Source organism: Vibrio sp. ZF57, from assembly GCF_001691235.1.
Classification (GTDB): domain Bacteria; phylum Pseudomonadota; class Gammaproteobacteria; order Enterobacterales; family Vibrionaceae; genus Vibrio; species Vibrio crassostreae_C.
Window position 1 is genome coordinate 1 of the sequence record NZ_MAKD01000023.1, and the last position, 41,317, is coordinate 41,317.

Here is a 41,317-nt window from a genome sequence, read left to right on the forward strand (position 1 = left end):
CGAGCGAAGACATCGTGAAGTCGATTGTGGTGACTTCAAGTGACTTCGATAACGATCCCGTGACAGCAACGGTTACGCTGACGATTACCGATGGTGATATCCCAACCATCGATGCCGTGCCAAGCGTTACTCTATCTGAAACTAACCTTAGCGATGGCTCTAGCCCGAGCGGTAGCGCAGTAAGTCAAACCGAGACGATTACTTTCACTAACCAAAGTGATGATGTGACGAGTTTCCGCATTGAACCAACTGAGTTTAATGTCGGTGGTGTACTGAAATCGAATGGGTTTGCGGTCGAGATAAAAGAAGATTCTGCTAATCCGGGCACTTACATAGGCTTTATTACCAACGGTTCGAGCGCTGAAGTCCCCGTGTTTACCATTAGCTTCTCTTCAGCCACGTTAGGTGAATACACTTTCACTCTACTTGAAGCGCTAGACCATGTTGCTGGCCTAGCGAACAATGATCTGAGCTTTGATCTGCCTGTTTATGCGGTAGACAGTGATGGTGATGATTCACTGGTATCGCAGCTTAATGTAACGATTGATGATGATGTTCAAATCATGCAAGGTGGTGCGCTCAATATTACCGAGCCGACCGTCGCTGATTTAGCGGCTGGTACACCGACCACGGCTACTTTTGATGTCATGCCAAACCAAAGTGCTGACGGCGCGACCATCACTCAGTTCACTTATGATGGCGTCGTAAACACCCTCGATCAAAATATTGCAGGCGAACAGCAGTTTATCTTCGCAGAAGGCAAACTGTACATTACCCTCGAAGGTGAAGTTCGCTTTGAGCCTAATCGAGATCTTGACCATACGGCCGGCGATATTGTTAAGTCGATAGTGGTGACCTCAAGCGATTTCGACAAAGACTCAGTCACGTCAACCGTTACGTTAACGATCACCGATGGTGATATTCCAACCATTGATGTTATTCCAACGGTTAGCTTATCTGAAACGAACCTGACGGATGGTTCAGCCCCAAGTGGCAGTGCGGTAAGTCAAACCGAAACCATCACCTTCACTAATCAAAGTGATGATGTGGTCCGCTTCCGCCTTGAACCAACAGAGTTCAATACCAATGATGCACTCACATCGAATGGTTTAGCTGTTGAATTACGTGAAGATCCGCAAGGGTCGGGCAACTACATCGGATTTACAACCAGCTCGTCGAATGCGGTAACCACAGTATTTACGTTGAGTTTTTCTGGGACAACCTTAGGTGAATACACCTTTACCTTAATCGAAGCCTTGGATCATCAAGATGCACGTGTCAACAACGACCTGAGTTTTGATCTGCCTGTGTATGCGGTGGATAGTGACGGCGACGATTCGTTAGTCTCTCAGCTTGGCGTGACTATTGGTGATGATGTGCAGTTGATGCAAGGCGGCACAATAACCAGTCGTGAGCCTGCTGGAGTCGTCGAAACATCGAATACTCTGGACGTGATGCCAAATCAGAGCGCAGATGGAGCAAAAATCACTTCATTTGTGTTTGATGGAAACAGTGCAGAAAGCCTTGATCTCAATGTGAATGGCGAGCAAGAGTTTGTGTTCACTGAAGGTTCTGTATTTATTACCACAGGAGGTGAGATACGATTCGAGCCTGTGCGAAATCAAGATCACACGAGTGGTGATATTACTAAGACGATTGTTGTTACATCTACTGACCTTGATGGTGATATCGTCTCATCTACCGTGACATTGAAGATTACCGATGGTGATCTTCCAACGATCGATTTGGTCCCTGGAATTACGCTCTCAGAAGTGGATCTCGCTGATGGTTCTTCGCCAACCGGCAATCCAGTGGCGATGACTCAAGTTATTACCTACTCAGAGGGTAGTGACGATGTTAGTTATTTCAGAATTGACCCTGCTCAGTTCAATACTTCGGGGGCTTTGAAGTCGAATGGATTAGAGGTTGAGATTAAAGAGCAGCCAGCGAATTCTGGTAATTACATTGGCTTCGTCAAGGACGGTTCTAACGTCGAAACCAACGTCTTCACGATCAGTTTCTCGACAACCAATCTAGGGCAATATACGTTCACACTGCTTGAAGCGTTAGACCATACAGATGGATTACAAAACAATACTCTAAGTTTCGATGTCCCTGTTTTAGCGGTTGATACCGATGGTGATGATTCTGCAATGTCGCCAATGACCGTGGTGATCACCGATGATGTACAAGGCGTTCAAGATGGGGCGTTAAGTATCACTGAGCCTTCACTTGCTGATATAGCAGCAGGTACGCCAACCACGCCAACAATCGACGTTATGCCGACACAGAGTGCTGATGGCGCGAAAGTGACTCAGTTTATCTACGATGGTGGCACGGCTGTTACGTTAGACCCAACTGTGTCTACAGAACAAGTTTTTACCGTAACCGATGGCTTACTGTACATCACGATTGAAGGTGAGGTGCGCTTTGAACCAAGTAGAAATCTAGACCATTCATCTGGCGATATCGTGAGAACGATAGTCGTGACGACCAGTGATTTTGATAACGATACCGATACCGCGGATGTCACGTTGACGATCAAAGACGGAATTGATCCGGTTATCGACGTAGTGCCAGATATTAACCTATCGGAAGTTGGTCTTGCTGATGGCTCTATGCCGAGTGGTTCAGCGGTTAGCTCGACACAAACGATCACTTATACCGTGGGTAGTGATGATTTAAGCCACTTTAGAATTGCAACCAACGAGTTCAATCCTGGCGACCTACTCAAATCAAATGGTCTTGTTGTTCAGTTAAAAGAAGATCCTGCTTCACCTGGCGACTACATCGGGTTTACTGATGACGGGGCCGGTAACGTAACTAATGTATTCACCATTGATTTTGATAGCGTTAATAAAGGGCAGTTCACCTTCACTTTGATTGAGGCGTTAGATCACCTTGATGGTGATCTTAATAACAGCCTCAACTTCAACCTGCCTGTTTACGCCGTTGATACCGATGGTGATGATTCGGTTAAACGCGATGTCATGGTAACGATACAAGATGACATTCAACAGATGCAAGATGGCACGTTAAGCATCACAGAACCAAATACTGGCACACCAACCACTGCTACTGTTGATGTAATGCCTACACCAAGTGCTGATGGGGCGACCATTACTCAGTTTACTTTTGGTGGTGGTTCAGCGATCACCTTGGATCAAACTAACAATGGCGAGCAAGAGTTTACCTTCACTGAAGGCTCACTGTTTGTCACGCTAAGCGGTGATGTAAGGTTCGAACCAAACCGAAATCTAGATCATTCTGCGGGCGACATTGTTAAGTCGATTGTGTTTACGTCTTCTGACTTTGATAAAGATACCTTTTCATCAACAGTCACGCTTACGATTGTTGATGGCGATGGACCAACAATCAACGTTGTGCCAAGTGTCAGCTTGTCGGAAAGCTTACTTGCGGATGGTTCGACACCTAGCGGAACGCCTGTCAGTGTGACTCAGACTATCACCTCGCTAGCGAGCAGTGATGACATTGGAAAAATAGTCGTTGAAGCTGGGCTGTTCAATACCAACGGCGTGTTGAAGTCTGATGGCCTTGAATTGAGTTTACGTGAGGAGCCTGCGGGTTCTGGCGACTACATTGCGTTTACGACGGATGGTTCGGGTGGTGAGAAAATCATATTCACCCTAGATTTTGATGATACTAATCCTAGCCAGTATACCTTTACGCTGCTTGAGCGTTTGGATCACGTTGATGGCTTAGGAAGCAACGATCTGAGTTTTGATCTTTCTGTTTACGCGCAAGACACCGATGGCGATATTTCAGCGTCTAAACCGCTTTCAGTAACCATCACCGATGATGTCCAGTTAATGACGTCTGGTGCGCTTAGCATCACTGAACCAAGCACGGGCACACCTACCACAACGACATTTGATGTGATGCCTGCGCAAAGTGCTGATGGCGCCACCATAACCAAATTTACTTATGGTAGTCAGCCTGAAGAGTCTCTGGTGCAAACCAACACTGGTGAGCAAGAGTTTGTATTTACGGAAGGTTCGTTGTTTATCACGCTTGAAGGTGATGTGCGCTTTGAGCCTAATCGAAACCTGAATCATTCTGGTGGTGATATCGTTAAGACGATTACCGTGACATCAGAAGATAAAGACGGTGATATTGTTACTTCGACCGTGACATTGACGATTTCAGATGGTGCTCCACCGGTAATTGATACTGTACCAACGGTTGCATTGGAAGAAGCGAATCTCGTGGATGGTTCATCTCCGAGCTTACCTGTGAGCCAAACTGAAACCATTGCTTTCACAGCGGGAAGTGATGATGTGAGCTATTTCCGTATTGATACCACTCAGTTCAACACGTCTGGTGATTTGAAATCGGATGGCCTAGTGGTTCAGCTTAAAGAAGATCCAGCCAACAGCGGAACCTATATTGGTTTCGTTGAGAGTGGGGGTGTTCAAACGGATATCTTTACCATCACTTTTAATAGTGTAGTGCTAGGCGAATACACCTTCACTTTGTTGGAAGAGCTCGATCATCTGCCTGTGCAAGGCAACAACGATCAAGTATTCACTCTGCCAGTGATCGCGGTCGACCAAGACAATACCGACTCTGTGATGAAACCTTTGACCGTTACTATCACCGATGATGTGCCTGTCATTACCGATACGACAGCGACCAGCACATTTGTGGTTGATGAAGATGATCTCGGCTCTGCGATTTCTCAAGCAACAGGTGCATTTGTTACCACAGAAGGTGCAGACCAAGTAGAGGTTTACGAACTGCGTAATATCTCTGCGCTTGAAGCGACATTGACCTCTGGAACTGAAGCGATTTCTATTACAGAAGTCACAGGTGCCGCCAACACAACGACCTATCAAGGTACGACGACAAGTGGAACTCCTATCTTCACGCTCGCGCTAGCGAATGACGGCTCTTATACGTTTACGTTGCTAGGTCCTCTAAACCATCCAACAAGCCCGAATTCCAATACCTTAACGATTCCATTTGATGTCGTTGCGGTTGATGGTGACGGCGATGATTCTAACCAATATGTATTGCCAATCGAGGTGCTAGACGATGCGCCAGTAATGAGTGCGCCGACGGGTGAAACGGTTGTCGATGAAGACGATCTTACTGGTATTGGTTCCGATCAATTTGAAGACACCATTATTAATGGCCTGTTCACTGTCGATGAAGGCGCGGATGGTGTTGTGAAGTATGAACTGGTTGATGAAGATTTGGTTCTGACTGGCTTAACCTCCAACGGAGAAAGTTTAGAGTGGCTTGCTGTTTCACAAAGCGGCACAACATTTACTTACGTTGCTCAAACTGCAACGAGTAATGAAGCTGTGTTTGAGATTATTTTCGATACCTCGGATAACAGCTATCAGTTTGAATTGTTTAAACCACTTAAGCACCCTGATGGCGCGAATGAAAACGCAATTGACCTTAACTTTTCTGTTGTTGCAGAAGATTTTGATCAAGACCAATCAAACGCGATCGATTTGAAAATCACGGTGACTGATGATGTTCCATTGGTGACAACTCAATCGATCACACGAATTGAAGGCCAGGGCTATGGTAATTCCAAAGTTGACATGTTTGCTAATGCGACGGATGTCGGCGCGGATGGCGCGGTACTGAGTCGAATTGAGGGCATTACCAGTAATGGTGCAGATATTGTTTTCCGTACAGGAAACAGCGGGCCGTACAGCAGCAGTTTCGATTTAAATAGCGGTAGTCAACAAGTACGAGTGTACGAACAAACCGACGATGGTAGTGGTGGCGTGGACACCCGTGAGCTAGGGCGTTTGCGTATCAACTCAAATGGCGAGGTTGAATTTAGAGCTAACGGCTATCTCGATCATGACGGCCTAGACACCATCGATTTTTCGATTAATGTGATTGCGACGGATGGCGATTTAGATACCTCTGAAACACCGTTAGATATAACGATTACTGATAGGGACTCTACAAGAATCGCTCTGAAAGTGACGACCTTCGAGGATGCGGGTAGAGACTCAACCATACCTTATGCAACAGGCGATGAGCCGGCTCTTGAGAATATTCAAGATAACCAAAATGGTTTGCCTAATGCGCCAGCTCAAGTTGCGCTGCAAGTTAGTCTGTATGACCAAGATAACGCTGAATCTATTGGCCAGTTGACGATTAAAAGCCCGAACGGAGGTGATAGTCATCAAGGTACTTTTTATTACTTTGATGGTGCTGACTACATTGAATTAGTGCCTGAGTCAAATGGGAGCATTATATTTGGTCCTCCTCAACTCGAACAAAGCTTTGCTCCAAATCCGAATGAGCCAAGACAAACTATTGCGACGATAGACAACTTGTTCTTTGTTCCGGACCAACACGCTAGTTCGGATGAAACTGGTGGGCGCGTTCGTTATGAGCTAGAAATTGAGAAAAATGGCAATACGGATCACACCGTTAACTCAAACTTCAGAATCGAGATTGAAGCGGTAGCGGATATTGCAACGTGGGATGACGCCAACAGTACTTATCAGTATCAAGTGAATGAAGATGAAGACAATGTTACGTTGCAGCTGAATGCTGAATCGCAAGATAACAGTAATACTGAGACGATTACCTATGAACTTGAAGCGATTCAGGGTGATGGGAAGTTTGAGTTACTTGATCAAAATGGCAATGTGTTAACGCCTGTTAATGGTGTTTATATCATCGCATCTGCTGATATCAATAGCACAGTCGTTAACCCAATCGACAACTTCTCTGGACAAATTGAGTTCAAAGCGACGGCAATTACGGAAGAGACGCTTAACCCATACGATGACTCAGCGAACGGCGGGTTAGACAAAACGACCGCTCGCTCTGTTGAGCAAAATATTATCATTGCTGTGACTGCCGACGCGGATCCTGGTTCATTCAGTGTTAACAGGATTCGTATTAACGAAGACAATATTGATGACCCAGACTACCTAGGTCCTCTGGACAACAAAGATGCCTTCACGCTAGACGAAGTCATCACAATGAACGGCTCAGTGGACACTGATGGTTCAGAAGAGCTATTTGTTCGTATCAGTAATATTACCGAAGGGGCGGTGCTTTATTTCCTTGGAACTACGACCCCAGTTCCTACAATCACCATTAACGGTATTGATTATCAGGAAGTGGCGTATTCCGATCTCGCCAACGTAGAGATTGTTCCGACTAAACACAGCAATGTCGATTTTACTTTTGATGTAACCGGTGTGGTTAAAGACACTGCGAACCTCTCTACTGGTGCACAAGTTGATGAAGAAATCCTAGGAACTAAAACGGTTAACGTTGAGGTTAAAGGGGTTGCAGATATTCCTTATGGCGGTACAAACGGTTCGGCTTGGACAGCAATCACCGATGGCACAACACCTGGTGTTCAAACCACGATCCAAGAGAGCCAGAATGGAGACAGCTACGCCGAGCTTGATTTCACCGTGTTGTCGGGAGAGAGAAGACCTGATCCTGCAGCAGTAGATCAAACCCCATTACCTGACGATGGTTCAGAATCCATAACCGTTATCCTCTCGGGTATTCCTGATGGCGTTATTCTGGAAGACGGTGACGGTACCATTATTGACCTTAACTTTGTCGGTTACGAAACCGGTCCGGGTGGTAGCCCCGATCTTTCTAAACCTATCTACGAAGCGAACATCACTGACGCAGTTAAAACCTCAGGAATCCGCATCAGACCTGTCGATTCTTCAACAGAGAACATTCACATTCAGGGTAAAGTGATCGTGACTGAGAATGACGGTCATACGCTTACGTTTGACCAAGAAGTGCGAGTGTTGGTCGAACCTAGAATCGATACCTCAGCGACGTACAGCACAGTCACTAATGGCGATGAAGATACGGCGATCAGTATTGATTGGCACCCAGAGGGTACTGATTATATTGATGATGATGAGCATTTCACTTCTATTGTGATCAGTGCCATTCCGACAGATGTTGAAAGTGTTGTGGTTAATGGCGATGTAACTTGGGTTTACGATGCTTCAGCAGGCACTTTAACCATTACGCCGAAGAGTGGACAGACGGCAGAAGAGTTTACTCAAATTGCACTGAACAATAATTTTATTCAGATCACACCTGAACAAGACTCGAGCACCGACTTTACGCTTAATACGGTTGTCATGATCGAAGAGCGAGATCATGAGTATGTTGATGCGACTGATCCTGGTCAGGGCATCGCTACCGCGACAATCACGGGCTCGATTGATGTTATCGTACGTCCAGTCGTTGAGCCGAAAGACGCTAGCAACAAGCTTATCGTCGATGATGTGCTGGGTACTGGAGCACTAGCAACCGTAGTTGCTGATGCAAACACTGGCGTGCTTAAGTTCACAACCAACAGCGATAATACATCGGTTACGGATGAGTTCGTCATTCGATATCAAGAAACAGATGCTTCGTCCGCTATCGAAGAAGTTGACCAGTTAGTTATTGAATTAACAAACGTGGACGGTTCGGAGCTATCAGATGCTGTACTCAATCAACTGCTCGTTATTGGCGCTGCTTATGAAGGCAATGGGCGCTGGGTTGTAACGAATGAAGACATATTTAGCATCAGTGCATCGAACGGCCTTGTTCTTCCTTCAGGAAACAGCGGGGCAGGAGGGTTCAATGACATCAAGATGGATATCTTTAGCACGGTAATAGACCGAGGTGATGGTGCTGAGGTTGAGTCATCTACGGCCGCTCGTAGGGACGGAGAAGTCACTCTGTCATTCCCTCAAGTGGTGGCTGGGAGTACTAAGGTTGCAGCCGATATTGATATAACACCAGACAGTGTTGTTGATGCGATTGAGGACACCCAGTTAGATCTAGGTACGGCATTGAATGGTTTAATTACTTTCTCGGGCGAAGATGACTCAACTGATCAAGTGACCATCATTATTGATGACAGTGTGACCATTAATCCAGGAGCGGTGAACGAAGTCACCTTCCCAATTAGTTTATCGGGAAGCAGCGACCTAGACTTTGTTAATGGCAAATATGTATTCCAGACTACCGTCGATCAAGGGGTCTCGACCGACCTCTCTGGACTACTGCTTAACTTACCAGCCGACTACTCCGGCGACTTTAGGTTGCCGTTGACGATAGTAACTAAAGACGTATTGTCGGGGGATGAGAAAACTCTAGTGACAGAAGTAGTCATTAAAGTTGCTCCTGATGTTGAAGGTAACCCAGATATTGACGTTACTGTCGTTGGTTCGCTTGACGATTCGTTTAACCCTGTCGATACCGACGGTCAAGCAGGGCAAGATCCAGTCGGCTACGAAGATACCTATATCCAACTTGATTTCAGCTCGACCATTGATGACCAAGTAAGCGGAGTTGAAGGTGGTGACGAAAAATTCACCTCTATCACACTGACGTTAAATGACACGAGTGTTGGGGCTTTCTATACCAGCGCAGGGGTATCGCTTGGCACATCGGTGACCTTTAATGAAGCTGAGATTAATGCAGGCGCGTTGGATAATGTACTATTCCGACCGGCGTTAAATTACCCAATAGATAATGACGTAAATCAGGTGCAAGTGAATGTCAGCGGGACGATTACCGATACTGCTACATACAATGATGCAGCTTCGCCAACTGGCAGCGCGACTGATACCGATACTTTCTCTACCAATGTCAGTTTTGAAGTCGTTCCTGTGGTGGATGACGTGTCTGTCACTGGCCCGGGTAGCGATCCTGATGTTATCGAGATTACGGGTACTGAGGACCAGCTGATTTCTTTGTCGGGCACAGGGCCTGTATCGATTGCACTGACTGACCTTGATGGCTCAGAACAGTTTGTGTCGATTAAGTTTACAGATGTACCTGATGGCTTCCAGATGCGTGCAGATGCTGGTTCGGCATACACGGTGAAGAATAATGGTGGTGGTGAGTGGAGTGTTCAACTACCTCAAGCATCAGGGTTATCGTTCGACTTGAGTGAGATTTCGATTTTACCGCCTAAGGACTTCAGTGGTACGGCTGAATTTGGTGTTGCCGTATTTACTCAAGAATCTTTGTTGGGTGTGCCTACTGCAGCATCAAATCTGCCAAGCTTTAAGCTGCATGTGGTACCTGTGGGTGATGATGTTGATACTAATCCAACAGATTCTGTGACAGGTAACGAAGGTCAAAACATTGATATCGAAATCAATGCGACGATTTTGGATAAAGAGCTATCTGCAACGGGCAACGGCACTTATACCGAGAATGCACCAGAGACACTTCGAGTAGAAGTTGCGGGCGTTCCTCAAGATGCCTCTATCTATTATCCAGACGGCACAACCTTGGCTAGTTATGATCCAGTTACGCAGCTTTGGACACTTGATGTTCCTGCACAGTCGCTCGATAAGATCGTATTCAATTCAGGTGAACACAATAGCGATACGGGTAATGTATTAGGCATTAATGGCCCGCTGCAGATTACCGTTCGCTCTGTGGATACTGACGCTGATAACACCGAATATTTGGGGACGCCAACCAGCTTCGATGTTGATCTGGTGATTGATCCTATTAACGATCAACCGATCTTTGTGAACGTAACGAATATTGAAACATCGGAAGACATTAGTGTTGCTATCGACAACTTTAGTATCTACGACGTTGATGCTAACTTTGATAATCCAGACGCTCCGTATGTTCTTACGTTGCAAGTCGATCAAACACTTCCGGGAGCGCAAGGTGTGTTTGAGTTTACGAGCTCACCTGACGTGACGTTTGTATTGCAACCTGGTGGCTCATTGGTGATTACCGGTAAAGAAGCCGACATCAATACCGCATTGACTAATGGAGCCGTGACTTTCAAACCAGACCCAGACCAGAACTATCTCAACCAGAGTGGTTTAGTCACGATTAATGCAACACTCGATGACGGCGGTAATAATGGCTTGATTGATGCGGGTGATCCGAATACAGCACAGACCAACCAAACTACTTTCACCATTAAAGTAACGGAAGTGAATGACGCTCCTGTGGCAACTGATGTTGATTTAGGTTCGATTGCTGAAGATGGTCAAATAGTGATTGTGGAAGGAGACTTGATTTCAGTAAGTTCTGACATTGAAAACCATAACCTGACGGTTACGGGTGTAACCCTGACTCAAGGACAAGGCCAATTAACGCGCTTTGAAAACGCAGGTGGCGCCGATAACGCGGCGATTACCGGACCATTCTGGCTGTTCGTTGCAGATAATGATTTCAACGGTGATGTGAAATTCAACTATTCCATTATCGATGATGGCACAACCAATGGTGTGGATGATTTCTTGACCGATAGCGCTGAAATTAGCCTCATCGTAACGGAAGTGAATGATGCACCTGTCGCGACAGACGTTGATTTAGGTTCGATTGCAGAAGATGGTCAAATCGTCATTGTTGAAGGGGATTTAATTGCAGCAAGCTCTGACCCAGAAAACCACAACTTAACAGTAACTGGTGTAACTCTGACTCAGGGACAAGGCCAACTAACCCGCTTTGAAAATGCAGGTGGCGCCGATGACGCGGCGATTACCGGACCATTCTGGCTATTTGTAGCGGACAACGACTTTAACGGTGACGTTAAATTCAATTACTCAATTACTGATGACGGTACAACTAATGGCGCGGATGACTTCCTAACCGACAGTGCTGAAATTAGTCTTGAAGTAACGGAAGTGAATGACGCTCCTGTAGCAACGGACATCGACTTAGGCAACATCCTTGAAGAAGGTCAGTTGATCATCAAAGAGGGCGATTTAATTGCTGCGACGAGCGATCCGGAAAACGACACGATTACCGTGACTAATCTGGCGCTCGATGAAGGCCAAGGTCAACTACAACGCTTCGAGAACGTAGGTGGTGCTGATGATGCTACGATCACTGGCCCATACTGGGTATTTACGGCAGCTGATGAATACAACGGCAACGTTAAGTTTACCTATACCGTAGAGGATGATGGTACAACCAACGGCGCTAATGACTTCCTAACGGATACAGCGGAGATCACCGCGATTGTCGATGGAGTGAACGATACACCGGTCGTTAATGGTGACAGTGTCACTACGGTTATTGACGAGGATGCTGGTCAACTGTTGAGTGGTATCAATGTCAGTGACCCTGATTATGTAGATACATTTTCTGATGATCTGATGACCGTCACGCTGACGGTGGATTACGGTACATTGAATGTATCACTTCCAGCAGTGACGACGGTTGTTGTTAACGGCAACAACACGGGTTCAGTCATCTTAGTGGGGACATTGAGTGACCTGAATGCGTTGATTGATACGCCAACCAGTCCAAATGGTGTTTTCCTTGATGCGAGCCTGTCTCCAACCAATAGCATTGGATTAGAAGTTGTTGCCAAAGACAGCGGCAACCCTTCAGGTATTGCGATAGAGACAGCACCTGTGGTTTACAACATCGCGGTGACGCCAGTGGCGAATGCACCAACCCTGTCTATCGATAGTGCGACTAACTACGTGAGAAACATTACTGCGAGTCAGTCTGTGAGTGCGAGTGGCATTCCTTTAGTTGGGATTATCGCAGCCTTAACGGACATTACAGAAGAGCTAACGCTGCATATCAGTGATGTACCTGCTGGCGCTCAAATCACCAGTGCTGCGGGTTCTGTGACGGATCTTGGCGGTGGTGTTTGGGTAGCAACGGCAGATGCAATTGAAAGCTTGCAAGCGGTTGGGCTTTCTCAAACTCCAGGTAACTACACACTGAAAGTCGAGGCGGTTTCTGAAGAGACTGACAACAACGATACAGCAACCTCTGCATCGATTGACCTTAACTTGAACATTGTGTCTAACGCAGTTGATATTAACTTGGCTTCGGAAACCGATGATGTTCAGTTACTGGCTGGTGCTAATGCGACTGACTTAACGGGTGGTTCAGGGAATGATCGACTTGAAGGTGGCGCAGGTGACGATACGCTTGTTGGCGGTGACGGTAACGACACCCTGATTGGCGGCGGAGGCTCAGACATTCTGACTGGTGGTGATGGTATGGACTCGTTCGTATGGCTTAACATCGAAGATGGTGTTGAAGATACGATTACCGACTTTGATTTGTCGGAAGGGGACAGTATTGACTTGAGAGAAGTGTTGCCGGAGCTTAAAAATACATCTCCAGACATGACCGCGTTGCTACAACAGATAGACGCGAAAGTGGACGGGGATGATATTGAGCTTACGATCAACCCGGATGGCTTAGGTACTACGGAACAGGTGATTGTGGTTGAAGACCTTGCGCCACAGCTAACCTTAAGTAGCACCATGCCTTCGGATATTTTGGATGCGTTAGTGCAACAAAATGTCATCACTCACGGTTAACGCTAAATTGGAGGCTAGCTATTAGAATCTAACGATTAAACTAAAAGCGAACCATTAAACCATAACGAAAGAGGCCAGCATTGCTGGCCTCTTTTTTGTTACGGTATAAATTGAAAAGAGTTACTTAAGGGAGTTGTGGATCAGGAACTCTTCTTCAACACCTTTCAATTTCATCTCATCCATAATGAAGTTCACCGTGTTCAACAAACGTTGTTCACCTTTAGGAATCAGATAGCCGAACTGACTGTTGGTGAATGGAGTTTCGCAGCGTGCCGCTTCAAGACGTTCATCAGTTACTTGATAGAATAGACCTTCAGGCGTTTCTGTTACCATCACATCAACTTTGCCTTCTGCTACTGCTTTCGGTACGTCGAGATTGTTCTCGTAGCGTGTGAAGCTTGCATTCTGCAAGTTCGCGTCGGCAAAGATCTCGTTAGTACCGCCAATGTTCACGCCCACACGAACAGAAGAGAGGTTCACTTTCTCAATGCTGTCGTACTGTTCTGCGGTGCCTTTTGCAACCAAGAAACACTTACCAAAGGTCATGTAGCCTTGAGTTTGTTCCGCGTTTAACTGACGCTGCATTTTACGTGTAATGCCGCCCATTGCGATGTCGTACTTATCGTCGTCTAGATCGGCCAGTAGATCTTTCCATGTGGTACGAACAATCTTCAATTCAACGCCTAATTGTTCCGCGATGTGCTGTGCAACGTCGATATCGTAGCCAGAGTAGCTTTTACCATCGAAGTAAGAGAAAGGCTTGTAGTCACCTGTGGTGCCCACACGCAGAGTACCTGATTTTTGAATGTCTTCTAGCTGGTCAGCGTGTGCGACACCAGAAAGTGCCAGAGCAATGGAAGCAAGTAATAGTGATGTTTTTTTCATTGTAATTGTCTGTTGTGTTTGTGTTGTCATTCAAAGTAACAGAAACAATCAGAGAAAGAGATCAAACCATTGGAAAGGTTGGAAAAGAAGATGAAACGAGGGCAGGAGATAGGTATTTCTATGGTTTGTGAGCATTGATCGAGGTGCGTTTCATATTCCGTTTTGATAAACCGAAGACAAACAAAAAGCCCATGTTATCGAATAACATGGGCTTCATTTTGGTTTAACTTGTTAGCTGCTTATTTAGCTATTTAGCAACTGACTCGTTGTTCATCTTAGCCGGAGCTTTAGATGCGTTAACCAATAGGATACCAACGGTTAGTACCATTGAACCACATAGTAGGAACAACAAGCGTCCTGTTGGTTCGTTTGGAATCAGAGCCATTGCTAGGATACCGAAACCTGCTGTGCTGATAAGCTTACCAAGCATTGAACGCTGTTTAGTATCTAGGTTTTGTTGCTCTTCACCTTCCGCTACAAGCGGCGTGTTCCAGTTAGTGAATAGTTGGTCAACTTCTTTCTCACGCTCTGGCGATAGGCCTTTGTAGAAGCGAGAAGTCATGATGAAGTAACCACCTGTGAACACTACGTGAGCAGCTAAGCTAAGACCTACTTTCAAGTCGCTCCATTCACGGCCTGTAAGCGCTGTTTCTAGACCAAATAGGTTCTCGATGTCTTCTGCTTGCAGAGAGATACCGAAGATGTAAGAAACGAAACCACCAACCACTAGAGTAGACCAACCAGCCCAGTCAGGTGTCTTACGAATCCACATACCTAGTAGGACAGGGATAAGCATTGGGAAGCCAATCAACGCACCTACGTTCATTACGATATCGAACAAGCTTAAGTGACGCAGAGAGTTAATGAATAGACCAATCGCAATGATGAAAATACCCATCATGATAGTCGTTATCTTACTTACAATAACCAGCTCTTTCTGAGTCGCATTTTTACGAAGAATCGGGCTGTAGAAGTTCATTACAAAGATACCAGCGTTACGGTTCAAACCTGAATCCATAGAAGACATCGTTGCAGCGAACATTGCTGACATAAGAAGACCAACCATACCTGCTGGCATTACGTTTTGTACGAATGCTAGGTAAGCAGCATCACCGGCTTTGTCGCCCATTGATGTGTATTGCTCAGCGAACTCAGGCATGAATGCACTAACGTACCAAGGTGGTAGGAACCAAATTAGTGGACCAACAACCATAAGGATACATGCTAGGCCTGCCGCTTTACGTGCGTTTTCACTGTCTTTTGCACATAGGTAACGGTATGCGTTGATGCTGTTGTTCATTACACCGAACTGCTTCACGAAGATGAATACAACCCAAAGGATGAAGATGCTCATGTAGTTTAGGTTGTTACCTAACATGAAGTCGCCGTCGAAGTTAGCAACAATGTTAGTTAAGCCGCCACCGTGGAAGTAAGCTGCTACCGCACAAGTGATTGTCACGGCCATGATTACAAGCATTTGCATGAAGTCAGAAGCAACAACCGCCCAAGAGCCGCCGGTTACTGCCATCAATACTAGAACCATACCCGTTACCACAATGGTAGCTTCCATTGGGATGTTGAATACCGCTGCTACAAAGATAGCTAGACCGTTTAGCCAGATACCTGCAGAGATAAGGCTGTCCGGCATACCTGCCCATGTGAAGAACTGTTCAGACGTTTTACCAAAGCGCTGACGAATAGCTTCGATCGCCGTTACCACACGAAGTTGGCGGAACTTTGGAGCGAAGTACATATAGTTCATGAAGTAGCCAAAAGCATTGGCTAAGAATAGGATTACAATAACGAAACCGTCATTGAATGCGCGTCCTGCGGCACCTGTAAACGTCCATGCTGAAAATTGTGTCATGAAGGCAGTTGCACCAACCATCCACCACAACATTTTGCCGCCCCCTCTGAAGTAATCACTTGTAGAGGTGGTGAACTTACGGAACATCCAACCAATCGCGATTAAAAAGAAGAAGTAGGCGAGAACAACAAAAGTATCAATAGTCATCTTTTCAGCCTTTTAAATATCATAATTAACTGGGCTTAGATTAACGCGTTCCAAGGTTTATTTGTACTACAATATGTCTTTAGTATGATCTAGGTCGCATTGATTTTTCGGCCTCTAACACGTGGTTATATAAGTATTTGTTTTAATTGAATTTAAATGTGAGTGTATTTTGTTTGAGATCTAAAATAAATTGAGGGTTAAATGTTTATATGTATTACAATATAAACAAAAGCGCTTACTTTGCCGTATCTATAAGATTTTAATTATAACCGTAACAAATGTGCTACAAATTGGTGTGTTGTGCGACGACATTCACGTTAATTTGGAACTCTATACTGAAAAATTCTGTATTGGGATTTCAAGTGTAGCTCATTGTTTTCACTTCGCTATTTTGTATTTGTCTGCGGCTCTGTAGCCTTTCTATGCTATTTATTCATTTTTTCGTGCCATAGAGGTGCATATTTGGAATTTTTGTCACTGAGTGGGCGTTAAACTGGACGGACGGGACACATTTTGCGGCTCACTTTGTCTATTGTGACCTTCATTAGATGCCACGAGAGATGTTTGATGACGTATCGAAAAGGAACATTGCTGGATAAGGGGCTGGATAAGAAACTGGATAGGCGATAGGGGGCACCAGTAACGCTTCGCTAGATGCATACTGACGTAGATTGAAAGCCTTACATTACTCGTTCTTGCCTGTCTTAGTCACGGATCTTTACGAGCCCATAGGGAGAAAGGCGATAGGGTATAGGGGAAACAGAACGTTGATTGAGCGTGTTTACGGTTAGTCAGCGCAATAAATGACAGATAACAAAAAGCCCCACCGAGGTGAGGCTTCATCACTCAATCTAAAACAGATTAAGCGTTAACGTGATCAACTGCGTCACGAACAAGCTTGCCTAGTTCTTCCCACTTACCTTCGTCGATAAGGTTAGTTGGAACCATCCAAGTACCGCCACACGCAAGTACAGAAGGGATCGATAGGTATTCATCTACATTCTTCAAGCTTACACCACCAGTAGGCATAAATTTAACAGGGTAAACCGCTGTTAGTGCTTTAAGCATGCCAGTACCGCCAGAAGGCTCAGCAGGGAAGAACTTCAACGTGCGAAGGCCCATTTCCATTGCTTGTTCCACTAGGCTTGGGTTGTTAACACCCGGTACGATTGCAACGCCTTTATCGATACAGTATTGAACAGTGCGCGGGTTGAAACCTGGGCTTACGATGAAATCAACGCCAGCTTCGATAGATGCGTCAACTTGCTCGTTAGTCAGTACAGTACCTGAACCAATTAACATGTCTGGGAATTCTTTACGCATGATGCGAATCGCTTCGATTGCACATTCTGTACGTAGCGTGATTTCTGCACATGGCATGCCGTTTTCAACAAGTGCTTTACCTAGAGGGATAGCGTCTTCAGCACGGTTGATAGCGATTACAGGAATTACTTTTAGGTTTGCTAGTTGTTCATTTAATGTCGTCATGAATTCTTTCTCACGTTAAATGTGGGCTTGCTTTCAACTAAGCAAACCCTTGATTAATAGTTAAAGTGCGTAATTATAGAGACAGATCAGGCGTCGCTTCTAGAGGAATGATAGCACCTGGATGCTGAATCACAGTCCCTGCCACAATGTGACCTGCTAACGCTGCATCACGTGCATTGCCACCGCTTAAGCGCTTAGCTAGGAAGCCCGCGCTGAACGAATCGCCAGCCGCTGTTGTATCAACAATGTTGTCTACTGGATTTGGAGCAACGTACTGAGCGCTTTGGCTTTCAACTACTAAGCAGTCTTTAGCACCACGTTTAATGATGATCTCTTTCACACCAGATTCAGACGTACGTGCAATACACTGTTCAATGCTTTCGTCGCCGTACAACTCTTGCTCGTCATCGAACGTCAGTAGAGCCGTGTCAGTGTACTTAAGCATCTTCAAGTACCAAGAAATCGCTTCTTGTTGACTTTCCCAAAGTTTTGGACGGAAGTTATTGTCGAAGAATACTTGGCCGCCTTGCGCTTTAAATTTGTCTAAGAAGTTGAATAGCTGCGTGCGTCCATTCTCTGTCAAGATAGCAAGCGTAATACCACTTAGGTAAACCGCATCAAAAGAGAATAACTTATCAAGTAGAGCAGGCGTGTCTTCCTGGTCAAACATGAACTTTGCTGCAGCATCATTACGCCAGTAGTGGAAACTGCGTTCACCAGTTTCATCGGTCTCGATGTAGTAAAGCCCTGGTTGTTTGTGATCAAGCTGAGCAATTAAGCTAGTGTCGATACCTTCCGCTTGCCACTTTTCTAACATGTCGGTACTGAATGGGTCAGTGCCTAGCGCTGTTACGTAGCTCGTGTTGATATCTTGCTCTTTTGTTAAGCGAGACAAGTAAAGTGCAGTATTTAGTGTATCGCCACCGAAACTTTGCTTAAGCCCGTCTTGTTTCTTTTGTAGCTCAACCATGCACTCGCCAATGACCGCGATGTTTAATGATTTCATATGCTTACCTTAGCAACTGAGGTTGCGCTGTTTATTATTTTAGGAAATCTTCACGCGCAGGGTTGAAGATATCAAGAAGGATGCTGTCTTGCTCTAGTGCAACTGCACCGTGCATCATGTGTTTACGAGCGAAGTAAGCATCGCCTTCTTTAAGGACTTTCTTTTCGCCTTCAATCTCAGCTTCGAAGCTACCACGAACTACGTAACCGATTTGGTCATGGATTTCGTGAGTATGAGGGTGGCCAATCGCGCCCTTATCAAAACATAGGTGTACTGCCATTAGATCGTCAGTGTAAGCAACGATTTTACGCTTAATGCCGCCACCAAGTTCTTCCCATGGGTTTTCATCTAGGATAAAGAAAGAGTTCATTGTGTATCTCCTAATCTGTTTAAATCTTTTAAGTGTTACTTAACTTGCATCCATCATAAGGGAATGAGCCTAATTGTAATACAATATATCTAAATTTGTGTGATATTGATCAAGCGATACTTTATATAGCGTAAATAAATCAACAACTTAATAAATGGCTAATATTTACCATTAGCCAGCTACATCAATGACTTATGGCTAATTATGTGACTCTACTCATCATTTAGCGACGAATAGGTATAATTAAAGCTCATATTGTATTACTTTATATGGAGTTTGAAAATTTAATCAAAGTTTAAGCAGATAAACTCTTTATTGAGGGTGACAAAGAATATGACGACTAAACCAGTATTGTTGACTGAAGCAGAAATCGAGCAGCTTCATCTTGAAGTGGGCCGTTCTAGCTTAATGGGCAAAACCATTGCAGCGAACGCGAAAGATCTAGAAGCATTCATGCGTTTACCTATTGATGTCCCAGGTCATGGTGAAGCTGGGGGTTACGAACATAACCGCCATAAGCAAAATTACACGTACATGAATCTAGCTGGTCGCATGTTCTTGATCACTAAAGAGCAAAAGTACGCTGACTTTGTTACAGAATTACTAGAAGAGTACGCAGATAAATACCTAACGTTTGATTACCACGTACAGAAAAACACTAACCCTACAGGTCGTTTGTTCCACCAAATCCTGAACGAACACTGCTGGTTAATGTTCTCAAGCTTAGCTTACTCTTGTGTTGCTTCAACCCTGACACAAGAACAACGCGACAATATTGAGTCTCGCATTTTTGAACCAATGTTAGAAATGTTCACGGTTAAATACGCACACGACTTCGACCGAATTCACAATCACGGTATTTGGGCAGTAGCGGCTGTCGGTATTTGTGGTCTTGCTCTTGGCAAGCGTGAATACCTTGAAATGTCGGTGTACGGCATTGACCGTAACGACACTGGCGGCTTCCTAGCGCAAGTTTCTCAGCTGTTTGCACCTTCTGGCTACTACATGGAAGGTCCTTACTACCACCGCTACGCGATTCGCCCAACGTGTGTGTTCGCTGAAGTGATCCACCGTCATATGCCTGAAGTTGATATTTACAACTACAAAGGCGGCGTGATTGGTAACACCGTTCAAGCCATGCTGGCGACGGCTTACCCGAACGGTGAGTTCCCGGCTCTGAATGATGCTTCTCGTACTATGGGTATCACAGACATGGGTGTTCAGGTTGCAGTAAGTGTTTACAGCAAGCATTACTCTTCTGAAAACGGCGTAGACCAAAACATTCTTGGTATGGCGAAGATTCAAGACGCAGTTTGGATGCATCCATGTGGTCTTGAGCTATCTAAAGCCTACGAAGCAGCGTCTGCTGAGAAAGAAATCGGCATGCCTTTCTGGCCAAGTGTTGAATTGAACGAAGGCCCTCAAGGTCACAACGGCGCGCAAGGCTTTATCCGTATGCAGGATAAGAAAGGCGACGTTTCTCAACTTGTTATGAACTACGGCCAACACGGCATGGGTCACGGCAACTTTGATACGCTGGGTATTTCTTTCTTCAACCGTGGTCAAGAAGTACTGCGTGAATATGGCTTCTGTCGTTGGGTGAACGTTGAGCCAAAATTCGGCGGCCGTTACCTAGACGAAAACAAATCTTACGCTCGTCAAACGATTGCTCACAATGCAGTTACGATTGATGAAAAATGTCAGAACAACTTTGATGTTGAACGTGCAGACGCAGTACACGGCTTACCACACTTCTTCAAAGTAGAAGACGAGCAAATCAACGGCATGAGTGCATTTGCTAACGATCATTACCAAGGCTTTGACATGCAACGCAGCGTGTTCATGCTAAATCTTGAAGAATTAGAATCTCCGTTATTGTTAGACCTATACCGCTTAGATTCTTTAAAAGGCGGTGAAGGCGAGCATCAATACGACTACTCACACCAATATCAAGGTCAGATTGTTCGCACTAACTTTGAATACCAAGCAAACAAAGAGCTAAACACTCTAGGTGACGATTTCGGTTACCAACACCTATGGAACGTGGCAAGCGGTGAAGTGAAGGGCACAGCACTTGTAAGCTGGCTACAAAACAACACGTACTACACTTGGCTAGGTGCAACGTCTAACGACAATGCTGAAGTGATCTTTACTCGCACTGGCGCTAACGACCCAAGCTTCAACCTACGCTCAGAGCCTGCTTTCATTCTACGTAGCAAGGGCGAAACAACACTGTTCGCTTCTGTTCTTGAAACGCACGGTTACTTCAACGAAGAGTTCGAGCAATCAGTCAATGCTCGCGGCGTTGTGAAAGACATCAAAGTAGTGGCTCACACCAATATCGGTTCAGTAGTAGAAATTACGACAGAGAAATCAAACGTGACAGTGATGATCAGCAACCAACTTGGCGCGACTGACAGCACTGAACACAAAGTAGAACTGAACGGCAAAGTATACAGCTGGACAGGCTTCTACTCAGTAGAAATAATTTTAAACCCAGAATTAGCAAGCACAGCAGAGCAGGGGAAATAATAATGAGCTATCAACCACTTTTACTTAACTTTGATGAAGCAGCAGAGCTTCGTAAAGAACTTGGCAAGGATAGCCTTTTAGGTAACGCACTGACTCGTGACATTAAACAAACTGACGCGTACATGGCAGAAGTTGGCATCGAAGTACCAGGTCACGGTGAAGGTGGCGGTTACGAGCACAATCGTCACAAGCAAAACTACATCCATATGGATCTAGCGGGTCGTTTGTTCCTGATCACAGAGGAAACAAAGTACCGTGATTACATCGTTGATATGCTAACTGCGTACGCGACGGTATACCCAACATTGGAAAGCAACGTAAGCCGTGACACTAACCCTCCGGGTAAGCTGTTCCACCAAACGTTGAACGAGAACATGTGGATGCTTTACGCTTCTTGTGCGTACAGCTGCATTTACCACACTATCTCTGAAGAGCAGAAGCGTCTTATCGAAGACGATCTTCTGAAGCAAATGATCGAAATGTTCGTTGTTACTTACGCACACGACTTCGATATCGTACACAACCACGGCTTATGGGCAGTGGCGGCGGTAGGTATCTGTGGTTACGCGATCAACGATCAAGAGTCTGTAGATAAAGCACTTTACGGCCTGAAATTGGACAAAGTAAGCGGCGGTTTCCTAGCGCAACTTGACCAACTGTTCTCGCCAGACGGCTACTACATGGAAGGTCCTTACTATCACCGTTTCTCTCTGCGTCCAATCTACCTGTTCGCAGAAGCGATTGAACGTCGTCAGCCAGAAATCGGTATTTACGAATTTAACGATTCAGTGATCAAGACAACGTCTTACTCAGTATTCAAAACTGCATTCCCAGACGGCACATTGCCTGCTCTGAACGATTCATCGAAGACGATTTCTATCAACGATGAAGGGGTTATCATGGCGACGTCTGTGTGTTACCACCGTTACGAGCAGACTGAAACTCTGCTTGGTATGGCTGATCACCAAAAAAATGTTTGGGTTCATGCTTCTGGTAAAACACTGTCTGACGCGGTTGATGCAGCAGACGACATCAAACCATTCAACTGGGGTAGCCTGTTTGTAACAGACGGGCCTGAAGGCGAAAAAGGCGGCGTAAGCATCCTTCGTCACCGTGATGTGCAAGACGACGACACAATGGCGTTGATCTGGTTTGGTCAGCACGGTTCAGACCACCAGTACCATTCTGCGCTAGACCATGGTCACTACGATGGCTTGCACCTAAGCGTATTCAACCGTGGCCACGAAGTGCTGCACGATTACGGCTTCGGTCGTTGGGTAAACGTGGAGCCTAAGTTTGGCGGTCGTTACATCCCAGAGAACAAGTCTTACTGTAAGCAGACGGTTGCTCACAACACAGTAACGGTTGATCAGAAAACGCAGAACAACTTCAACACAGCACTGGCTGAGTCTAAGTTTGGTCAGAAGCACTTCTTCGTAGCAGACGACCAGTCTCTACAAGGCATGAGCGGCACCATTTCTGAGTACTACACTGGCGTAGACATGCAACGCAGCGTGATTCTTGCTGAACTTCCTGAGTTCGAAAAGCCACTTGTTATCGACGTATACCGCATCGAAGCTGACGCTGAACACCAGTACGACCTACCCGTTCACCACTCTGGTCAGATCATCCGTACTGACTTCGATTACAACATGGAAAAAACGCTTAAGCCGCTAGGTGAAGACAACGGTTACCAGCACTTATGGAACGTGGCTTCAGGCAAAGTGAACGAAGAAGGTTCTCTAGTAAGCTGGCTACATGACAGCAGCTACTACAGCCTAGTAACCAGCGCGAATGCGGGCAGCGAAGTGATTTTTGCTCGCACTGGTGCTAACGATCCAGACTTCAACCTTAAGAGTGAGCCTGCGTTCATCTTACGTCAGTCTGGTCAAAACCACGTGTTTGCTTCTGTACTAGAAACGCATGGTTACTTTAACGAGTCTATCGAAGCCTCTGTAGGCGCTCGTGGTCTAGTTAAATCAGTATCTGTTGTGGGCCATAACAGTGTCGGGACTGTTGTTCGCATTCAGACTACTTCTGGCAACACTTACCACTACGGTATCTCAAACCAAGCTGAAGACACGCAGCAAGCAACTCACACTGTTGAGTTCGCGGGTGAGACATACTCGTGGGAAGGGTCATTTGCTCAACTGTAAATGATCAACACACATACCGTTTAACGATGGTGTGTGCTGATGTGGTGCTTTGCGGGAACGAAGCGTCACATCATGTTCGATTGTAAGGGTGTTCGCATCTAAGTAACTGAACGAAATTAATGTCGATGACAAAGAATATCGGAAATAAGTCAAACCGAGTAACTCGTTGTGAGTTGCTCGGTTTTTTTATGCGTGTAGGACAGAGGCTGATGTAATTTGGGAAGGGGATCTCATTTAATAATCTCTGGCGGTTAATGAATTGCGCTTCTAAAGGTGTACCTTTTTCCCATGGTTTTTCGAGGCTGTGCTGGTGGTTTTCATACCGATACAAAGAGGGTTAGTTTTGAGTACGGATTTATGAGTGATTTAAGATAACGTTTCTCACAGGATGTTTTTTAAATCTCTGATTATAAAAATTTGCAGGTTGTGATTCGTTTGGATTTTACTCAATTGGCTGTAGGTTGAAATACTGTTATAGTAATCCTTAAATAATACATAAACATAACATATAAAATAAGTGAACTTATGGTTAGCACTTTTAATTCAATTTCGGGCTCGAAGCGTAGCCTGCACGTGCAAGTAGCGCGTGAAATCGCTCGTGGAATCTTGTCTGGCGATCTGCCGCAAGGTTCTATTATTCCTGGTGAAATGGCGTTATGTGAACAGTTTGGTATTAGCCGAACGGCACTACGTGAAGCAGTTAAACTATTAACTTCTAAAGGTTTGTTAGAGTCCCGCCCGAAAATCGGTACTCGTGTAGTCGACCGCGCATATTGGAACTTTCTTGATCCTCAGCTGATTGAATGGATGGATGGTCTAACCGACATAGATCAATTCTGTTCTCAGTTTTTAGGCCTTCGCCGTGCGATTGAACCTGAAGCGTGCGCACTGGCGGCTAAATTTGCAACGGCTGAACAACGCATTGAACTTTCAGAAATCTTCCAAAAAATGGTAGAAGTGGATGAGGCTGAAGTATTTGATCAAGAGCGTTGGACAGATATTGATACTCGTTTTCATAGCTTGATCTTTAATGCGACAGGTAATGACTTCTACCTGCCATTCGGCAATATCTTGACTACGATGTTCGTGAACTTCATCGTGCACTCTTCTGAAGAAGGAAGCACGTGTATCAATGAACACCGTAGAATCTATGAAGCAATCATGGCTGGTGATAGTGATAAGGCACGAGTTGTGTCTGCTGCACACTTGCAAGATGCCAACCACCGTCTGGCGACGGCGTAATAGAAATAATCTAGAGCGTAGGTAGATGAGTCACCTCATATAGAGATGAACAGCATTACGCTCGGATAAACGACTTAAAAGGGTATGCCAAGTGCATACCTTTTTTGTTGTCTACCGTTTACGAAAATTGGCTGCTTTCATGTATGAAAAAAGCCAGAGACTGTTGTCTCTGGCTTTGAGTTGTTTCAATATTCTAGCTTAAACAAGCGGCTAATCATGATGTTCGTAAGTTTGCTTTTGTTTCTGATTTTTCTTCATTTTTAACGTTGAATAAACCGAGAATACAGCTAACACGATAAACGCGAGAGCAATAGGACGCTCATAAAGGAAAGACCAACTGCCATCGTACATCAGCAGTGATTTTCTAAGGTTTGTTTCTGCCATTGGCCCTAAGATGATCGCAAGCAGAATCGGTGAAGAAGGGATATCCAGTTTAGTTAAGATAAAGCCAAGTAGACCGAAACCGATTGCAATACCCACATCAAACATCGAGTTGTTAATTGCGTAAGCGCCGACAATTGAAAGGAAGACAATGATTGGAATCATGATGATCTTCGGTACTTCAATGATTCGACAGAAGAAGCGAATACCCAGTAAACCAATCACTAACATCACAAGGTTAGCGACCAACATTGAGCTGAACACGCCATAAACCACTTCGGGGTTTTGGGCGAATAGCAGTGGGCCTGGTGTGAGTCCTTGTACTATAAGTGCACCAAGAAGAACCGCTGCCACGGCATCTCCAGGAACACCTAGTGTTAATAACGGAACTAGCGAGCCACCCGTTACGCCGTTGTTTCCAGATTCAGCGGCTGCAAGGCCACGAACCGAGCCTTTACCAAACTCTTCTGGGTTCTTAGACGAACGTTTTGCTTCGTTGTAACAAACAAATGCAGATATATCAGCACCAGCACCCGGTACCGAGCCGATAGTTGTTCCCATCAAACCACTTTTTATGGCCGTTGGTAGCATTTCTTTGAGATCACTTTTACTTAATAGTTTGTGGTCAAATTTCGGTGCAACGACTTTCTTTTCAGAGAACAGCTTCTCTAGTTGGTTTAATGCCTCAGATAGAGCGAATAAACCAATTAAGACAGGGATGACATTGATTCCGCTGTAAAGATCCATGATGTCAAAAGTAAATCTTGGCACACTGCTGATTGGGTCGAGTCCAACAGTTGAAACCAATAATCCAATGGTTCCCGCAAGTAACCCTTTAAAAATGTTGTTCGAAGAAACACTCGCAATAATCGTTAAACCAAACAGAGCGAGTGCAAAATATTCTGGCGCATTAAAACGCAGTGCAAAGGTCGCTAATTTAGGCGCAATCGCGATGAGGACGATAGTACTTAACAGCCCGCCAATAAATGATGCAACAGCAGAAATACTTAATGCTCTTGCTGCTTGTCCTCTAACAGCCATAGTGTGACCGTCGAGTACACTTGCTGCAGAAGCCGGTGTTCCTGGGGTTTTAAGTAAAATTGCGGCAATTGAGCCACCGTAAATCCCACCAATGTATACACCAATTAACATCACAAGGGCTGAAGTCGGTTCCATGCCAAAGGTAAATGGAAGGAGAATTGCCACGCCCATTGTCGCTGTAAGTCCGGGTAGTGCGCCTAAAATAACGCCGCCCAGTACGCCAAAAACAAGGACAGGAAGCACTGCAAAGCTAACTGCAGTTGCGAGACCATCGATTAGATATTCAAACATATGACCTCCTAAGACCACGTTGCTTCAGGAAGCGCGATGTAGAACACCTCGCCAAATAGATAGTAAACCGCGAACACAAAGACAACGGCGACAACGTAATAGATTGGCTTCTTCACTTTGAAGTAAACGAGGTAGAACATAAATGCAATCAAACTAGCATAAAGGTAGCCAACTACACTGATGAGTAATGCGTAGCCAATAAGAAAAGCAACGCCGAAAATCGACATCTTGCTTATCATCGCTTCTTGTTGTTCAGAGGCACCTTTTAATTTGTGTTGAACGATGAGAACAATACAGATAGCAATTTGGGCAATCACAATCATCATCGGGAAGAATTTTGCATCGACACTTGCATCTTGGTACATCGGACGATCAAATTGAGTGATCAGCGCGAACGCGATTGCGCTAAGGATAATGATGATAGAAGGGAAAACGACGTTTCGGTTTAAGTAAGAGTGAGAGTTAGACATGGAGTTTACCCCTAAAAAGTAAAGCAAGGGAAAGGTACAAACTAGTAACAGAGGCACAACTGATAAAAGCTGTGCCTCTGAACAAAGGTTATTGAATTAATTGAGTCAATGATTTTGTATCTTCTGCAACAAACTCAGTGAAGGCTTTTTCATCAAGATTGTGAATCGTCATTGCACCTTTCGCCATGAAAGTTTTGAACTCTTCACTTGCCATTGCTTCATCAAATGCAGCCCCCAACTTCTCGATTACTGCATCAGGTGTATCTTTTGGAGCACCAATACCGCGCCATGTACCTGTTACTACATCAATGCCTTGCTCTTTCAAAGTAGGAACATCTGGAATGTACTGAATACGTTCTTCAGACATGACACCTAATGCTTTTAGTTGGCCTGAACGAAGTTGAGCGATAGCTTCACCAGGAGTAACCATAGTGACGTCTGTGTGATGGCCTAGTACAGCAGGAATTGCTTCTGATGCACCGTTGTAAGGGATAGCGTTTAATTTAATGCCTTGATCTTTTTCAAGAGACATTAGGTAGAAGTTTGGCGCAGCGGTTGAAGCGAATTTTACGCTGCCTGGTTTTTCTTTGGCTTCCTTAATCAGGTCGTTAATCGTGTTGTATGGGCTATCTGCTGCAACCAATACGACCGCAGGATCTAAGTTAACTAAACGAATGAGTTTAAAGTCGTCAGCGGTATGACGCATCAAACCCATTTGAGGAAGTGAAGCGATTTCACGTGTTACTACTGTTAATGTGTAACCATCCGCACGCTGCTGAGCACCAAAGCTCATCCCAACTGCGCCTGCGCCACCAGTACGGTTCACGATTGAAATATTTTGCCCAAGAATGTCTTTCGCGCTATTTGCAAGAGTACGACCAACGGCATCGGTGCCGCCGCCCGCGCCAAATGGCACAACTAAGCGAATGTTTTTGCTTGGATAGTCAGCTGCAATTGACGTTGCAGAAACAAGTATACCGGCTGCTAGCATAATGGATTTTAATAGTTTACTCATAATAAGTACCTTCTGTTTCTAATTATTAGCGATATGTTTTTGTAGGGTTTTCTGCTTTTTCTGTTTGGTATTCGTGCATTGCTAACTGTTCAATAGCTACCGCTATCCAGCCACTGATCAGCATGTCATACCATTGTTGTACACCACTGCAGGCAACAACCACGTTTCCGTAAACAAACGAACCATAAAACAGTAAGTCTTCGTCACGTAGTGAAGATGGGTGTTGGGAGTGCAGTGTTAGATTGCTTGTCGATTCTCGCCACGCTTGTTGTGCTTTCTTACGGGCAAGGTGATCAAACTTGATTGTCCAGTTGTCAGGAGCTCCTAACGACTCTTCATATAGAATGGCGTCTTCAAAAGAGGCTTCCCAAGGCTTGAGGTGTGGATTCATAACGACAATATGCAGTTCTTTTCTATTCGTTCTTTCAAACAGCTTGTCGATAGAGGGTTTAACGATATCGATAGCGTCTTGAGTGATATCTTTCATTGATCGCATTCCACATGTCCTTACGTTTGGTAGATGAATATAGAATATTGTATGACAATAATTCTTCAATTAACGATGACTTGGAAGCGGGGAGCGATCACAAGTGAAAGTCTTCTAACAAGACTTCGATCTTGTTTTGACCATATTCTGGCGGAAATAGTGTGATTCTGGTCTTTTTTTGAGCTGGGTGTAAATGGACACAGATCCAGTTTTATTTTGGCTGATTTCCTAGATATAAATTCACCACCATATGCTCGCCGTTCTGTTAATTCATATGGGAGAAAATTTTGGCTTGATAATCGAGCGTCCTATAACACTACGAGTTATATGCGAACATGTCAGCGGCTCACCTGCAAGACGCTAACCACCGTTAAGCTAAACGCGCGTTTCAACTATTATGTGAACCACTTAAACGTCCCGATGAACCATTTATAGGTTCATCAAAGCCAATCAAAAAGGTATGCCAAGTGCATGCTTTTTTGTTTTTAGAAAGCGTGTTGCACCATGTGTGGCACTGTTTTGGTTCATCCTCGCTTAACTCCTTCTTAAGCCAGTTCCTTCTTGTATACGCCTAGCGGTCGTTCTCTTTACCATCATAATAAAAATAATATTACGCTCGATATTCGTTTTTAGACACTCTCGACCCCCAAATAATTATGCGTCATCCATGATTTTTCATTTTTGTATATTTTGAATCTACCATCGTTTGAACTGGATATGCCTCTTCTATATTGATTAATTTAAGTAGAATTCTAATGAAATTATCCACTCTCAATAGATAAAAAACGCTGGTTTATTGTGTGATAAATGAGGGTGATTTAGCTCTGATTTGGCTTTTATTATTTTTGAGGATTTTATATTTATATGTGTTTGGTTGTATTTGTTAATAAGTGTGCAAAGTCTCACTTTCTCATAAGTATTTGATTTTAATGGGTGTGATGTTCTTTGGCCTTGTTTTTTGAGTTTTTACCTCAAACAACAGTAATTGCCTTGATGGATTGGCCATATTCCATCCTATGTCATATATATAATTAACTTAATCAATCAAAATAAGATCGCCATCACTTATTTGGATTATTGTACTACAAATAAAGTTTGAGATTTCCTATAGTCATCGTAACAAAATACAACGGACAAAGGATACACGATGGAACTCAACACGATTATTGTCGGCATTTATTTCCTATTCTTGATTGCGATAGGTTGGATGTTTAGAACATTTACAAGTACCACCAGTGACTACTTCCGCGGGGGCGGTAACATGTTGTGGTGGATGGTTGGTGCAACCGCCTTTATGACCCAGTTTAGTGCATGGACATTCACCGGTGCGGCAGGTAAAGCGTATAACGATGGTTTTGCAGTAGCGGTCATCTTCGTAGCCAACGCATTTGGTTACTTCATGAACTTCGCATATTTTGCTCCAAAGTTCCGTCAACTACGTGTAGTAACGGTAATCGAAGCAATTCGTATGCGTTTCGGTGCGACTAACGAACAAGTGTTCACTTGGTCTTCAATGCCAAACAGTGTTGTTTCTGCCGGTGTATGGTTAAACGCACTAGCAATCATCGCTTCTGGTATCTTCGGTTTCGACATGACAGCAACTATCTGGATTACCGGTTTGGTTGTATTGGCAATGTCTGTAACGGGTGGTTCATGGGCGGTAATTGCATCTGACTTTATGCAGATGGTTATCATCATGGCAGTAACCGTGACATGTGCTGTTGTTGCTGTTGTTCAAGGTGGCGGTGTTGGTGAAATCGTGAATAACTTCCCTGTAGCGGAAGGCGGTTCTTTCCTTTCTGGTAACAACATTAACTACTTAAGCATCTTCAGCATTTGGGCATTCTTCATCTTCGTGAAGCAGTTCTCTATTACTAACAACATGCTTAACTCTTACCGTTACCTAGCGGCTAAAGACTCAAAGAACGCGAAGAAAGCGGCGCTACTAGCGTGTGTGCTAATGCTTTGTGGTGTATTTATCTGGTTCATGCCTTCTTGGTACATTGCAGGTCAAGGTGTCGACCTAGCAGCAGCTTACCCAGATGCAGGTAAGAAAGCGGGTGACTTTGCCTACCTATACTTCGTACAAGAGTACATGCCAGCAGGTATGGTTGGCCTTCTAGTTGCGGCGATGTTTGCAGCGACAATGTCTTCAATGGATTCTGGTCTAAACCGTAACTCGGGTATCTTTGTTAAGAACTTCTATGAACCAATCGTTCGTAAAGGTACGGCTAGCGAAAAAGAACTAGTAACGGTTTCTAAGATTACTTCTGCCGTGTTTGGTTTTGCTATCATCCTTATTGCACAGTTCATCAACTCGCTTAAAGGTTTGAGCCTGTTCGATACCATGATGTATGTAGGCGCACTGATCGGCTTCCCAATGACAATTCCTGCATTCCTTGGCTTCTTTATTAAGAAGACTCCGGACTGGGCTGGTTGGGGTACGCTAGTGGTTGGTGGTTTTGTTTCTTACTACGTGGGTTTCGTTGTTAACGCTGAAATGGTGTCTTCAATCTTCGGTCTAGAAGAGCTAACAAGCCGTGAATGGTCTGATGTTAAGGTTGCTATCGGTCTGATTGCTCACATTACGCTGACAGGTGGTTTCTTCATCCTATCAACTCTGTTCTACAAGCCATTAACTGAGAAGCGTCAAGCAGACGTTGATAAGTTCTTCGGTAACCTGTCTACTCCATTAGTTGCGGAGTCAGCAGAACAGAAAGTACTGGATAACAAACAGCGTGAAATGCTTGGTAAACTGATTGCGGTAGCGGGTGTCGGTATCATGCTAATGGCTCTACTCACTAACCCAATGTGGGGACGTCTAGTCTTCATACTTTGTGGTGTGATTGTTGGTGGTGTTGGTGTGCTATTGGTTAAAGCGGTCGATGACGGCGGCAAGCAAGCGAAAGCAGTAACTGAAAGCTAATACATAGAAAACGATTATAATAGAATGCGACGACTCGAAAGGGCGTCGCATTTTTTTTGCTCTGCGAAACGGAAAAACGGTCAGGTGGAAGATATCTGACCTAAATCACGAAAACTGTACAAAATGGTTCAATCGAACCGAAATAGATTTAATTGTCCTACAATAAGACGTATATTATTGCTAATTCCTTTCAATCAACTTGAAAAATAAGTGAGTTAGAATGAGCGACCAAAAATCTCTTGATGCAATCAGGAAGATGAAGCTGGAGAATGATACTTCAGCAGGTAATCTTGTAGACCTACTCCCTATCGAAGTACAGAAACGTGACTTCGACCTATCATTCCTAGACAACTTGAGCGAAGCACGTCCACGTCTTCTTGTTCAAGCAGATCAGTTAGAAGAATTCAAAGCGAAAGTGAAAGCTGATGAAGCTCACTGCATGTTTGATGATTTCTACAATAACTCGACAGTTAAGTTCCTTGAGACTGCTCCTTTCGAAGAGCCTCAAGCGTACCCAGCTGACACGGTAGGCAAAGCTTCTCTATGGCGTCCTTACTGGCGTCAAATGTACGTTGATTGCCAAATGGCACTAAATGCGACACGTAACCTAGCAATTGCTGGTGTTGTGAAAGAAGACGAAGCGCTAATTGCTAAAGCAAAAGCTTGGACTCTAAAACTGTCTACGTACGATCCAGAAGGCGTGACTTCTCGTGGCTATAACGATGAAGCGGCTTTCCGTGTTATCGCGGCTATGGCTTGGGGTTACGACTGGCTACACGGCTACTTCACAGATGAAGAACGTCAGCAAGTTCAAGATGCTTTGATTGAGCGTCTAGACGAAATCATGCACCACCTGAAAGTGACGGTTGATCTATTGAACAACCCACTGAACAGCCACGGTGTTCGTTCTATCTCTTCTGCTATCATCCCAACGTGTATCGCGCTTTACCACGATCACCCGAAAGCAGGCGAGTACATTGCATACGCACTAGAATACTACGCAGTACACTACCCACCATGGGGCGGTGTAGACGGCGGTTGGGCTGAAGGTCCTGACTACTGGAACACGCAAACGGCATTCCTAGGCGAAGCATTCGACCTATTGAAAGCATACTGTGGCGTAGACATGTTCAACAAAACATTCTACGAAAACACAGGTGATTTCCCGCTTTACTGCATGCCTGTTCACTCTAAGCGCGCGAGCTTCTGTGACCAGTCTTCAATCGGTGATTTCCCAGGTCTAAAACTGGCTTACAACATCAAGCATTACGCAGGTGTTAACCAGAAGCCTGAGTATGTTTGGTACTACAACCAACTGAAAGGCCGTGATACTGAAGCACACACCAAATTCTACAACTTCGGTTGGTGGGACTTCGGTTACGATGATCTTCGCTTTAACTTCCTTTGGGATGCACCTGAAGAGAAAGCACCATCGAATGACCCACTGTTGAAAGTATTCCCAATCACGGGTTGGGCTGCATTCCACAACAAGATGACTGAGCGTGATAACCATATTCACATGGTATTCAAATGTTCTCCGTTTGGCTCAATCAGCCACTCTCACGGTGACCAAAACGCATTCACGTTGCATGCATTCGGTGAAACGCTAGCGTCAATCACTGGCTACTACGGTGGTTTCGGTGTTGATATGCACACGAAATGGCGTCGTCAAACGTTCTCTAAGAACCTTCCACTATTTGGCGGTAAAGGTCAGTATGGCGAGAACAAGAATACAGGCTACGAAAACCATCAAGATCGCTTCTGTATCGAAGCGGGCGGCAACATCTCTGATTTCGACACTGAATCTGATGTGAAGATGGTTGAAGGTGATGCGACAGCGTCTTACAAGTACTTCGTTCCTGAAATTGAATCTTACAAGCGTAAGGTCTGGTTTGTTCAAGGTAAAGTATTCGTAATGCAAGACAAGGCAACGCTTTCTGAAGAGAAAGACATGACTTGGCTAATGCATACAACTTTCGCAAACGACGTGGCAGACAAGTCTTTCACTATCCGTGGCGAAGTTGCGCACCTAGACGTAAACTTCATCAACGAGTCTGCTGATAACATCACGTCAGTTAAGAATGTTGAAGGTTTTGGCGAAGTTGACCCATACGAGTTCAAAGATCTTGAAATCCACCGTCACGTTGAAGTGGAATTCAAGCCATCAAAAGAGCACAACATCCTTACGCTTCTTGTTCCTAATAAGAACGAAGGCGAGCAAGTTGAAGTGTCTCACAAGCTTGAAGGCAACACGCTAATGCTAAATGTTGATGGTGAAACGGTTTCAATCGAACTGTAATTCGCTGAAGCAACAGAAGCTAGATACTAAAAACTCCGAGTGAAAGCTCGGAGTTTTTTTGTTTTGTTAGCTAGCAAGTTGGATACTCAGTTAAATTGTATTAGTTGGCAAAGTTGGGAACCCCATCAGGTTGAAACGAAACTAATTGGCTGAGAAATCAATCGCTTCTCGATGCCAAGTCAGTAGATCGAGGGCTAAACCTGGAAGTTGATATACACAAAGACTGTGTATGTACTTAGCCACTATTCTTAATGAAAGGTGCAGGAGTAGTATACGAGACCTATATTTATCGTTCTGTTAAAAGAATAGGGCGCCAACCCCTTTTTCGTAAAAACTGATATGACTTACTTCTGCGTGAACAGTCTAATCACTGGCTGAGTAGGGGAGTCGTGAACTATACATAGGTAAAGGCGTAGCTTGTGCTTACTAATCGTATGACATTTAACGTATGTTATTTCATCAATAGACGGTTTTTAAACTGGCAAATAGTTCCTGTAAGTACAAAGCGTGCCCCATATTTTCTCGTAAAGTGAACCCCCGTCACAACTTGCGTCTAAGCATTGAAGGATTACCCTAAAACTATTGCGTAACGAGAAAGACGTAGTTATTATAATGAGCATATAATCATACAATACTATATTTGGAGTTTGAACATGACTAAACCTGTAATCGGTTTCATTGGCCTAGGTCTTATGGGCGGCAACATGGTTGAAAACCTGCAAAAGCGCGGCTACCACGTAAACGTAATGGATCTAAGCGCTGAAGCTGTTGCTCGCGTTACAGATCGCGGCAACGCAACTGCATTCACTTCTGCTAAAGAACTAGCGGCTGCAAGTGATATCGTTCAGTTTTGTCTTACAACTTCTGCTGTTGTTGAAAAAATCGTTTACGGCGAAGACGGCGTTCTAGCTGGCATCAAAGAAGGCGCAGTATTAGTAGACTTCGGTACTTCTATCCCTGCTTCTACTAAGAAAATCGGCGCAGCTCTAGCTGAAAAAGGCGCGGGCATGATCGACGCACCTCTAGGCCGTACTCCGGCACACGCTAAAGATGGTCTTCTGAACATCATGGCTGCTGGCGACATGGAAACTTTCAACAAAGTTAAACCTGTTCTTGAAGAGCAAGGCGAAAACGTATTCCACCTAGGTGCTCTAGGTTCTGGTCACGTTACTAAGCTTGTAAACAACTTCATGGGTATGACGACTGTTGCGACTATGTCTCAAGCTTTCGCTGTTGCTCAACGCGCTGGTGTTGATGGCCAACAACTGTTTGACATCATGTCTGCAGGTCCATCTAACTCACCATTCATGCAATTCTGTAAGTTCTACGCAGTAGACGGCGAAGAGAAGCTAGGTTTCTCTGTTGCTAACGCTAACAAAGATCTTGGTTACTTCCTTGCTCTTTGTGAAGAGCTAGGTACTGAGTCTCTAATTGCTCAAGGTACTGCAACTAGCCTACAAGCTGCTGTTGACGCAGGAATGGGTAACAACGACGTACCAGTAATCTTCGACTACTTCGCTAAACTAGAGAAGTAATCGACGTACGACCTCGCTAGGGTATTGCCTGTCTTTTTAGGCGGCGATACCTCAGCGAGGTTCGTTTTTATCTGCCATACCCAACCCTTTGTTCCCTCGTTAAACTCTTCTACTTCTACTTCCTCAGCTACACCTACTCAAAACTCTGTTCAACTTTGTTACTGCCTCAATTCCTATTTTTGTTTCTATATCTATATCTATATCTATATCTATATCTATATCTATATCTATATCTATTTGTAAATTCAAAGCCTTCTAGCACCAACTCACTCACTTTTCCTCGCAAGCTTAAACCAGTGCACTTAACTGATTGTTGGCGATGGCTTAACACCGCTCGTATATCGGGTCTGAAAAGAAAGTAAAAAAAACCCACACAGCTGGTGACTGTATGGGCATGTTCGGACGAGCCGTCTGGAAAAACAAATGATCAATAGAAAGTGAAAAAACGAATAACGAGATCCCCCGACAGTTTCTACGTTAAACGAGTTCAATGACCTTAAAGCGGCTGCTTCAATTATCACTTTGAACTGAACAAAAGCATCCAGAAAGAACTTAAGTTATGATTCAAATACACCATAACTTAAGGCTTATTGTATTACAAATAAATTTTAAGATTGAATGCCTTGAGTGAATGGTTGGTTAGTGAAAATGTGACCTAAGGCTCACTTTCCTAGTCAGGTGACCGAAAGTGATATGAATAATTTGAGTGGAGGCATTATCGGCGAAGTTGTGAGGTAATCATCTGAAAGTTGATCATTTTTAATTGGTTAATTATTCCTTTCTAATCATGTTAAAAGTTCAAACTCATAAATGATACCTATGTCACAGGGTGATTTTAACCAGTTTTGATATGTCAAGATTGCTCACAGAAAGTGCAGTCAATTAAACATACAATATTAATTAAATTGATGGTTGTGACGATGGAACGGCATGAACAAGTTTTGCTTCCCGTATCTTCGAATATCTAAAAAATGACCATTTCATTCGGATAAAAATAATAGACATAGGTTGATATGGATTATGAGTTTTATGAATTCAAAATTGTCTCTAGGGTTTAAAGGAAAATTGATTTTAATGGTGGCGATCGTCAGTTCCAGTGCCTTGGCATTTACGAACTGGTTCACGCTTAACTTGGCGACTGATCAAGTAAACCAAACGATTTATAACGAGATTGATCACTCGTTAACGATAGAAATTAATCAGATTGAAAGCACCGTCCAGCGCACCATCGATACGGTCAATTCCGTTGCACAAGAGTTCATGAAACCCCCATACCAAGTACCAAACGAAGCGCTGATGCATTTTGCCGCTAAGCTCGGTGGTATTGACAAGATTGTAGTGGGTTTTGATGATGGTCGTTCTTACACTTCTCGTCCTTCAGAGTCTTTCCCAAACGGTGTTGGAATCAAAGAAAAATACAACCCAACGACTCGTCCTTGGTATCAACAAGCGAAATTGAAATCAGGTTTATCTTTTAGTGATCTGTTTTTCACCAAGAGTACTCAAGTACCTATGATTGGTGTGACTTACACCTATCAAGATCGCGTCATCATGGCAGACATTCGATTTGATGATTTGGAAACTCAGCTCAAACAGCTAGATAGCATCTACGAAGCCAAAGGTATCATCGTGGATGAGAGAGGGATGGTAATTGCATCCACAATAGAAAACGTGCTTCCACAGAGCAATATATCTTCTGCTGACGCCTTAATGAAACTCAATGAAGCTATTGAACTACCTGACCAATTCATTGAAGGTGTGATTGATGGCAACCAGAGAATTTTGATGGCCAAGAAAGTGGATATTGGCAGCCAGAAAGAATGGTACATGATATCTAGTATCGATCCTGAACTCGCGCTCAATCAGTTGAATGGCGTGATGTCGAGTGCGCGTATCCTTATCGTGGCATGTGTGCTTGGCTCGGTGATATTGATGATTTTACTGCTGAATCGCTTCTACCGCCCAATCGTGTCACTGAGAAAAATCGTCCACGATCTATCTCAAGGTAACGGAGACCTGACTCAAAGGCTTGTTGAGAAGGGGAATGATGACTTAGGGCATATCGCCAAAGACATCAACTTGTTCATCATTGGTCTGCAAGAGATGGTTAAGGACGTCAAATTTAAGAACTCGGATCTCGATACTAAGGTACTGAGTATTCGTGAAGGTTGTAAAGAAACCAGCGATGTACTGAAAGTTCACACTGATGAAACGGTTCAAGTGGTCTCTGCAATTAACGGCTTATCTGAAGCATCAAACGAAGTCGAGAAGAGTTCTCAGTCGGCGGCAGAAGCAGCAAGAGAGGCCGCTGTGTTCAGTGATGAGACGAAACAAATTAACACCGTGACGGAAACCTATATCAGTGATCTTGAGAAGCAAGTCTGCACCACCTCTGATGATATTCGCTCAATGGCGAATGAAACGCAGAGCATCCAGTCTATCGTGTCTGTGATTGGAGGAATTGCGGAACAAACTAATTTGCTGGCATTGAATGCGTCAATTGAAGCGGCGAGAGCGGGTGAGCATGGCCGAGGTTTCGCGGTGGTTGCTGATGAAGTCCGTGCGTTAGCCAACCGAACTCAAATCAGTACTTCTGAAATTGATGAAGCGCTGTCTGGCTTGCAGTCTAAATCAGATGGTTTGGTTAAATCGATTGAGTTGACCAAAAGTAACTGTGAAATGACGCGTGCCCAAGTGGTTCAAGCGGTAAATATGTTGGCCAAGCTAACGGAACAGATGGAAACGGTAAGTCGTTTTAATAACGATATTTCGGGTTCGTCTGTTGAGCAGAACGCCCTTATTCAGAGCATTGCTAAGAACATGCATAAGATTGAAAGCTTTGTTGAGGAGCTTAATAAGCTAAGCCAAGATCAGTTGATTGAATCAGCAGAAATCAAAACACTTAACGGCAGCGTTAGTGACTTGATGAGCAGCTTTAAGGTTTAACTTTTCTAATATTTATATTTAAAAATCAACATACTAAGTTTAGTTGTTGATCTGAGAGCCACTCAATAGCTTGCGAGTTTAGAGTGGCCTTTCTGCGTTTTTCTTGAGTCTAACTCTACGCAATACTCATTCATCCCACTTCATTTGCCGCATCTCACATTCTGATAAATATATAATTGACATAAAATAGTACAAATATACATTGTCACTCTATTCTTATGGATAAGTGAGATAAATGTGAATAAGCCAATCTTCGTCGTAGTACTCGCTTCGCTTACGTATGGCTGCGGTGGAAGCAGCTCCAGTGACAGCAGTGATCCTTCCGATACAAATAACCCAGGAATGCCCGCTGGTGTTGTTGCTCCCTATGATATTACCAAGTATCAAAACATCCTTTCCAGCTCAGATCTTCAGGTCTCTGATCCTAATGGAGAGGAGGGCAATAAAACCTCTGAAGTCAAAGATGGTAACTTCGATGGTTATGTCAGTGATTATTTTTATGCTGATGAAGAGACGGAAAATCTTATCTTCAAAATGACGAACTACAAGATGCGTTCTGAGGTTCGTGAGGGAGAAAACTTCGATATCAACGAAGCGGGCGTAAGGCGCAGTCTGTATGCGGAAATAAGTTTGCCTGATATTGAGCATGCCATGGCGAGTTCTCCCGCTGATCATGATGAAGTGACGTTGCTGCAGATACACAATAAGGGGACTGATGAGAGTGGTACGGGTTATATCCCTCATCCGCTATTGCGTGTGGTTTGGGAGCAAGAACGAGATGGCCTCACAGGTCACTACTGGGCAGTCATGAAAAACAATGCCATTGATTGTAGCAGCGCTGCTGACTCTTCGGATTGTTATGCCACGTCATACAATCGCTACGATTTAGGTGAGGCGGAATTGGACAGTTTTACCAAATTTGATCTTTCTGTTTATGAGAACACACTGTCGCTCAAAGTGAATGATGAAGTAAAAGTGAATCAAGACATCGCTTACTGGCAGCATTTATTGAGCTACTTCAAAGCGGGTATCTATAACCAATTTGAGAATGGTGAAGCGATTGCTTACTATCAGGCGTTGAGATACACCACGACTCAAATCGATGGATCAAACGATTGGGACATTAATGATTGGAAGCTGACTATTCCACCGAGTAAGAATGATTGGTATGGAAGCGGTGGTGACAGTGCTGCTGAGTTAGAACCAGAACGTTGTGAATCGAGTAAAGATCTTCTTTCAAATGACAGCGATGTGTACGACAGTGATATTGATCTTTCTTACTTCAATACTGATGAAGGAAGAATGCACTTTAGAGCGGATATGGGATACGGCACCTCTACCCAAAACTCTAGCTATATTCGCTCTGAGCTCAGGGAGTTATATCAAAGCAGTGTTCAACCGGATTGTAGCACCAGTGATGAAGATACCAGTTGGTATTTGGACGACACCAGAACCAACACAACCAGTCACGAGTTAACGGCAAGCTTGCGAATTGAAGATTACCCGAACATCAACGGCCAAGACCCAAAAGTAGTGCTCGGTCAGATCCATGGCTGGAAGATCAATCAAGCATTGGTCAAATTGCTTTGGGAAGGTGAGGGTAAGCCGGTACGAGTGATACTGAATGACGATTTTGAACGCAACAATCAAAGTTGCGGCCACTGTGAGCCATTCAGCGTTGAGCTTGGAACTTACACCGCCAGTGAAGAGTGGCGCTATACGATTCGTGCCGACCAAGATGGTATTTACCTTGCGACCCACGATTTAGATGGCACCAACACGGTTTCGCACTCAATCGGTTGGGGAGAGGATTACCAAGATAAAGATGGCAAAACCGTTTCTTTAACTCAAGATTGGGCCTCTAACGACATCGCTTTCTACTTCAAAGCGGGTATCTACCCACAATTTAAGCCAGACAGCGAGTACGCCGGTGAGATATTTGATGTGAGTTTTAGCTCTGTGAGAGCGGCCCATTATTAAGCTCGCGCTGCTTTAACACTCGCGCTGGTTTAACAAATAAAAACCGTAATTAAAAGACCACATCAGTTGTTAACAATGTGGTCTTTTTTTGTGCTCAAATGTAATGGGTTAGGTGACTTTAATTTAAATAACGAGATCAACTTCCCGGTGAATAGCCACCAAAAATTATCGTCGCTTAGACGAGATGCTGATCCAAAATTTATCTACTCTCTATTTTATCAATAAGAAATGTGATCCAGTTAATATATGGATAAAGCAGAAAGTGTCCCCAGTCTCATTTATTCAATGAAACGTTTTATTTGTATTATAAGATTACGTAAGATTTTTATGTTCTCGCAAACATCCAAATATAAATCACTTAATAACAGGAGTTCGCGGACTTTGATTTCACTTACAAGCGCTGCCTTTGTAATATAATAATGGGTTTAATATGAAACAAACGATTCTAAAAAGCTTACTTGCCTCTTCTGTCCTACTAGCGGTGGGTTGTACAAGCACAACACCAACGGTTGAGTTTCCGAACAACAAAGAAACGGGTGAAGCTCTACTGATGCCAGTTGCAGCTACTGCAAGCAGCCACGATGGTAACGGCCCAGATTTTCTTCTTGACCAAGATCTTACAACGCGTTGGTCTTCAGCGGGTGACGGCGAGTGGGCAATGCTAGACTACGGCTCTGTACAAGAGTTTGACGCAGTTCAGGCCGCTTTCAGTAAAGGTAATGAGCGTCAGTCTAAATTTGATATTCAAGTAAGTGTCGATGGTGAAACCTGGACAACCGTACTTGAAAACCAACTGAGCTCAGGTAAAGCGATCGGCCTAGAGCGTTTCCAATTCGAGCCAGCAGTACAAGCGCGCTACGTGAGATACGTGGGTCACGGTAACACTAAAAACGGTTGGAACAGCTTGACTGAGTTGGCGGCGGTTAACTGTAATGTTAAC

The 41,317-nt window shown here is 44.3% G+C and carries 19 protein-coding genes; 10 read left to right on the plus strand and 9 right to left on the minus strand.

Annotated elements, in window-relative coordinates:
• A partial coding sequence (locus A6D97_RS02970; protein WP_065583809.1) for a cadherin-like domain-containing protein occupies positions 1-13,313 on the plus strand: 13,313 nt, incomplete at its 5' end.
• Positions 13,314-13,433: 120 nt separating this feature from the next.
• Here the strand turns inward: A6D97_RS02970 and A6D97_RS02975 are convergent.
• The 5 genes from A6D97_RS02975 to A6D97_RS02995 form a co-directional block, all read right to left on the minus strand.
• Complete coding sequence (locus tag A6D97_RS02975; protein WP_017067326.1) at positions 13,434-14,198, minus strand: transporter substrate-binding domain-containing protein; 765 nt, start codon at positions 14,196-14,198, stop codon at positions 13,434-13,436.
• A 247-nt stretch (positions 14,199-14,445) separates the two neighbouring features.
• Positions 14,446-16,212 carry a sodium:solute symporter family protein gene (locus A6D97_RS02980; RefSeq protein ID WP_017061487.1) on the minus strand — a complete coding sequence of 589 codons (1,767 nt, stop codon included), beginning with the start codon at positions 16,210-16,212 and terminating at the stop codon, positions 14,446-14,448.
• Positions 16,213-17,073: 861 nt separating this feature from the next.
• Entirely contained in the window at positions 17,074-17,700 is a 627-nt protein-coding gene (locus tag A6D97_RS02985) for a bifunctional 4-hydroxy-2-oxoglutarate aldolase/2-dehydro-3-deoxy-phosphogluconate aldolase (protein WP_017061486.1), read from the minus strand.
• A 73-nt stretch (positions 17,701-17,773) separates the two neighbouring features.
• Complete coding sequence (locus tag A6D97_RS02990; RefSeq protein ID WP_017061485.1) at positions 17,774-18,706, minus strand: sugar kinase; 933 nt, start codon at positions 18,704-18,706, stop codon at positions 17,774-17,776.
• A gap of 34 nt (positions 18,707-18,740) precedes the next feature.
• Complete coding sequence (locus A6D97_RS02995) at positions 18,741-19,076, minus strand: cupin domain-containing protein (RefSeq protein ID WP_009846518.1); 336 nt, start codon at positions 19,074-19,076, stop codon at positions 18,741-18,743.
• Positions 19,077-19,409: 333 nt separating this feature from the next.
• Between A6D97_RS02995 and A6D97_RS03000 the strand changes: the two genes are divergently transcribed.
• The 3 genes from A6D97_RS03000 to A6D97_RS03010 all read left to right on the plus strand — a co-directional run bounded on the left by A6D97_RS03000 (position 19,410) and on the right by A6D97_RS03010 (position 25,006).
• Entirely contained in the window at positions 19,410-21,608 is a 2,199-nt protein-coding gene (locus A6D97_RS03000; protein WP_065583810.1) for a heparinase II/III family protein, read from the plus strand.
• 2 nt (positions 21,609-21,610) lie between these two features.
• On the plus strand, positions 21,611-23,764 hold the full coding sequence (locus A6D97_RS03005) for a heparinase II/III family protein (RefSeq protein ID WP_065583811.1): 2,154 nt from the start codon (positions 21,611-21,613) through the stop codon (positions 23,762-23,764).
• Between the two features lie 525 nt (positions 23,765-24,289).
• On the plus strand, positions 24,290-25,006 hold the full coding sequence (locus A6D97_RS03010) for a FadR/GntR family transcriptional regulator (RefSeq protein ID WP_010438348.1): 717 nt from the start codon (positions 24,290-24,292) through the stop codon (positions 25,004-25,006).
• Positions 25,007-25,216: 210 nt separating this feature from the next.
• On the opposite strand, the gene A6D97_RS03015 is transcribed toward A6D97_RS03010, so the two are convergent.
• From A6D97_RS03015 to A6D97_RS03030, 4 genes are all read right to left on the minus strand, one after another.
• The gene (locus tag A6D97_RS03015) at positions 25,217-26,719 is read right to left on the minus strand and encodes a tripartite tricarboxylate transporter permease (RefSeq protein ID WP_065583812.1); all 1,503 of its coding nucleotides are present in this window, start codon (positions 26,717-26,719) and stop codon (positions 25,217-25,219) included.
• 8 nt (positions 26,720-26,727) lie between these two features.
• Positions 26,728-27,189, minus strand: a complete 462-nt coding sequence (locus A6D97_RS03020; RefSeq protein WP_010438352.1) for a tripartite tricarboxylate transporter TctB family protein — start codon at positions 27,187-27,189, stop codon at positions 26,728-26,730.
• 88 nt (positions 27,190-27,277) lie between these two features.
• A complete protein-coding gene (locus A6D97_RS03025) occupies positions 27,278-28,204 on the minus strand; it encodes a tripartite tricarboxylate transporter substrate binding protein (RefSeq protein WP_065583813.1) in 927 nt (308 codons plus the stop codon).
• 25 nt (positions 28,205-28,229) lie between these two features.
• Positions 28,230-28,700, minus strand: a complete 471-nt coding sequence (locus tag A6D97_RS03030; RefSeq protein ID WP_016785024.1) for a hypothetical protein — start codon at positions 28,698-28,700, stop codon at positions 28,230-28,232.
• A 1,138-nt stretch (positions 28,701-29,838) separates the two neighbouring features.
• Here A6D97_RS03030 and A6D97_RS03035 point away from each other — a divergent pair.
• The 6 genes from A6D97_RS03035 to A6D97_RS03060 all read left to right on the plus strand — a co-directional run.
• Positions 29,839-31,617, plus strand: a complete 1,779-nt coding sequence (locus tag A6D97_RS03035) for a transporter (protein WP_017066447.1) — start codon at positions 29,839-29,841, stop codon at positions 31,615-31,617.
• A gap of 220 nt (positions 31,618-31,837) precedes the next feature.
• Positions 31,838-33,916 (plus strand): DUF4962 domain-containing protein, encoded by a 2,079-nt coding sequence (locus tag A6D97_RS03040; RefSeq protein WP_017061476.1) that lies wholly within the window; start codon positions 31,838-31,840, stop codon positions 33,914-33,916.
• Between the two features lie 653 nt (positions 33,917-34,569).
• Positions 34,570-35,451 carry an NAD(P)-dependent oxidoreductase gene (locus tag A6D97_RS03045; RefSeq protein ID WP_004733521.1) on the plus strand — a complete coding sequence of 294 codons (882 nt, stop codon included), beginning with the start codon at positions 34,570-34,572 and terminating at the stop codon, positions 35,449-35,451.
• Positions 35,452-36,525: 1,074 nt separating this feature from the next.
• Positions 36,526-38,397 (plus strand): methyl-accepting chemotaxis protein, encoded by a 1,872-nt coding sequence (locus tag A6D97_RS03050; protein ID WP_065583814.1) that lies wholly within the window; start codon positions 36,526-36,528, stop codon positions 38,395-38,397.
• Positions 38,398-38,634: 237 nt separating this feature from the next.
• On the plus strand, positions 38,635-40,377 hold the full coding sequence (locus tag A6D97_RS03055) for a polysaccharide lyase family 7 protein (protein ID WP_065583815.1): 1,743 nt from the start codon (positions 38,635-38,637) through the stop codon (positions 40,375-40,377).
• Between the two features lie 430 nt (positions 40,378-40,807).
• Positions 40,808-41,317 (plus strand): discoidin domain-containing protein (locus tag A6D97_RS03060; protein ID WP_139074290.1); only part of this gene is annotated, 510 nt, incomplete at its 3' end.

What these genes read in the sequence shown, in the direction of transcription:
- A6D97_RS02985 (WP_017061486.1), bottom strand. Translation starts at nt 17,700, where the DNA reads ATGACGACATTAAATGAACAACTAGCAAACCTAAAAGTAATTCCTGTA.
- A6D97_RS03045 (WP_004733521.1), top strand. Translation starts at nt 34,570, where the DNA reads ATGACTAAACCTGTAATCGGTTTCATTGGCCTAGGTCTTATGGGCGGC.
- A6D97_RS03005 (WP_065583811.1), top strand. Translation starts at nt 21,611, where the DNA reads ATGAGCTATCAACCACTTTTACTTAACTTTGATGAAGCAGCAGAGCTT.
- A6D97_RS03020 (WP_010438352.1), bottom strand. Translation starts at nt 27,189, where the DNA reads ATGTCTAACTCTCACTCTTACTTAAACCGAAACGTCGTTTTCCCTTCT.
- A6D97_RS03010 (WP_010438348.1), top strand. Translation starts at nt 24,290, where the DNA reads ATGGTTAGCACTTTTAATTCAATTTCGGGCTCGAAGCGTAGCCTGCAC.
- A6D97_RS02990 (WP_017061485.1), bottom strand. Translation starts at nt 18,706, where the DNA reads ATGAAATCATTAAACATCGCGGTCATTGGCGAGTGCATGGTTGAGCTA.
- A6D97_RS03015 (WP_065583812.1), bottom strand. Translation starts at nt 26,719, where the DNA reads ATGTTTGAATATCTAATCGATGGTCTCGCAACTGCAGTTAGCTTTGCA.
- A6D97_RS03000 (WP_065583810.1), top strand. Translation starts at nt 19,410, where the DNA reads ATGACGACTAAACCAGTATTGTTGACTGAAGCAGAAATCGAGCAGCTT.
- A6D97_RS03050 (WP_065583814.1), top strand. Translation starts at nt 36,526, where the DNA reads ATGGTGGCGATCGTCAGTTCCAGTGCCTTGGCATTTACGAACTGGTTC.
- A6D97_RS03040 (WP_017061476.1), top strand. Translation starts at nt 31,838, where the DNA reads ATGAGCGACCAAAAATCTCTTGATGCAATCAGGAAGATGAAGCTGGAG.
- A6D97_RS02995 (WP_009846518.1), bottom strand. Translation starts at nt 19,076, where the DNA reads ATGAACTCTTTCTTTATCCTAGATGAAAACCCATGGGAAGAACTTGGT.
- A6D97_RS03025 (WP_065583813.1), bottom strand. Translation starts at nt 28,204, where the DNA reads ATGAGTAAACTATTAAAATCCATTATGCTAGCAGCCGGTATACTTGTT.
- A6D97_RS02980 (WP_017061487.1), bottom strand. Translation starts at nt 16,212, where the DNA reads ATGACTATTGATACTTTTGTTGTTCTCGCCTACTTCTTCTTTTTAATC.
- A6D97_RS03030 (WP_016785024.1), bottom strand. Translation starts at nt 28,700, where the DNA reads ATGCGATCAATGAAAGATATCACTCAAGACGCTATCGATATCGTTAAA.
- A6D97_RS02975 (WP_017067326.1), bottom strand. Translation starts at nt 14,198, where the DNA reads ATGAAAAAAACATCACTATTACTTGCTTCCATTGCTCTGGCACTTTCT.
- A6D97_RS03035 (WP_017066447.1), top strand. Translation starts at nt 29,839, where the DNA reads ATGGAACTCAACACGATTATTGTCGGCATTTATTTCCTATTCTTGATT.